We start from the raw sequence: 40884 nt of genomic DNA, 5'->3' as shown, positions 1-40884 counted from the left end.
CTGACCAGTTTTTTTTCAACAATTCTCTAAAAGCCTCTTGACAAAAGACTTACAGTCTTAACTTGTCACCAATGGTCCGACAGGGGTTTAAACCCCTGTCTCATAGCTGAAGTCGTCTTTAGACGACTGTAGCAATTCTATCAAAGCTGTTTTTGTATAGAGTTAGCGCTGAATATATGTGTAACTCTAATTTTCAAAATTGAAATTACTATTTGAGTCGGTTTTAACCGACTTATGCTATTAGACAGGGACTTGAGTCCCTGGCGGCCTGTGGCAGAATGAAACAGCTCTACTGGGGGCTAGGCGATACCGAGTTATGTTCCTATAAAATATCCATATTACCAACAACTACCATCAATAAAAATGCCAACTAACCAAAAACTTTTACTGCCAAAAATGGGCTGCGGCACTTGGGCATGGGGCAACAGATTCCTCTGGGGCTACAATGAAAGTATGGACGAGGAATTGCAAGCCGTTTTCAATCTTTGTGTTAGTAACGGCGTCACTTTATTCGATACCGGCGACTCTTACGGAACAGGGAAATTAAACGGACGCAGCGAGCAGCTTTTGGGGGAATTTTCTCAACAATATCAAGGTGCAAACAAAGACAGTATTTGTATTGCGACAAAACTGGCTGCTTATCCTTGGAGACTGACGCGACAATCAATGATATCGGCTGGCAAAGCCTCTGCGGCGCGCCTCGGAAAAAATGTAGATTTGGTGCAAATGCACTGGTCTACAGCCAATTACGCTCCTTGGCAAGAGGGTGCTCTTTTAGATGGTTTGGCTGACCTTTATGAGCAAGGATTGGTCAAGGGAGTGGGCTTGTCTAATTACGGGCCGAAACGGCTGAAATGGGTGCATCGGAAATTTAGCGATCTCCAAATTCCTATTGTTACTTTACAAGTGCAATATTCGCTACTTTCCACCTATCCGGTGACAGAACTCGGATTGAAAGATGTTTGCGATGAATTGGGAATAAAATTGATTGCTTACAGTCCTCTAGCCTTGGGGTTGCTGACGGGTAAATATTCCGAAAACGGCTCTCTTCCTAAAGGTATCCGAGGTTTGGCGTGCAAGCAGCTACTTCCGGGAATGCGATCGCTTTTGGAGTGTTTGCGAGAAATAGCGACATTCAGAAACAAGACTGTTTCCCAGATAGCAATTAACTGGTGCATCTGCAAAGAAACTATTCCGATTCCGGGGGCGAAATCTGCGGCACAGGCGAGGGATAATATTGGTGCTTTGGGCTGGGAGTTAAACTCCGGGGAGATTGCCGAATTGGATAAGGCGGCGGCGAGTGTAGATAAGAAAATGGTGCAGAATATCTTCCAAACTCGGTAATATCTGAGATGTTGTACCATTCTCATGAACAGGCAAGATGCCTGTTCCACAAGATATGAATTTGCTTGTTCTAGAAAAACTAAATTTTCTTGTAGGGTGGGCTGCTAGCCCGCCCCTAAAAGCCTGATTTACATGACACAAAACTTTTCCACACACCGCACAAACATTTCTACACCCATCCCCAGCGCAGTTTCATCAAAATCAAAGCGTGGGTGATGGTGCGGGTAAGCCAAGTTTTTTTCTGGATTTGCTGAACCTAAAAAGAAATAGCAACCGGGAACTTCTTGCAAAAAGAATGACATATCCTCGCCGCCCATTGTTTGACATTCCGGCACGATTCCTGCAGGAGTTTCGACAACTGATTCTGCAACGCCGCGAACCAATTCAGCTATTCTCGAATCATTAATAACTGGCGGATAAAGCGCACAATAATCTAATTGGTAATTTGCCCCGTGACTTTGACAAATTCCGGCAATTACTTGCTCGATTCGGTTTGCAAAATAACCTTGATATACTGGATTGAAATAGCGCACCGTGCCACCGATTTGAGCGGTGTCGGCAATGACGTTGTGGGTGTGGCCTGCGTGGAATTTGCCGACAGTTACTACCGCTGAGTCGATCGGGTCAATGTTCCGCGCGACAATTGCCTGCAAAGCGCTGACAATTTGGGCTGTAACTACGATCGAGTCCACAGTCTGATGTGGCATTGCGCCGTGCCCGCCTTTGCCAAAAATCGTGCAGTCAAAAACTTCGACAGCCGCCATCAGCGCGCCGCTGCGAACGCCTACAGTGCCCAAAGGTAGATTGTTCCACAAATGCAAGCCGACGATCGCATCAACATCAGGATTCTTCAAAACTCCCGCTTCAATCATCGGTTTTGCGCCTCCTGGGCCTTCTTCGGCGGGCTGAAATATAAATTTTACTTTACCCGAAAAGCTGTGTTTGTGCTTGGCTAGATAACAAACAGTACCAAGGGCGATCGCAGTGTGGCCATCGTGACCGCAAGCGTGCATAATTCCATCATGCTGCGATCGATAATCCACCTCATTTTCTTCTTGAATAGGCAAAGCATCCATATCCGCCCGAATTGCCAAAACCTGCCCCGGTTTGCCGCTGTCTATAGTGGCGACAATACCAGTTTTAGCAATATTAGTTTCATGATCTATTCCCCATTCCTGCAACTTTTGTGAGATAAACTGCGCCGTTAAATTTTCATCAAAACTCAACTCCGGTTTTTGATGCAAAAGGCGACGCCATTCGACTAGCTGAGGCTGCAAATTTCTAATTTCCAGCCGCAATTGAGATAAATCGACAGAGGTTAAATTTGGTACAGTAGAAACCATGTTTTATTCTCCTTTTTTTTTGATGAGGTTTTAGATTTAATCACTTAATAAATGGTAATCACTAATTATAGCAAACCCGAATAATTTGTGAAACTCTCTCTTCTCTTTCTCTGCGCTCTCTGCGCTCTCTGCGGTTAAAAGAAAATCTTCTTCATTCTTATCTGAGTTGTGCAGGAGATTTTTTTTAAATGAACCGCAGAGGACGCAGAGTACGCAGAGGAAGAGAGGAATGAGAAAGAGAGGTGTTGAGAATAGGGTTATTTAGAAGTCTGAGCAACTAAATTAACCCCTGGCAGTAACCGTTCTAAATCTAAATCTGAAGCAATTTTAGCTAATTTAGCAAGGTCAGTTGGGTCATCTAAATGCGGCAAAATACCCAACACAGGTATTTGAGTCAGCGACTGGATCAAATCAACGGGCGCTAAATCGGCAATTTCTTGTTCAGAATAAGCTTTAACGCAATTAAGCACAATTCCTCTCAGCTTAAAACCAGTGTGTCTGGCGAGAGCAACATTCGCCACAGCTTGCCCGATCGCCCCCAACTTCACAGGTACTACCAAAACCCCCCTCAGCCGCCAATCCCTGGCAATATCGGCTACAGTCAGTTCCCACGTTACAGGCGAGCCCAGCCCTCCCAAAGCTTCCACCAACACAAAATCCTTGCGCTCCGAGAGGCTTTGCCAAGCCGTCCAGACCTTTTCGAGTTCAATACGTCTCCCCTCCCGTTCCGCAGCAATCGGTGGTGCTAAAGGCGCATCAAAGTGCAGCGGATTGAGTTCTTCGGGGGATTGGTCGAGGGGAAACAAACGGGTGTAGAGTTCGCGATCGCCCGTTCCCGTTTGCATGAGTTTCATAATTCCCAAACTGCGATCGGGAAAATACATTTGCCAATAAGCAGCCAGAGCGCTGGTCAAAACAGTTTTGCCCGCGTCGGTATCAGTTCCAGCAATTAGCAGCGAGTTCATTGGCAAATAGCTAACAATTAATTGGCATCAACCTCAGTCTAGGGGAATTTTGCCAGAAGTTTAGAGTTCGGGCGATGGTGCGGGTGTTGGTGCTGGTTCCGGTGACGGCGCGGGTTCCGGTTCCGGTTGCGGCGACGGTGCGGGTGTTGGAGCAGGTTCCGGTGTTGGTGCGGGAGTTGGAGCAGGTTCCGGCGACGGTGCGGGTGTTGGGGCAGGTTCCGGCGACGGTGCGGGTGTTGGTGCGGGTGTTGGTGCGGGTGTTGGGGACGGCGCGGGAGTTGGTTTGGGTGCGGGTGTTGGTGCGGGCGCCGGTTTGGGCGCCGGTTTGGGCGCTGGAGCCGGCGCTGGCGTCGGTTTTGGTGTCGGAGTTGGCGCTGGGCTTGGTTCTGGGCTGGGTTCCGGCAAAGGTTCTGGGCTGGGTTCCGGCAAAGGTTCTGGGTTCGGTTCCGGCAAAGGTTCTGGGCTGGGTTCCGGCAAAGGTTCTAGGGTTGGTTCCGGCAAAGGTTCTGGGCTTGGTTCCGGCAAAGGTTGCGGGGTTGGGGTTGGTAAAGGTTGTGGGGTTGGGGTTGGCAAAGGTAGCGGGTTTGGTATCGGAGTTAGTGTCGGCGTTGGACTTGTCAGTGCTGGCCCTGTCGGAGTGGGTTTGGGGCGCGAATTGTTGAGAAATGAGCCGACTAAAGCCCATGAACCGAAGCCCGTCAAGATTACTAAGCCCGCCAGCAGTCCGATCGCAGCAATGGGATTGTCCCAAAAAGTGTCGGCAGCAGGCTCAATTAACGGGTCTGGTTGGTTTTTTTGGGGGTGGGAACTCTGGGCGGCGGGCTCGGGCGGTCTGCCCACGGCCACCGTTGCTATTAGCGAAGGATTTGGCGGCACCACTGCTGGCTGCGCGGGCGGTACAGTTGGCTGGCTAGGTTTAGGATTAGTTTGGGCGTCGAGTGCTTGGGCGACTTCGCTGACAGATTGATATCGATCGCCCGGAGACCGACTCAACATCCGATTGAGAACCAAAGCCAAACCTGTGCTCACCTGCGCTTGTTGCTGCCAATTCCACTGCAGCGTTGTTTGATCGAGCAATTCCTGCGGTTCTTTGCCTGTCAGCAGGACGATCGCCGTTACAGCTAAAGCGTAGAGGTCGCTGCTGGCTGTTGCCCGCCCGCTTTGCAACTGTTCCATCGGCGCGTAGCCGATTTTACCGACTGTTGTCGCGTGGGCTGTTCCTTCGGGAGACTGGACTTTGGTGGCGAGTTCCTTCACCACTCCAAAGTCAATCAGCACCGGCAACTGGTCGTTTTCCCGCCGGATGATATTTTCTGGGGAGATGTCGCGGTGGATGATGCCGCGGGCGTGGATGTGAGCCAGTACCGGCAGCATTTGCCGGATGAATACCAAGACTTCGGCTTCGGTGAAGCTGCGACCATTTGAAGTTCGATCGAGCATTAGTTCGCGGTAAGTCATCCCTTCCACGTAATCCTGCACTAAAAACAAACGCTGGTTCTCTTCAAATATTGCCCGAAACTGGGGAATTTGTGGGTGCCCAATTTGGTAAAGTATTGCCGCCTCTCTTTGAAACAATTCCTTCGATTTTTCCAAAACGTAAGGCCCGCTTTGCACCGGAATCAATTCCTTCAGGGCGCAGCGTTCTTGAAACCGTCCCAAATCTTCTACTAAATAAGTCCGGCCAAATCCTCCTTGACCTAAAATATTCACCAAGCGGTAGCGGTTTTGTAGGAGAGTTCCAATAGCAATAGGTGGCTGCATAAGTTTAAGCTGAAACTGTTAAAAAATAGACGATCGCTCACAGACTTAGTAATGCTAGGTCTTTAATGCTCTTGAGCATACTTCACTCTCTGTAGTCCCCAGTCCCGACCAAAGTTAGTATTTTACATTTTTTTGACATTCTTGGACGCCAGGATGGTCAGAAACCGGGTTTTTTCACGAAAACACAGAGGTTGCCACCTGCATATCCGATCAAAAACCCGGTTTCTGCGTCAATATCTCAAAGAAGAAATGCACGATTTTTCGTAGAAACCGGGTTCTTTGGTCTTAGCCCTAATAAATTGTCGCCCCCCGGCCTAACCCATACATCTCTATAAAGCTTGAGATGATTTATGCGAGATGTCTACTGTCAACTGCCAACTGTCAACTGCCAACTGTCAACTGTCAACTGCCAACTGTCAACTGACTACTGGCAACTGACTACTGGCAACTGTCAACTGCCAACTGTCAACTGTCAACTGTCAACTGTTAAGCTTTGCTTTCACCATGTCTTGAATTCTGTTACCGTCTGCTTTGCCCTTAAGCTGCTGCATTGCCTTGCCCATCACCTTGCCCATATCTTTTGCAGAAGTAGCGCCAACCGAGGCAATCACTTCGTCAACGACTTGACTCACCTCTTCGTCTGACATCTGGGGTGGCAAATACTCTTCAACAATTGCTAACTCCGCCTCCTCTTGTGCCACTAAATCTTCGCGGCCACCTTTGCGGTATTGTTCGATCGAATCCCGGCGCTGTTTGGCTATTTGCATCAAAATTTCCATTTCTTGAGCTTCTGTCAGCGTCTCTTGGCCAGAGGGACGAAGGCTGACTTCTTTTTCGAGAATAAATTTCTTGATGCCGCGAACTGTTTCCAAGCGAACTTTGTCCTTGGACTTCATGGCTGCTTTGATTTCTTCGTCAATGCGTTCTCTTAAGCTCATCGATTTCTACCTTGCTTTGCCCGATATCAAAAATCTGGAGTATGCTCCGATTCTTAACTTTTTTTACAGTATTTTTCCAGTTTATTGCCTGTTGGTGGCTTTTTTATCGCATTGAACCCGGATGCCTTCGGCTTTCGACTGAATTTTGGGTGGCTAGACTTCCAGCCTCAGCCCCAAATTGACTCACGCCAGAATTTTTAGACGCAGGGGTACAAGTGCGATCGTACTTCTGCCAGTACAGAGTTCGCTACAACCCACATTCCACACCCTGGCGTGTCATACAGCATAATTACGCAGAAAACTCTATCTTTACAGTAATAAATTATGCCTTTAAAAAGTTTTATATCCGTTAATGTACGGTATTCAAGTATAATTCATAGTTTTATTGCTGGATAAAAATAAGTAAAAACCGATTCTGACCGTTAAGGATACCGAATGTGGGGTAGAAACCGGATTTGTTGGACATATTTCTGCAAGTCCTATTCAATTCGCCTAACTTCACACTTGTGGCCGCCCCGAAAGTTAAATCTATTAAAAAATTGGCTGAATATTTCTAGTTTCAGATGGTAAGATAGCGATGGAATAAACGTCCTGCAAGAGGCCTGCTGTGATCCGTTCTGCTACTTTACCGCTTCCGCTTCCCGAGCCGCCGGTTTCCGCTCATGACCGTCTGCGGCTGTTCTCCGGTTCTGCTAATATTCCCCTCGCCCAAGAGGTGGCTCGCTATCTGGGGATTGATTTGGGGCCGATGGTTCGCAAGCGGTTTGCTGATGGGGAACTCTACGTTCAAATTCAAGAATCGATTCGGGGTTGCGATGTTTACTTGATTCAGCCAACTTGCTGTCCGGTAAACGATCGCCTCATGGAATTGTTAATTATGATCGATGCTTGTCGCCGCGCTTCGGCCAGACAAATTACTGCCGTCATCCCCTATTACGGATATGCTAGGGCTGACCGCAAAACGGCCGGAAGAGAGTCGATTACTGCAAAATTAGTGGCTAATTTGATTACGGAAGCTGGGGCCGGTCGCATTTTGGCGATGGATTTGCACTCGGCTCAGATTCAAGGTTATTTTGACATTCCTTTCGATCACGTTTACGGTTCGCCGGTGCTTTTAGATTATCTGGCGAGCAAGCAATTGACGGATATTGTTGTGGTTTCGCCGGATGTTGGCGGAGTCGCTAGGGCGAGAGCTTTTGCCAAAAAGCTTGGTGATGCTCCCCTGGCAATTATTGACAAGCGCCGCCAAGCTCACAACGTGGCAGAAGTGATGAATCTTATCGGTGATGTCAGGGGCAAAACTGCTGTGTTGGTGGACGACATGATCGATACTGCCGGCACGATTTCTGAAGGTGCGAGATTGTTGCGCCGCGAGGGTGCGAGGCAGGTTTATGCTTGTGCTACTCATGCGGTGTTTTCGCCTCCGGCGATCGAGCGTTTGTCTAGCGGGGTTTTGGAAGAGGTAATTGTTACGAATACAATTCCTGTGCCTGAAGAGAACCGTTTTCAGCAGTTGACGGTGCTTTCGGTAGCCAATTTGCTCGGAGAAACTATTTGGCGGATTCACGAAGATAGTTCTGTTAGCAGTATGTTCCGCTAGAGGGCAAAGACAGTTTTTGAATGTTTGTTTTAGGGTGCGTTAACAAGAGTGTAACGCACCATTTTTTTGTGAAGAGTGCGATCATTTCCCGCAAGTAATCAGCCCAGTCTCATCTAACTTTTACTCTCAAGTCCCATCAAATTCTTGTGGATTGGGCGTCGCGCCCGCCCGGAAAATACAATTTAGAGGTCGAACAGCTTATCAAGTTCCTCGGTAAAATAACGCTTATAACTTTGTAGGGAGGACTCAAGTCCTCATAAAATTCGCTCGGAGTTGAGTTTTCACTACGAACCAATGTGACGATCGGCGATCGATCGCACTTGGTATCACCGGAACAAGAGATGGTAAAATTCTATCTTGTTGTCTGAAGAGGGCGACTTTTTTATATTCTAGATAAGTCTCATCACCATAAGGAGCCAATAGGGAAAAATCATGAAACATTCACTTGTACGAACAGTGGCCGCACTGGCAGGTTCAGCAATTTTAACACTTGGGGCGATCGGTTCGGCTAAAGCATTTACTTTTGACGAAACCGACATTAACCAAGACCGAGTAATTGTCATCGCCCAACCCCGCCCTTTCGGCGGCTACCAATTGCTAGTTCTAGAACAAGTCTCTGACACGCGAAAATGCTGGAGCGAAAGTGGCTCTAATCCCGTGAAAGTCGATCCCTTATTAGTTAGTTTTGATTTCACGGGTATTTGTGGCCGCGCAACAGACAGCAACGGCTTTTCAATTCGCATGGCAGGCACAGATTTAGCATTAAAATACACCCTAACTTTGGAAACTGTTGATGGCAATGTTTTACTAATTGGAACTCCGGTAGATTACCAAGGTAAATCGGTGGTTATCGGTCGCACAAACGGCGATGTTAACGACTTCATGAAAATCAGTCTCGATCCTGCTTGGCGCTTGAGTAAAAGAGCTTACCAAGGCCGCACATTAGGCCACTTTTATTTCACTACCAATCAATCCGCACCGGGAGAAATTGGCAATACCGGAGGCAATACCGAAGCAATACCGCAGCCAATACCAATACCAATACCAACACCGCAGCCAACACCGCAGCCAATACCGCAGCTATCACCGCAGCCAATACCGCAGGAAATACCAATACCGCAGCCAATACCGCAGGAAATACCAATACCGTAGGCAATACTGCCTTTTCTACAATTCGGAGATAGCTACCGATGATATCTACGCTTCCGAAATTAAAGAAGCTGTGGACCTGGGGTTTGTAGCCGGGTTTTCTCAAGATAATACCTTTCGACCACAACTTGCTGTTACCAGAGAGCAATTGGTATCTTTAGTTTGGGAATCCTTGAAATGAATACAAGGTGCTAATATCACATTTCCTAGCTATGTTTCTATCCCTCCCTATAGCGACGTTCCTATTTCCCACTGGAGTGCCGGAAAACTTCTATTTGCACGGGACAACAAGATAGTTAGCAGCTATCAAGATGGAACTTTTAAACCTACGCAGCCCGTCACTCGCGCTGAATTGATGGGGGTGCGCCGTCGAGAGGCGGAATTCGGTTTTTCGGCGGGAATGCAGCCAAATTTAGTTGCTAAAGAGCCGTCTAAAACTTTTTTAGAATAACGGCTCATTAATGTCTGAAGGTATTGACGATATTGATCTAGTCTGTCCCTTATACAATCACCTCATTTGTGGGTTAATAGTTATATGTTGTACTCTTGTCAAGAACGGGCAAGATGCCCGTTCCACAAAATTTGATTTTATTGTGGAACGGGCATCTTGCCCGTTCCTAAAAAAGTAATTGAGCCTGGTGCAAGATATCAGTTAATCAGGACTGTAGTCTTTACGACAAACCACTTCGTAATCAGGACTTTAGCTCTCATCATATCGTTTACTTGGGTTTCTTCTTAGATGGCTTTTTAGGAGTTTTCTGGACGGGGATTGTCTCTGATTCTTGCTGTGCGGTGTCTGGGGTTACTTTACACAAGTCGTTTAAGGAAAGTTTTTGCTGCGATTCGAGTTCGTTTAGCAAGTTTGAAGCTGTTTCTAATATTTGCTTTCCCTGTCGGACTTGAATAGTAGTTTTATTTTCGATCGCATCTATCAACACAAAAATCGAGACTGTTTGCCAAATATCTAAATCGTCGCCGACGACATCGCAAGCAGAGACAATTTTGCCGTTTTCTGGGACGTGAATTCCTAAGCCGGAAGCTTGAATTAACGGCTGGATTTCTGCTATACTTAAATCCGCAAGGTCTGTAATTTTATGTTCTAGGGATATTAAATCTGCTAAATCTGGCAAGTTGACCGATTCTGTCGCTAAAGGATCAAATTTAAAGGTAAGAGTTTGATTCAGCGGATCGGAAATGGCATAAATTGATTGAATTTGCGATCGACTAACCGCACCTTTAGCAAAAAAATCTCTACCTTGCGGGGCGATCGCAATTTGCCCATTTTCAGCCACCTCCAAGCTTTCCAAACTAACCAGAGTCGCCGCCGTAGTCTTCACAAAAATCTCATCCAAACCCAGCAAATCCGCCAATTCCTTCAAAGTTGGCGCAGGTTCAAACTCAACGCCCGCCCGCAAAATGAACTCTTCCAACACGTTAAACTCGCGCGGTTCGCTAATCGCCACCTCCAGCGGAGTTTGGCGGATTGCAAAGCGGAATTGACGCGCCGCCAACACCGACAAACCCGGATTTTGTTGCTCAATCTGTTCGGCTAGCGAACTTAAATTCGAGTCAATTGGTTTAGTTGAGGACGCTAGAGACATCTACGAAACCTCCGCAGTGACGCACCGTTTTTGAAACTTCCTGATACATTTTCCCCACTGTACCTGTTTGTTGGGTAAATAAATCGTGGCAGCCGACAACTACTAGCAATTCTTGAGCCCGGGAAAATGCCACATTCACCCGTTCTGGTTCCTTAGCAAATCCAATATCGCCCCTAACATTATTACACACAGTGCTGACAATAATTACAGGTCTTTCCATGCCTTGAAATATGTCAACCGTACCAGTGCGGATACTCAAAGCAGGGAATCTATCGCCTTCGATTCTGTCTTTAATTGCATTTAATTGAGCAGCATAAAAAGTGATGATTCCGATTTCTTTTGGCGGTTCACCCTCGGCAACTTTGGGCCGCCAAGCTGTGTCCATTTGTTCGCACAAACGCTCGATCGCATCAATCTCCTTGACGTTCAACCGCGAAGTACCCTGTTTTTCCTCTTCAAACCCTTGTCCCATGGGCATTTTCACCCACAGAATGTGATTATTTTCTTGAATGATTCTACCTGCGAGGTTGTGGGCGCGCTTGGTGTCAGCTTCCTGAATGCCACAGTTGAGTTTTTGCTGGTAAAACTGATTGATTGCGCCCATGATTTGCGGGTGCATTCGGTATTGAGTTGTCAGCATTTTTTTGATGCTGTCGCTGGCAGTTTCAAACAATACTTTAAACAAAGATTCTTTGATAAAGCTAAGTTCGTCTCCGGTACAGCCGATGTCTTCGGCAATATCGTCGATCGTACTTTGATTAAACATCGGCGGCAATTGTCGGTGATCGCCCACTAATACTAACTTTCTGCCTTTCAAAGCGGGAATTAATAACTCTGGGGGAGTGCATTTGCTAACTTCGTCAATGATGACTGCATCAAAGCTGGGAAAGTTTTTAGTAAAATCGAAACTGGCAGCTTGCACGCAAGTAATGCCGATTACGTTGGCATTGTCAATATAAATTTGCTTTAAATCGTTGCGGTCTTTTTCTGATGGATTGCGGAGTTTTTGAATCCAATCAGTTACAAAGTTTTGAGAACGATTTAGGGCGGTTTCTTCTTGCTCTAATTTCCGCTGCCAGGTTTTGAATAAACGGTTAATTTTGTTCAGAAAAGCTACACTAAATAATCCTGTATTCGGAACTTCGGGCTGGTATTGACTGGGGATAGTTTGCCATACTGACTCCCACCAATTTCTCTCAAGAAGTAATGCTGGTGTTGGTTGCTGCTGTTGGAGTTGAGCGTTAATTTCGCTTAACTCTGCTTGAAGTTGAGCGAGTTGCTGCTGCGAAGTTGCAGCCGCAATTTGTAGCGGGGAGAAATGCTCGTCAAGGGTGTTTTTGATGGTTTCCAAAACCCCAAAAGGATCTAACTCAGCAATGGATTTTTCAAGCTGAAGCGCGCTTGCTTTCCAAGCCTCAACTTGCTTGACAAACTGCTGCGGCTGCTCCCAAATATTCGATTTTTGGGCGAGATATTGTTCGGATAAAATCCGCAATTTTTCAGGTACATGGGGCTGCTGGACAATTGCTTGCAACAAATTAGTAACTTCGCTAATTTTTAAGTTAGCCTCTTGCTGCGCTGTTTCTACCTGAAGTTTAGCGGCGGCTATTTCCTGCTGGCTCAAGGTTTGACCGATTTTATCTAATAACTGTTGCTGTTTGATAAGCTGCTGTTCGGTTTCGGTTTTCAGGGGAACCACGCACTGACGGGCATTGGCGAGGATACTGTGCAGCAATTCTTTGACTAGGCGATCGAAGGTAGCCTGGATATGATTTGGCTGCAATGATTCACTGTAAAATTGTTGAATGCTAGCTAAGAAAGTGCGAGCTTTTTCGATGATAAATTTGCGCTGACTTTGGCTGACTTGGGAGTAGCTGGCGAAGTCTTTGGCGAGTTGTTGCCACTGTGTACGATCGCCCGCAGAGAGCACGATCGGCGTTTGACTCAAATTTAGGTGCAAAAACTCGCTAAACCGGAACTGTTGCCCTTGTATATCCTTAAAACCTGCGCTTTCTTCGTGGGCTACCGCCTTTTGCAACCGATCCAAATCGGGCAAATTGATTTTGCATTTGGGCGGCACGATCGGCAATTTGAGCGATCGGGCAATTTTCAACAATCCTGCGGGCAATTCTACCATATCATCCGTGAGCATTGCGCCCGTTTCCCAGCAATTTTTTACGACTTCATAAAGTCCCGTATCTGCTGTCTCAATCCACTGTGCAACGGCGACAACAACTGCTGCAATTTCCGCTTTTCGCAGTTCCAAATTCTTGATTTTCTGTTCGAGATTGTGGCGGTGTGTCTGATTTTGCCGATCGCCCAATTCGAGTTGATTCACAGCCTCCGACATCTGCCGCGACACCCGCAACGACTCTGCAACCGCCGACATAGCGTGACAAACATCATCAGCGCGATCGAATGCCGTCTTAAATTCCGATATTTGCGCTGCTACAGTTTCCTGCAGCCAAACCGCAATCCCAAACGCGCCGCAAGCAGGGCGATCGAAACCTATTTGAATAGCATTGCTAGTGGCAATCCGAACATTTGCCATAAAGTTTTCTATTAAAACATTGCCTTCTGAATAGGGTTTTAACCTCGGCATAAACTCGGCAACTTCTGGAGATTCCCAGTTAACTTGCGGCGCATCCAGTAGATTCTCTAGCCCCGAAACCACACATTCAATCTCGCTTTTTTTGGTTAAATTCCGTTCATAATCGGCTGCTTGTTGGTTGCACTTTTCCTCAATATTTGCTTTGCTGTCGTGCAGGTGTTTTAGTTCATTAAAAAAATCTCTTTCGGCGGCACAGTAGGCGGTAAATCGCTCTGATTCTGCCACCAACTGCCGCAAAGATTTGACATTGGTCAGGCGCTGCGAGAGCTTTTCTTCGCAGTCAGTAGCCGTATTTTGTAGCCAAGTGCCGATCGCATTTTCCTCCAAAAACGGCTGCCCTTCTTCCTGCACCTTATGAGCTTTTCCCTTCCGCAAAGCCCGAATCGCCGGATTGTGAACTAACCGACTCAAAGCATTGTCTACAGCCAAATTTGCTTGCGAAGCAATTAGCGTTTTGCCACCCTGACGGGCAATTTGATAGCAAATCTCCGCAATCACAGTCGTTTTGCCCGTTCCCGGCGGCCCTTGAATCAAAATTAAATCCCGCGCCGAAAGCACCGTTTCTACGGCAGCAAGTTGATCCTCATTAGCATTGCGATTTAATAAGTTTTCCCGATCCAATTTAATCATTTTTTCGGGCATTCTCGCCTGAGAAGAGTCGAATAAAAACTCACTCAAATAGGGATTTTGAGCGCGACCATCTGTCAGCATTTTTAAAGCTTTTTTCTTGCGTTCGATCTGACTGATATCGCCCGCAGCCTCAAAATACAAGAATCCTTGTTTGGGCATTTGATATCTGCCGCCCGCCATGCGATCACCTAAATCAACATCTAACTTAATGCGTAATTTACCATGTTCAAAGTCAATTTCAGCGATGCTACCCAATGTCTCTCCATCTCGGCTGCTTCTGCTTCCGGGCGGCGAATCAAACAGAATAATTTCTTCATTTCGCGCCTTTTTTAGCCTTTCGCGAAAGTCGCCCAATTCTAAGGGATTTTCCTCGTAGCCATCAAGAGTTGCGGAATTACGCTCAATTTCAAAAGTGACGATTTTGAAGCCAGAACCGTAATTGTGTCCTCGGAAAGGTACGCAAAATTGACGCGCTTCGGCAATGCGTTTTTCCACATTTAAAAAAGTGTGCCAAACTTTTAGTTGTTCGGTAGTTGGTATGTGCCTGTCGTCCCAAAATGGCATTTGTTGGACGCGGGCGATCGACTTTGCAGGAATTGGCGATCTACTGTTAGCCAAAAGTCGCAACTGAACCGGCAAAGAATACCCATCTTTCCTCCCTCTGGGAACCGCCACTAAACCCGCATCCAGCAGTTTTAAACCGCCGATTCCGTCTTCACAGCGTACAGTTGTTAACAACCGCAAAGTGCGATCTGCTTTTTGCAACAATTCGGGTAATTCAAAATCATCTCCATCCGTAGCAAGCAGCAATTCCCAGATTTCTTCTTCCGAAAATCTCTCATTTATCTTTTGGCGACGCACGTAGAAAAGATTGTGGGATTTGCCAGCTATCTCCGACATCAGAATTTCCGCACGCTCTTTGCATTCCCAATCGCAATATTTCGCTAAAGCCGCTTCTCCTTCTATATCCCGAATAAACTTATTAATTGTGCGCTCGCCACTAAATTTATATCCCCAATCTTCTGTTACTAAAGATGGCATATTTTGATTTTAGATTTTAGATTTTAGATTGGATTTAAGATTAGCACATCGGAACTTGTGCCGACAGAACCGCGACATCCCAAAAAAAATTAAGGTGTGCACTGCACACCCTAAGAGCATCGCAAATTACCGTACAGGCAACGGGCGATCGTATTAAACAGTTGAGAATCAAAAGGGCGAACGATGGGACTTGAACCCACGAATGGTGGTACCACAAACCACTGCCTTAACCACTTGGCTACGCTCGCCGTATCAGTTTTAACTATAGCACCAGATCTCAGCACAAGTCTAGGGGTAAGGCAAAAATATTTTGAAATATTTTTGAGCGTCCCTGAACCGGACAGATCGATTGTGCATTAAATTCCAGGCACAGTAAGAGTTTAGCACAATTTTCGGTCTGTGCGATGATCGCACAGGGCGATCGGCAATTATCTCGCCCCCAGCACTCAATCGATTTTAGATTTTAGATTTTAGATTTTAGATTTTAGATTTTAGATTTTAGAATTGACCCCACGGATAAATTCGGGGGCTCCTTTATCGGATACAGGTTTTTTATGTCTCCACGGATGAACCCGGGGGCTTGTATCCTGGATGCTTTCGGTCATGGGGCGTGGGTTCGGCAGCTCTGGCCGCGTCCCGATTCGATCCAGCGCATTAAAATAGCCTTATCAGCCCAGGCGCATCTACAGTCCAGTTTGATAAAACTCACCTCTGACACCATTTTTAAGAACAGGCAAGATGCCTGTTCCACAAAGAATGAATTTCTTTTAGGGTGGGATCTTCTAGCCCACCCCTAAAAGCCTGATTGAGAATGGTGCAATATCTCAGATGAAATGCTTGTGGGGTGTCCCGCCCGCCCGAACAATACAACGCCAGAAGCGGGACAGCTTATCCCACACCGCATGAGTTATCAACCATCCCTTTTCTCTCTCTTCTCTTTTCCCTATTCCTTCGCGTCGCTTCGCGTCTTCGCGGTTCGTTTAAAAAAAACTCTTCTCCGCAATCCAAAATCTAAAATCTAAAATCTAAAATCGATATGAGCTACTGTATCAACCCAGAATGTCAAAATCCTCAAAACTCCCACACCGCCAAATTTTGCTTAAACTGCGGCTTTAACCTCTTGCTGAGACAGCGATATCGCCCGATTGAACTTTTAGGTAGAGGCGGATTTGGTAAAACTTTCCTAGCAATTGATGAAGACATCCCATCTCTACCCCGCTGTGCAGTCAAGCAATTTTATTTTTACGACCGCGACCCCGAAATTTTCAACAAAGCAGTTGAATTATTTCGGCAAGAAGGCGTCCGTTTAGACGAACTCGGACAACACCCGCAAATCCCCACATTATTAGCCTGCTTTGAACAAGAAGGTCATATTTATTTAGTTCAAGAGTTTATAGAGGGGCAGACTCTTAAACAAGAATTAGACAAGAGTGTCTACGATGAAAATCAAATTTGGCAAGTGCTGCAAGACTTATTGCCCGTGCTGCAATTTATCCACGACAAGCGCGTCATTCACCGCGACATCAAACCCGAAAATATTATCCGCAGACAGTCGGACAACAAACTCGTATTGATCGATTTCGGCATTGCTAAACTGCTGACTGATTCAGCGATACTCCGTTCAGCAACGCTCATCGGCAGTCAAGATTATGTAGCTCCCGAACAAATGCGCGGCAAAGTATTTCCTGCTAGCGACCTTTACAGTTTAGGGGTTACTTGCGTTCGCCTGATGACGCAAGTTCCTCCCTTGGATATGTACGACTGCAACAACGAGCGCTGGTGGTGGCGCGAGTTTCTCCCCAAAGCCACGAGTATTAGCGACGAGTTAGGTGAAATTTTAGATAAATTGCTACAAACTCGTCTCACTCAGCGGTACAGTTTTGCTACGGAAGTTTTGGATGATATCAAAGCAGCTTTAGATATTCGCCATCAACATTTGCTTTCGCCCAAAAAGCCGATCGCTCCTGCTCTTAATCATAGCGACAACTCTTCTGATCTCAACGCGCTACCAACTCCTGATTCTCCGATTTTACCCACAAATGCCGTAGCCAATTCCGCAGAAAATTTTCCCTTCTCTGTTATTTCAAATCTAGATCATACCCTGATTTCTGCCCGGGGAATTAATTATACCAAACTGCGAGATTTTTTGTCAAACAAAAATTGGAAAGAAGCCGATCGCGAAACTTGGGGCTTGATGTGTCAATCTCTTTCCCAGCAACCGGGAACTCAGCTAGAAATTAGCCAAATTTACCAGATCCCCTGCGAAGATTTGCAAACAGTCGATCGCCTTTGGTTGCACTACAGTCAAGGTCGGTTTGGCTTCAGCGTCCAAAAACAAATTTACGAAAGCGTTAAGGGAGACTATATCAGATTTTGCGATCGGGTCAACTGGCAAACCTACAATTCTGCTACTACTTTAGGGCAGATTAAATTTAGTCAGCAAGCACCAATCGGACACCTCCCCTCTCGCACTTGGGTTGGTGGCGTTCAGTGGTTGCGGCATCTCGATGCCCTGTCAGCAAAATTAACCGAGTGCGACAATAATGCAGCTTGTAAATTGTAATTTGGTCTACCGACTCACTAAGTAAAATTTCATATTTAAACTCTACCTGAAAGCAGAGAAATTTGTCGAGCTAGATGTATCCATCGACCGAGGCTCGGTGCGATCGATTGTCGCACAATGGATGCTGAAGGCGAACACAGATAAAGTCTGCAATCCTTCAGACTTTAACAACCGAACTAAAAAGAGGTACCGATCCATGTTTTTTCATAAAAAAGAATTAATGGCTGCAGTCACAGTAGACGAAGCCAACCCCCGTTTTGCCCAATTGCTGCTAGAACAGTTTGGCGGAGCAACCGGAGAGCTCACAGCAGCTTTGCAATACTGGGTGCAGTCATTCCACTGTGAAAATCCAGGGATTAAGGATATGCTTCAAGATATTGCTATCGAAGAATTCAGCCACTTAGAAATGGTGGGCCAACTCATAGAAATGCACACCAAAAACGTTGACCAAACAGAAGCTTACAAAAGCACTTTGTTTGCCGTGCGTGGCATAGGCCCACACTTGTTGGACAGCCAAGGTCAAGCTTGGACAGCAGCTTATATCAACGAAGGCGGGGATGTGGTGCGCGATTTGCGCGCTGATATCGGCGCGGAAGCAGGAGCCCGCCAAACTTACGAAGAGTTGATTAAACTAGCACCGGATATGGGAACGAAAAAGACGTTGCAGTTTCTGCTGACTCGCGAAATTTCTCACACTCAAATGTTCATGAAAGCTCTGGAATCGCTGGGTAAACTCACCGATCCGATGTTCGGCAACATTCCGCCAGATAACACCGTAGATCTCTACTTTAACTTGTCCACAAATGGCCAGGATGAACGCGGCCCTTGGAACTCGGAACCTACTTTCAAATACATCGCCGATCCCGCTCCCAAAGGTTAATTTGTGAGTTGTTTATGGTGTGTGGCTTAGAAGATTTAAGCCCTCTAGTAAGTAATTTTTAAGCCGCGCACCTTCTTTTGTAAGGTGGGCGGCTTAGAAAATTTAAGCCCTGTGTTGATTAATTTCCCAGCCGGGTACTTTGCTTTAGTTGTTAAAGGTGCGTGACTCGCAAGCTTCAGGTTGAGGGTTGAGTATTTTTCAAGTCACGCGCCCCACGGTGTTATAATTATTTTAAATCCGGCTCGAACATTAACATCAAATCTATATTGAAATTGCGATCGACCTATTTATTAGTTTCTCACGGCAGCCGTGACCCCAGACCCCAACTAGCTTTGGAAAACCTAGGTCAACTGCTGTCTCAAAAATTGGCTGACTCGTTCCCCGCAGTAGCAACCGCCACCTTAGAACTCGGGCCCGCACCGCTGCACGAACAAATTTGCAGTTTTGGCGAACGTACTTTGTCGCTGGGACTGACAGAATTGCAAATACTGCCTGTATTTTTATTGCCGGGAGTTCACGTCGCTGAAGACATACCTGCAGAGGTGGCAATTGCCCAACAAACTTTTGGTGACAAGCTAAAAATTGCATTGCGCCCGCATTTAGGTTCCCAGGAAGCAGGCTTAACAAAATTGGTGAAAAGTCAGATGGAAGAGGTTGCTTTTCTCCCCAATCTGCTATTGCCAAAATGGATTTTATTATCTCATGGCAGCCGTCGGCCCGGAGGTAACTCGACAGTTGAGGAAATCGCCAGCAAACTCGGTGCGCTGACAGCTTATTGGTCGGTAAAGCCGAGTTTGTCAGAGCAAATTGACAGTTTGGTTCGTGGTGGACAGCAGCAAATAGGGATTGTGCCATACTTCTTATTTAATGGAGGAATTACAGATGCGATCGCCAAAAATGTCGCACAGCTAAAGCAGCAATTTCCTGCGGCGGAACTTCATCTCGCGAATCCTCTAGGCGCAAGTGTACAATTAGCAGACTTAATTGGGAATTTAATTCAAAAATGAACCCCAGAGGCACAGAAGAGGTAAAGGAAGCAAGAAAGATGTCTTTAGGAAAAGTGTATTTAGTAGGTGCGGGGCCCGGAGATCCGGGTTTGATGACCTTGAAGGGAAAAGCTTTGTTAGAGTGTGCGGATGTGGTGATTTATGACGCTTTAGTCAGCCCTCAAATTTTGGCAGCAATCAACCCCCAAGCAGAACGAATTGATGCCGGAAAACGCAAAGGGCGTCACTCGTTAATGCAGGACGAAACCACTCAGTTAATGATAGAAAAAGCTGGAGATAATGCGATCGTAGTTCGTCTTAAAGGCGGCGATCCGTTTATCTTCGGCCGCGGTGGCGAAGAAATGGAAGAGTTGGTAAAAGCTGGAGTGTCAGTAGAAGTAGTCCCCGGCGTAACTTCTGGGATTGCTGCCCCTGCTTATGCGGGAATTCCTTTAACACATCGATCGTACAGTTCCTCTGTCACCTTTGTCACCGGCCACGAATCAGCGGGCAAATATCGACCGGAGGTAAATTGGCAGGCGATCGCCCGCGGCTCCGAAACCATTGTAGTATACATGGGAATCCACAATTTGCCTTATATTATCGGTCAGTTAACAGCAGCCGAATTGAGTGCAGAAACGCCCATAGCGTTAGTGCGCTGGGGAACGCGGCCGGAACAAGAAGAATTGATCGGGACTTTGGGTACAATTGTAGAGCAAGTTGAGGCTGCCGGATTTGCAGCACCTGCGATCGCGGTCATCGGAAATGTTGTCAATTTGCACTCAATATTGTCTGGCTGTCGGCCAGTTTCTCAGACTCTAGAATAAGCGCAGAAATTGCCCCTAAATCCTCGTAGGGTGCGCCGGGCCGCGCACCTTACTGCTAAATCTTTTTTGGCGATTAGTTATGCTCGCCAACAACTAACAACCAACCACTAACTAATGACTAATGACTAATGACTAATGACTAATGACTCAACGCGCCACCTGCCGCATATATTCCCCCCACAACTGAGCGGCATTTGAACTACCTCCCCCAGTCGGAGAATTATCATCATTTCCCAACCAAACTCCAGTCACCAGTTGCTGACTCGGAATATAACCGACAAACCACAAATCTCTATTATCATTAGTCGTACCTGTTTTTCCAGCTTCTCCCAACCCCAAAGCAGCACTGCTACCCGTACCTCCCCGCACAACACCTTGCAGCATATCAGTCATCGTATCCGCTACGGCTTCCGAAACTAACTGCCGATTGGCAATGCCATCTTTTTGATACTCATAAATCACCCGGCAACTCTTAAAATCATTTCGATCTTTGCAATCGCTGCTGTCAATAATTCGCTTAATTACGTGGGGGCGATTGCCCAAACCCCGATTTGCCAAAACCCCGAAAGCACCCGTTAATTGCAACACATTAACTTCACTTTCACCTAATACTAAACCAGGGTTAGAACGCAGTTCCGAAGTAATTCCCAAACGTCTTGCCATTCCCACTACATTGTCTAAACCGACATCTTGTGCAATTCTCAAAGCAACTGCATTTTCCGACTGTGCTAAACCCCGATACATATCCGCACTGCCGCTGGTTCTTTCGCAGCCGCTGTAACTTTGTCCGCCCCAGGAAAGGGGAGCGCAAGAATAAGTTTTATCGGGTGAGATTCCCCGTTCCAGGGCCGCTGCATAGGTGAAAATCTTAAATGTAGAACCAGGCTGTCTCAAAGCTTGAGTAGCCCGATTAAACTGACTTTTCAAGTAATCTACGCCCCCAACTAAAGCTAAGACTTCCCCGGTTGTACTATTGAGAGTTACCACGGCTCCTTGAGAAAAACCTGCACTGGCTCCGGCATTTTCAACAGCATTTCTGAGGGAAGCTTCAGCCACTTTTTGCAGGCCGGGATTCAAACCTGTTTCTACAATAAAATTGCCTTCTCTGGCTAACTGCTCCCCCAGCAAAAACTCCAATTCGTCAAATACATAACTGTAGAAATAAGGAGCGATCGTACTTTGCAGATATTGGCGGGCTTTAGGATTGATCTCAATTCGCGATCGCCTTGCGCGATCGGCTTCTTCCTGAGAAACCGTCCCCAGTGCCCGCATCCGTTCGATCACTCGATCGCGATACTGCACCGCCAACTGATAATTTTGAATCGGATTAAAACTGTTGGGAGCAGGCAAAATCCCTGCCAAAGTTGCCGCCTCTGACAAAGTTAAATCCCTCGCCGACTTCCCAAAATAAAACCGAGCCGCATCCTCAAAACCGTAAAGGTCAATTCCCAAAAACACCCGATTTAAATAAGTCAGCAACAGCTCATCTTTGCTGTAATAATTCTCCAGTTTCAACGCAACTACAGCTTCCCGTAACTTACGTCCTGCCGAATCTTGAGTTCCCACATAATCTCGAAACAAACTTCTCGCTAACTGCTGCGTCACAGTGCTTCCGCCTTCGCGAATTCCTCCCCCGCGAACGTTGGTCAAAAGCGCGCGCAAAACTCCGATCGGATCTACTCCCAAATGCCAATTGTAGCGACTGTCTTCCGAAGCAAGTACCGCCTTGGATAAATAAGGCGAAAAATCCTGTAATTGCTTTAATTCTAAGTGAGCGTTATTCTGAGGAGGACGCAGGGGAGTTTGCCCATCGCGGGCGTAAACAATCACGGGGCCATTGATACTTCTTGGCAGAGGCCGCACTTGAAACTTTGTCGATTCCATGCCTACCAACACGGCAATCACAGCGGTGATTCCACTGACGCTGTAAAAGCTGTAACGCACAAGTTGCAAATACCAAGGCGGCGGATATACAAACTGAATTCTGACAGCGGCGGCTAGTTCCGGCGGCCCTAAAGTGAACACGTCTCCGTGACGCAGGGACATACTTTTAACTCGCCTTTTGCCATTGTAAATGCCGTTTGTGGAGTCTTCATCTTTGATGACAAAAGGAGTCCGCCGCCGAGTATCGCGCGACAGGGATAAGTGGACGTGACTGACAACGGGATTGCGAACTACTATATCTGAAGATTTGGACGATCGACCTAACAAATATCGATCGCCCAACAGCGGATAAACCTCAGCTTTAGCTGCACCAGCATCCTGTACCCACAATTCGGGTACTTTGGCATTAGGTTTCAGCGCTAGCTGGTTAAAATTAACCTTAGCAATAGTCTGGACTGCTTGGGTAATCGCACCCAAGACGGTTTGAGGTTTGCGGGGCGGCGGCGGTGGGGTCATATTTCGCTGTGCACTACGATCGAGCGATCGGCTCTTGCACCATTCTACTCGCAACTTTTGGCTAATTTCACGATCGGCTCACACTCTCTTAGCGATCGTCGGCTAGTGGCGCTCGATTTTGGGGTTATTGGTGAACCCGCAATGCCAGCAGTTGATTGAGCAAATCTCCACCCAACCACCAAAAATCTTCATCTGACAACGCCGGATTAAATTCTCATATCAACTCCGCTAGCATCGGAATTGTAAAATGGAATCAACAGTTAAGACTCAACTATCATTCAGTTTTTCGACCCCGAGTTAACAGTCAACAGTCAACAGTCAACAATAATTCCGGTGCCACCGGAACTTATATCATAAACTGGCCAAAAAATTCACACTATCGATAACAGTTATCCCCGATTTACCAACACAATTCGCATAATTAAAACCCCCCTTGAAAAAGGGGGGTTAAAAGCCGAAAATCAGCTTGATTCTCCTTACATCGAAGAACCCAAACCGGCATAAGCACCGTAGAAGAAAAGACTCACAATGCTGAGAACACCGAGGCCTGCAACAGTAGCTACCAGCCACAAAGGAATTCTGCCACTTTCACTAAACATAGCCATCACCTCACTAATTTACAGCTAAACAAATTCGATGGAACTATCGAAAGCAAACTCAGACACCAGTTAATTAAAGAAATAACTGGAAAACAAAATACCCAAAACAAAAATCAGCAACAAACCCAAATACAAAGAAGTCCGGTTTAACTCAACAGGCTGCTCGTTGGGATTAGGAACGCGCTCAGGCATTGTAAACTCCTATCGTTGAATAAATTGCATTGCTGCGATCGCGCCCAAAAAGAAAATTGTTGGGACACCTAAAGTATGAACTGCCAACCAGCGCACCGTAAAAATCGGATACGAAATTGGCTCATTATTTGGGGTTCTGCTCGTCATTTTTCCAAATCCTTGTTAAATTACTTGGCGTTAATGAACTGATCTACTTGTTTCTTAGCTTCAAAGCGATCCGAAATAATCGGCACTTCTTCCCGCTGCTGTGTGAAATACTGGTTAGGGCGAGGAGTTCCGAAAGCATCGTAAGCCAAACCCGTTTGCACAAACAGCCATCCAGCAATAAACAAAGCCGGAATGGTGATGCTGTGAATTACCCAATAACGGATACTTGTAATAATGTCCCCAAACGGACGTTCTCCAGTTGTACCAGCCATTTAGAATCCTCCTTTCAACAACAAATTGACAGACAATCTCTATTACTATTCTACTATCAAGCAGCTTGCGCGGAACCTTGATATTTAAGTAAAGTACCGCTCGCGCCGATCACAAATCCGCGATCGGGGCCCATAAAGACAATCCTGTAAAAATTAGCCGGAACATCTTCAACTTCGCGGTCTTTTAGCCAAGTTTTCCCGCCGTCCAAACTGCACAGCAAATTGCCGCCGCCGCCGGCTACCCAAACTTCATTATCAGTCCGGTAAGCCATGTCCAGCAAACCCCAACTCGCCTTGCGATCGGGAAAAAACGGTTTTCCCCAACCTTCAGGATTGGACGGGTCACTAAACTGAATTTGACCGCCGCGGGCGAGCATCCACAAACGCCCATCCTTGGTAAAGCCCATATTTTGCAGGCGGCGAGAACTATTGCGGTTGTGAGGTTCCCAAGCTTCTTGTCCGGGTTTCCATACCGAGTAGAAATTGCCCTTCGAGGAAACCGCAACATACTGCCCGTCTTCAGAACGGTTGATATTGCGAACTACCCCAAAAGAATCCTGCACGACAGCTTTCCAATTTTTGCCGCCGTCAGAAGTCCGGTAAATCGCCCCGACATCGGTCGTCATCTCGGCGGAATTCGGGCCCAAAGCCGCGATCGTACTCGGAGAACCGGGCAACTGAGAGCTCAAAGCAATCCGCGTCCAAGACTTGCCCTCATCGTTTGTGTGGAGCAAAACAGAAGGCTGGCCGACAATCCAGCCTTCGGAACCGGAAAAACTCACCGACGCAAAACGCGACCTCGGATCGTCGATATCCAGTGCTATAGGCTTCCAGCTAGTGCCACCGTCAAGGGTTTCGAGCAGAGTCGCCTCAGAACCCACAACCCAGCCGTGCTGAGGATTGCCCGTAAAGGCAATATCCTGCAAATTAGCTTCCGTCGGCAAGGAAATCACTTGCCAGGGGTTGTAACTCACAGAACCGATCGTGCTGCAACTCGTACAGATGAGCGCAGCGGCCAATAACATTACAATTCGTTGCCAAAATCTCACAATCGTTTTACTGCAAACCATACATACTAAGTAACAACAAGAAACCAACGACCAAGCCGCCAAAAATCAGCAAACTTTTCTGACCTTCGGTCATGCCGTTGACACCGACACCGTAGCGCTGATTTGCCTTAAATCCCGATACCCCTTCCATTTGACCGAGATTTTGAAACATCGATTTGCGAGCCCCGCAAACGGGACAGACCCAAGTTTGGGGCAAATCTTCAAAAGCCGTGCCCGGGGCAATGTCAATTTTAGGATTCCCCTTTTTCGGCTCATAGACGTAGCCGCAGGCGCGGCACTCGTGCCGATCGAGGGTTTTGGTTTCAGTAGCTCGATCGCTCATAGCTCCAAAAGAGTAGGTAAGCTAATCTTAAAATATACATTAAAAATTATTGCAGAAGATGGACGATTAATCTCAACCAACTCGTAATTTTAGCTACCCAAAATCTATATAATGTAACAGACAAGTTACAGAACCCTTTCACCTAGGCAGTAATTATTCACCGTGTTTGCACTCAGCGGCTACGAGTATTTCTTAGGCTTCCTGTTAATTTCCAGCCTAGTCCCTATCCTCGCCCTCACGGCGTCTAAGGTACTGCGGCCCAAAAGTCGTCCCTACGACCGACGCACTACCTACGAATCCGGCGTCGAGCCGATCGGCGGAGCCTGGATTCAATTCAACATCCGATATTATATGTTCGCCCTAGTCTTCGTCATCTTCGACGTAGAGACCGTCTTCCTCTATCCTTGGGCGGTTGCTTTCAACCAGCTAGGACTGTTGGCTTTCATGGAAGCCTTGTTTTTTATCACGATCCTCGTTATTGCTCTTGTCTATGCATGGCGCAAAGGAGCCTTGGAATGGTCTTAAGTTCAGACAAATCACAAAAACCTCTAATTGTCAACCCCGCTATTCGCCCTGAAGTCACATCCGAATTATCAGAGAACGTCATCCTAACTACGGTTGATGACCTCTACAATTGGGCGAGACTTTCGAGCCTGTGGCCGCTGCTTTACGGTACCGCTTGCTGCTTCATCGAATTTGCAGCTTTGATCGGATCGCGCTTTGACTTCGACAGATTCGGCTTAGTACCGCGATCGAGCCCCCGACAAGCCGACTTGCTGATCACTGCCGGCACCATCACCATGAAGTACGCCCCCATCTTGGTGCGGCTGTACGAACAAATGCCGGAACCCAAATACGTGATCGCGATGGGCGCCTGCACCATCACCGGCGGAATGTTCAGCGTAGACTCCCCCACAGCAGTCAGAGGCGTTGACAAACTGATTCCCGTAGACGTGTACATCCCCGGCTGTCCCCCCCGCCCAGAAGCGATTATTGATGCAATTATCAAACTGCGGAAAAAAATCGCCAACGATTCGATGCAAGAACGTGGCAACTTGCAGCCCACCCACCGCTACTACACCAGACCCCACAAAATGAAAGTAGTAGACGACATCTTGGATGGCAAATACTTGTCTGTTGCAGGCCGGATAGCGCCGCCGAAGGAATTGACGGAAGCAATGGGAATGCCAGTACCGCCGGCCCTGCTTGCAGGACAAAAACAGGAGGTAAACCGTGGCTGAGACAGAATCTGCAATTGTTGAAGCCGGGAAGGTTTCCCAGTGGTTGACTCAAAATGGCTTTGAACACGAAGCTTTAGCGGCTGATAATTTGGGCGTGGAGATATTAAAGGTCGATCGAGACTTCTTAATTCCGATGTCAACAGCACTGTATGCCTACGGGTTTAATTATATGCAGTGCCAGTGCGCCTACGACCAAGGGCCGGGACAAGATTTAGTCAGCGTCTACCACTTGGTTAAACTGACAGACAATGCTTCCAAGCCTGAAGAAGTCCGCGTCAAAGTATTCGTACCCCGCGAAGATCCCAGAGTGCCATCAGTATACTGGATTTGGAAAGCAGCCGACTTTCAAGAGCGGGAATCCTACGATATGTACGGCATTGTGTACGAAGGACATCCGAATCTGAAACGGATTTTGATGAACGAAGATTGGGTAGGCTGGCCGCTGCGGAAAGATTACATTTCCCCTGATTTCTACGAATTGCAAGACGCTTATTAAGGGAGTTTTGCGAGGGCGGGTGTAGAGCATAAAATTTGACTTTTGGGGTTAAGTTTTATGCGAAACTCGCCCTCTGTTTTTTTTAACTGGTTCCTCAGCTCTGCCTGGGAACCGATGTCCAAAAACGCTATTTTCAAAAAAGTATTAGTATGGTTTACGAAACTGCTGGTTTAATAGCTTTACTAAGCATAGTAATAGTTTACCTGCAACTTCGCAGGGGTAAGAACAAACCAGAGGATAACAGGCCCGAAGCACAGACAGTTGAGCTTAGGCAAATAAACCAGCAGTTACAACAAGCAAATAACCTATTTACCGCCTTTATAGTTCAAATCCTGGCAAGATTTAAGCAAAAAGAGGCAGAACTCAAGGCAGCTACTACTGAGAACAATTCTTTGAAGCAGACGGTTCAAAGCCTACAACAACAGTTAGCAAGCGTTGAGAGCGAAAGAGATGAAGTAAGGAAAATTTCAACAAATCTTCGTATTGAAAATATTTACTTTGAACAAAAAATTGAAGAACTAGAAGCTCATAAAAAAGTTCTTATTCAAGAATTGGGGGGTTCTCTCAGTAGTCAAGATATAGAGTTTATAACGTGGGAATTTTTAATCGAGAAAGTTAAAGAGGTTACTAGCCAGCTTAATGAAGTCATAGCCCTAAATCAATCCCTCATTAAAACAAATACGGATTTACAGCAAGAAATAGACGTTCTGAGAAGAGACTTAAATCAAGTTAAAGATAATAATACTAGATTGACACAAGATAATCTACAACTCCGAGCTAGCCAAAACTCTTTAGAGTCAGAAATAAGACGAGAACTAGACCGAGTTCAACCTTTAGAGATAGATAATAACCAGCTCCAGCAAGAAAAAACCCAATTAGAAAGAAAGGTTTATGAGTTAAATTTATTAAACTCCAATTCACGTCAATTAGAAACAAAAGTTAAGCAACTAGAAGAGAATGCCAGAGAGCTAGAAAAAGCCAAAATAAGTTTAGAGCTACAGCTAGAAAGAAAGGTTTATGAGTTAAATTTATTAAACTCCAATTCACGTCAATTAGAAACAAAAGTTAAGCAACTAGAAGAGAATGCCAGAGAGCTAGAAAAAGCCAAAATAAGTTTAGAGCTACAGCTTAAGGACGAGAGAAATAAAGTTGCACTTCTTGAGGAAAAAATTAAGATTTTGGAAATTGAAAATGGGGATGAGGAAATTAATCTGCTGCTTGCAAAAATAGATCAACTAAAGGAGATAATAAAAAGACTTCGAGATGGTCATCATGATGAAATAAATTTATTAAAATATTATAATAATTTAGTTTATTTCGTTCAAACATTTTTAGGAACTTCAGGTAGAGAGGAATTAGATGATTGGGGAAAAACAGAAGAGTTTTACATAGAACTTATCAGTAGACTTTGTTTTATCGATACGATACTCGTAACTAAAATTAGATCCTTGGAATATAAATTCCATCCCGTTTATAAGGAATATATTGCTGTGGGTTTAGCTGATAGGTTTAGCTATCCCGGTAAATTTTTGTTTTGGAGTAATGGCGAAATGTGGTCGGAACTAAGTTATTTATTTAATAGTAAGTTGTAATTCATAGTTTATAAATCTAACCGATGAGTTCCAACGAGCGCAAAAAAAACCCAGAAGACGGGGACTTTGAGATGAGATAAACGGAGGGCTACTTATTCGTATCAGCAGTGCCTGGAGGTTATAAAAAAAAGTGGAAAATAATACAATTAAATTACTAGATGTCGTTGCATTGACAGTTGACATTCCTGAATACAATCTGTGGCGCGGACAAGTAGGGACTGTAGTTGAACTGTTGGCTGATGGTGCAGCGTTTGAGGTTGAATTTAGCGATCGCAACGGACGCACTTATGAATCTGTCGGGTTGTATCCAGAGCAAATCATGGTGTTGTATTTTGAGCCAGCATCACCTGATATCAAACCCGAAATGGTTACAGCATAAGCGGCACAATAACTTACGGACTTTATAAAAAATTGTAATTTATAACTGCAGATGCACGCAGATAAACGCAGATAGATAGAGATATAATTTATATTATCGGTGATTCTGAAAACCTATGACTCAAGCTTTACCCAAACTCGTAAACTTCGAGGAATTTGTGGAGTGGCTACCTGAAAATTCGGCGGTACGCTACGAACTGCATAATGGAGATATTGTTGAGATGGCACAACCAGTAGGCGAACACGAGGAAGTTATAAGCTTTCTTGCAGTCGAAATTCCTGTTGAAATCAAACGTCTGGGATTGCCCTACGGTATCCCCCGCCAAGTGATAGTTAGACCTCCTGAAAAAGATTCTGGTTATTTGCCTGATGTGTTGGTGCTGAATCGTGGAAATCTGGCGAACGAAACATTGTGGAAAAAACAATCTATCCTAACTTGGGGTGCATCGATACCGTTGGTAATTGAGGTTGTGTCAACCAATTGGCGCGATGATTACTATTTGAAATACGCTGATTATGAAGAGATGGGTATCCCTGAATATTGGATTGTGGATTATGCTGCGTTGGGTGGACGCAATTTTATTGGCAATCCTAAACAACCGACAATTTCTGTCTGTAACTTGGTTGATGGTGAATATCAAATCCTCAAGTTTCGAGAGAACGATCGCATTGTGTCGCAAACTTTTCCTGATTTGAACCTCACTGCAAACCAGATTTTTCAAGCTGGTTTAGTGTAAGCTGATATCTTACAGATTGGGATTTTTTAACCGCAGATGCACGCAGATAAACGCAGATGAGCTCACAGGAATTTCTTATCAAAAGCAAAGAAACCGGGTTTTTGACCTCGCAAAAAAACCCGGTTTCTGACTACTCGTGCGTAAGCCTTATAAACGTAAAATATCGTTTACGGTTGTTTCTGAATGATTAAACCGCAGAGAACACAGAGGACACTGAGTCAGAGATTGAGAGAGATGATTAATTTCGATGTCAATGGATTTGAGATCGGAACATTTGTCATAGCAATCCGCGATAGCGAATAAACACCAACATCACCGCCCACGATCCTAATGCGACTTTGACTGCAACCAGGATATTCAGCAAGGGGAGAATGCCACCGCTGAAAAGCGTGCCTAACTCTCCGTGGGGTAACTCATATCCTGACAGAGTGATAACGGACAATACAATGAAAACAAGTACCGAAACTTTCTCCAAAGTCGCGGCGTGCCAGCGCTGGTAGATTTCTTGCATCCACTGCGGTGATGAGGTAATCGCCACCAAGCCGATTGCAGTTCCCCCCGCTACACCCGCAGCAAAACCACCGCCAGGACTTAAATGCCCGCGAATTGCTAGTTCGATACCCACCAACGCGGCAATCGTCGCTCCCAATCGCGCCAAAATAATCGATGGTTGATCGGTAAACTGATATATGGCGCAGGACGGCTTTTCATTTGCTAGCATAAAACTTGCACCCAAGATGGCGATCGTAAATACCACAACTTCAAAGATCGTGTCGTACAGCCGATTTCGCAAAATGATACCGGAAACCGCATTGGTTACTCCACTATCTTGAACAACCAATTCGACGATCGAACTTTGCTGCGATAACTCCATTGTGGGATTGGCGATTAGCAGCATTTTGACAAACAGCGCTATCCCTGATAAAAAGTAAACCCACTTCATCAATGTTTGTCCTCTGCGTCTGGTGTATTTACATAGGTTAGGGTTGTCCCTGGTGATGAAAGTTCGGTTTGCATGATGTCATAGACACGCCGAACTCTGGTTGCGGTGTTATAAAGTTGCGCTTCGCCGCTGTTTTCCAATAGGCTTTGTGGCGCACAAGCTGCATGAACTTCTTTTTCCCTCAGCGCCCGCTGCAATGCCTGTGTAGTCGCATAGGGAACGAGTTCCAGGCGCATATGGCGTTTCTGAAAAATTGTGCGGATGTCATCTATCAGTTGCTTAAAATCACCTGCGGTTTTGTCGTTTGGTATAGCATCGCCCTCTGTCCCCTCTTCGATTACACCCAGACGCAGCACGAAGGATGAACGCACCGTCACTGCATAAAGTGTAATCGCCAGCAGAGTACCCATCAAGGCTTCGGTCAAGCCCACATCCCCCGCGCCTAAAATTGTATACACCAAGGCGGCGATCGCTCCCAATACCCCCCGCAGTAGCAATGCGTGGTATGGATTGACCTGAAATACCACCATACCAGCAGCTAACGGTAGCAGAGCGACGAGGACATAAATGTAGCTATTATCGTTCATAGTCACTCCCTGTTTGGGAACAATAGGCCAGCACATATCCCAGCATTGTGTTCCAGATTGCTAAGCAAATGATCGCCAGAATCAGCAGCGGCCATTTATTGGGTATTTTCAGCAGCAATCCGACGAGGATAGCCATCGAACCCAGCGTATCTGCTACCGAAAGACTGTGCAGTTTATATAAAACCGATCGCTTCCCAAGTAGGTAAGAAGTACCCCAAAACCAGAAAAAAATCCCTATACCGATGCAGGTATAGCTCAATACATCTATTACGATCATGCTTCAGTGATACGTTTGATTATTTGTGCCAACAACATCAATCCAGCATTACCCACACTGAGGATAATCGCCGCCACCACACCGATCATCCAATCATCGCGCCAGACGGATATGACGAGAGCGATGATTGCCGCCTTGGTCGAAATACTGGCAAACGCCAACATTGTTTGCCAGATATCATGATCTTTCCATACCTCGTACATGGGTATGAGCAGAGCCAAAATCATCGCAATTAAAATCAAGTTGTTCAAGTTGTTCAATTGTGTGCCCTCCTGACTTTTTGCTGACTTAGCTAAATAAGAATTACTGATTTCTCCCTGCTCTTTCTCTGCGTTCTCTGCGTTCTCTGCGGTTAAAAAATTCCGAAAAAACTTCAGCTAATTACTGGAAGTCCGCCGCACCCGGTGTACTTCGTAAAAACCCTCTTCGTGGTATTTTACGACGATTGTTTTAGGTGTAAAAGTGATCAGGAAGACATCTAGGAAGATCAGCAAGGGCGATCGATGGTTTGGCACTTTTTCCATGATCACATCTTCGTGTCTGTGGGGACGGAAGATGAGTTCAAAAGCTTCCAGATAAGCTATCGGAATCGCCATGAAGATTTTACCCAACACCCCCAACCATTCCCTCAAAGGTTCCGGGGGTGCGTAGCTGCGCGGCAAGAGGAAAGCAATGATGAAGCCGATCGCAATATTTGCCAAACTAAAATCGGCAGTAAGTAGAAACCAGATCGTCAGTCTTAATATTAGCTGTCCAATCATGTGGGTAATGCCATCCAGAATAGTAGGAGCGAAATCAAGCTCATAAAACCGACCAAATGATCGAATTGTTCAAGCATACGTGGCAGTTTGATTGCCGTGCGTTGAAAAATTAGAAAATAGGCTGACCAACCAACGCCGATGATGGCGATCGCCTTAAGCATATTTTCCAGCGTATAAGCCTGAACATCAAAAGCATTGGCTCCAATCAGCCCAGCTAGCAACAGCAACACCGCAGGCCAAAAACCGGGTTTGACTGCTGTTTGTCCGCCACGAGGTAGAAAGATGAATTTAGCAAAAGAGATTGCTGTTCCGACTGCTGCGACATTCATCGCGATCGCTTGCCAGGAGCCCAAATTCTTCACCGTTAACGTCTTTGCCCCAAAGCCAACCAACATGGGAAAGCCAGAGATTGATAAGCTAGCTATGACTAAGGCAATCCAGATCTTGGTATTGATCGGCTTCTGTTTCAATTCTTTCAGATTACGACTCGGTAACGATCCTGCAATCAGAAACAGCGACGATTTGACCAAACCGTGGGCCAGCGCATAAAACCCACCCACCGACGGTGCAGCGAGGATAAAGCCCAACTGCGAAACCGTGTGAAAAGCCAACATCCGTTTGCTATCTTTTTCTAAAACGGCATAGAACACGCCCAGCAGCGCCGTCCCGACGCCAAAGATTTGGACGATGGGTGCCACCTCCTCCACCATCAGCGCACAGCGCACGAGGGGATATACCCCCGCTTTGACCACAATCCCTGACAGCAAAGCCGACACAGGCGTTTCTGCTTCCGAGTGAGTTAACGGTAGCCATAACCCCGATACAAACACACCTCCCTTAACCAAGAGTCCCATAAAGATCAGAGCGATCGCCTCTGGGGGCGCTGCACCCAAGCCGGCAAAACTAAACGAATTACTTGCCTTATAAACCAGCACGGCACCGACTAGATAAAACAGCATTGCCGTGTTGCTAATAAATAGATAGCGCAAAGCCACCCAAATCGAGCGATCGGTGCGAGGATAGGCAATCAAGAGAAACGCCGCAATGCCACTTACCTCTAACCCCACATATAAACTGATAAAGTCAGTAGAAGCAAAGGCCGCATTCAGGCTGCCATGCACCATCAGAATCTGTGCATAAAAAAATGCCGTCTTATCTGTGGGCCAACAGTAGATAATCACCGCTGCTGTGACTAAGGCATTGGTTAAGATGAAATAGCCGCTCAAGCGATCGACTAACAACGTGACACTGAAATTATCGAGTAACTCCAGCGTCACCGCTGACGGCATAGCAAAAAGCAGGAACGCATAGGCAGCGGACGCGATCGCTCCGAATATTGCGAGATACTTGTCAAACTTCGGAATCAAATAAATAGTAAACCCGACAAAAAACGGGAGTCCAATCCAGGCTAGCGTCAGGGTATTCATGGGGTATTATTCATCTCGATTTCGTTACTTTCTAATGTCGGATTATCTCGTGCCAGCTTCATCACACTGACCAGCATTAAAGCCTGAATCGAAAAGCCGATCACGATCGCCGTTAAGATCACCGCCTGGGGAACCGGATCGGCGTAAGCGACATTTTTCCCCTTTGAAATAATTGGTGTCAGCAAGCCTTCCCGCGATGCCACCACCACGTAATAGGCTATAACCCCTGTACTCATGACATCCATACAGACGATTTTCATGATCAGGTTCTTTTTAAAGATGATACCAAAAAATCCGCAAAATACTGTTGCCAATACCAATGCTTCTAACATGGAAATTGCGTGTTGGATAAGGGGTTTTTGTTATTATATTTGAATGAGCGTATATTATTTCTAATGGGCGTCAAGCTCTTTCCCTTACCTGAAACGCAGTCTAGATAAAGGAAAGAGTTTGACGCCCCGTCAGAGCTAAAACCCTTGTCAATTCGAGATCCAAGCAAATTCAAGCTCAAATGGTTTACCGATCTGAGTTTGCAGCCATTTTTGAGCTGATTTTTGTTTAAGTCCCGTTAGCGCATCTGTAGCCTAAAACGAAGTCTGATCGTCCATCAAACCTGGTTTCTGACCACTCCTGCGTCCAAGACTGTTGAATTTAACGGGGTTGAATGTCAGTAACTTCAATCATTCCGCAAAGCTGCGATCGGATCTAAGCGAGCCGCATTCCGAGCCGGCAATACTCCCGCCAATAAGCCTACAGTAAAAGACAGCCCAAAACCTGCCGCGATCGACCATACAGAAACCACAAACGGAAATTTGAACGCTGTCGAAGCCCCAAACGCGATTGCAACTCCCAACCCAATACCCGCCGTTCCCCCCACCGTGGAAACTAAAATAGATTCCGCCATAAATTGAATTAGAATTGCTGCATTAGTAGCACCTACCGCTTTGCGAATCCCGATTTCCTTAGTCCGTTCCACAACAGACACCAACATAATATTAGCAATACCGATGCCTCCAACCACCAAAGAAATTCCGGCGATCGCGCCCACCATAACCGTAAATAAACCGATCACATTACTAAAAGTATTGACTATTTCAGCTTGATTGACAACTCGAAAATCATCCGGTTGTGGCGGATAAATATTGTGGCGCAAGCGCATGATATTTTCCACTTGAAATTGAGCATCCGCTAAATCCGCTTCGCCGGCAGTTTCCAACCAAAAACCCGATATCGCAATCCCCGCTAAAGAATTTCTACCCACAATCCGCGAAGACATATTTTTGAGGGGAATATACACTCTATCGTCCTGATCAGTCCCCCCTACAGACCCCTTGCTTTCCATCACTCCAATGACCTTGTAGCGGTTTCCCTGAATGCGAATATCGGAGGATAGCGCATTAACTCCGGCTCCAAAAAGTTCGTCCCGCACCTTAGAACCGAGGACAACTACAGGCTCAGCAGCATTCAATTCATCCTCGTTAAAAAACCGTCCTTCTTGGGGTTGAATGTTCTTCACATCTGGATAGTTTAAATCCGTTCCCAAAATCGAAGTAAATGAATTTTGTCCGCCGTAAACCACTTGCACTTGGCGCTGCAAATAAGCCGAAATCGCCTTAACAGCGGGAGCTTGTTTGCCGATCGCCCTAGCGTCATCCCAAGTAAGAGTAGTAGCAGAACCGCTTCCCTGACTGACACCGCCCGATCGCGAAGCGCCCGATAAAACCAACAGCACATTTGTACCCAAAGCCTTTAACTGTTCTTCAGTTGATTTTTGTACACCCTGTCCCACCGAAGTAATAGCAATTACCGAAGATATCCCAATAATTACGCCCAGCATAGTTAAACTGGTACGCAACTTATTATTCCACAGCGCCTCTGTCGCCATGAACGCGATTTGAACGTTAGAGATTTTGTTGGTGCGGGGGCGAGTCTGTAATTTCATATTATTATTGATTGGGCATTGGGCATTGGGCATTGGGAATTGGGAATTGGGCATTGGGCATCGGTAATTAAAACTTTCTTCCTTCTTCCTGACATCCGTTACAGAATCCGTTGCCGAACTTTTCCTCCTTCGCGCCCTTCGCGCCTTCGCGGTTCAATAAAAAAATCAAAACCCTAACGCAAGCGCGTTCCCCCACCCGGTTGCAAACCCGGAATCCCACCCGATGGATTTTGGGATCTAGGCCGCAATCCGGGGGGGAAACTCATCAGCACTTTTTCATTTCCTTTCAAACCCGATCGCACTTCCGTCTTATCATCCACCGTCATACCAGTCTTAATCGGCATAAAAGCAGGTTTACCATCTTCTGGACCCGGAACATAAACCCCCGTTTCCCTTTGTTGGCGGACAATTGCCGCAGTCGGAACTACCAAAACATTTTTGAGTTCACCAGCCTTAAACTCAACATTCACATTCATGCCCGATCGCAGCATTTGTTTATCATCATTAATAATTGCCGCTTTAACCTCAAAACTTGTCACATTTTGCTGGACGATCGACTGAGGCGAAATTTGACTGATTTTACCTACAAAAGTCTTTCCCGCAAAAGCATCAGCTTGAATAGACGCAGCCTGGCCGATCCGAATCTGAGAAATATTTGTTTCTGCTACGTTTGCTACTAATTGATTTTTTGAAGCTAAGGACAAAATCGAAGAAGAAGTCGCCGAAGAAACCGCACTACCTGCCGTAGTGGGAGTCACAAAAGCGCCCGGATCGGCGTACTTGCGAGTAACAGTGCCGGTGAAAGGAGCCCGCAGCACAGTGTCGTTAATCTGCGCTTGAACGCTTTGCAGGCTGCCTCTAGCGGCGAGAACTTGAGCGCGGGCTTGGGCGATGTCTTCCGGGCGAGAACCGGCTTCTAGTAGCGCCAAAGCTTGCTGTTTTTGCTCGACGGCAGCCTGTCCCCCAGCGATGTCTTCCGGGCGTGCGCCCGATCGCGCCAGGGCCAAAGCTTGCCGTTTTTGCTCCACAGCAGCCCGCCCCGCAGCGATTTCTTCGGGGCGAGCACCCGATCGCGCCAGGGTCAAAGCTTGCCGTTTTTGCTCCACAGCAGCCCGCCCCGCAGCGATTTCTTCGGGGCGAGCACCCGCTTGCAGCAAAGCTACAGCTTGTTCGGCTTGCCTGACTTGCGTTTGAGCTCGATCGCGCTCGGTGCGGGAGTTGTTGACAACTTGCAAAGCAATGGCGCCGGCATTATAGAGTTCCTGATTTCTCTGAAAGTCTTCCTCAGCTTGGTTTTTCGCGTATTCGGCATCTCTGAGTTTGGCAATTGCTTGGGCGATGTCTTCAGGGCGATTGCCTTTGAGCAATTTTTGTAAATTTGCCTGTTGTTCTGCTAACGCTGCCTCAGCTACGGCAATATCTTGGGTTCGATTGCCGTTGAGCAATTTTTGCAACGTTGCCTGTTGTTCTGCTAACGCTGCCTCAGCTACAGCAATGTCTTGGGTTCGATTGCCGTTGAGCAATTTTTCCAGACTTGCCTGTTGTTCTGCTAACACTGCCTTAGCCACAGCAATATCCTGCGATCGAGTGCCGTTGACCAATTTTTCCAGGTTTGCTTCCGCAGCTGCGAGTTGTCCGCGAGTTTGGGTAAGTTGGCCTTGGAGGTTGGAGTCGTCCATGTAGGCGAGAATCTGCCCTTGTTCAACCTTATCTCCTTCCTTGACAAGCAAACTTTTGAGCATTCCTGAAGTTTTGGGGCTGACGTTAACGGAACGTTCAGGCACAATTGTGCCATTTGCCGAAATAGTAATCGGCAGGTTCACCCTTTCGATAGCAACGGTTTTTTCCTTGCGCCTGGTTTCGCGGCTGGATTTGACTGTTAACTGGCTGTAAGCTGTGTAGCCGACTCCTGCAAGCAGGGATGTGGCCAGGAGTCCGCTAAGCCACGGAGTCAACTCTTTTTTAATCTGAAAGTGCTTTACTAAGTACATATAAATTAGACCTGATGGGTCTGTCTTGAATTTAGACCGATCGGGAACAGAAAAGGTTCAATTGAAGTCTGAGCGAGTTTTTGCGTTTGTGGTGGCGCCAAGTTACTCACAGTCCTGGACGACTTAAACATGACTTTAGAGAAAGAACCTCACGCTAAAATTGATCCCACCTTTGGCACCCGCGAGCGTGTCACACCACGAATTTTGGGATGAGTGAGCATTTTGGGCTGGCGATCGCGAAGCATAAATAATTGTTAACAATACTTCGGACAGTTTTTGATTGCCAACCGTAGAATAAGGGTTTCAAAGCTCCAAGGCAAGTTCGCTACGAACGGAAAATCGTGGTTTTCAGCCTAAGAACTAAAAACAGTCCGGACTATTGAAGCGATCAAGGTATAACAAATCATTGGAGCGGACAAACACCTATGATTTTAGTCAAGCTGAAGTTATCGGTGAGCGCAAAGCATAAATAATTGTTAAGCGATCGATGCCTAACGAATCATTGGATCTGACAAAATCGCAATATTTGAGGTTTGAGTCAGAGGCGATCGTTTTCCGCTCAATTTAGCCGTTAGGTTGCACTTATGTCAAGATAGAGATGTTCCCTTAAAGTCATTAGTTAGTGATATATGCTTGAAAGTGATAACAGAAATAAATTAATTAAAATAATTTCTAATTGGTTTGAAAACCAGCTTAAACCCATCGTGCAGTTTTTGATATATTTAAGAGTACCTCTGACAATCGCAGTGGTATCTTGGTATTTTTATACCCAGATCGATCAAACCATTGAGGTCTATCGTGTAATTGCTTTCGATAATAATGTAGCTCAGGCAGTTTTTTCTACAGTATTGGTTGTTTTTCTTTCACTTGGTGTGTGGTTCGCGGCACGTTTACTTGAGAAATGCTATGAAGCTCGTCTTCCTGACTTCTACAAGCCAAAATTCGATTGCTTATACAAAAATGCACCTCGTTTGCTAGGTACTATACCACTGGGTAGCCTTGCTTATGGCACTTGGGCTACCCAAAAAACATTGCAGAACTTATCAGATCCTACTCCCAAGATTTTTTTGCTAGTGTGGATGTTTAGCAATATAGTTTTATTAGGAATTTTATCTTATTTAATAATTAAACGTGTTGAACTTTTAAAAAACTCAAAGTACCTAGGTTCCTTTGCCTCTAGCAAAAAGGGTGAAGGTCTATTTGGTAAAAAATTTGAAAATGTATTTGTTAATATTTCCTGCTTTGTTTTTATTGTTTTATCTTTGCCTATGATCGTGGCAGCAAAAGATTCACATTTGTCTTTTGGTTTAGTTGCTGTTTTTCTGTTGCTCGTATTTTTTAATGTGGCGCTGTTTTCTTGGCAACCCACGATAAAATCACGAATTACAGTTGTTAGGAATTGTTCAATTTCTCTGCTGGCATCCCTCGCATTAGGGTTGATAATGCCTCCGACATTTCTGCCCGATCTGCTGGGATCAATTAGTGTGGTGGCAATATCATTGACGATTCTGGTGGTTGTTTTTTCAACAATTTACGACTGGGGTCTGCAAACAAAAATACCTGGGATTACGATTCTCATCGTGTTGATTGTTGTTTCTAGCAATTTTAATTTTAATGACAATCATCGCTTTCGACAATTTAGCAAACCCGAAAAGTCAGTCCTTCCAGCTTTAGAATCTAGTTTTCAGCAATGGTTAGCTAATCGCCCCGATCTCGATCAATTCTCAAATAAACCCTATCCTGTCTATATCGCTGCGGCTCAAGGTGGGGGTATCTATGCCGCTTATCATGCAGCAACAGCCTTTACAAAGCTAACAGAATATTTTCCAAGTTTTCCTCAGCATATATTTGCAATCAGTAGTGTTTCTGGCGGTAGCTTGGGGGCTTCTGCCTTTTCAAGTTTGGTGAAATTTGGTGGAATTAGTGGTAAATCCCTTAGCCAAACGGCTAGCAAACTGTTTAGCAGTGACTTGCTTACGCCCCTCCTAACGATGGGGCTATTCCCTGACCTGATTCAACGATTTATCTTTTTTCCAATATACGATTGGGATCGGGGAAGAGGTCTGGAAGTTGCGTTTGAAAAAGCTTGGGATAAGCTGTCTCTTCCAAATCAAGATAATCCCTTGCGGCAGTCTTTTTACCAACACTGGCAGCCCCAGGGCATTGCCCCTGCACTGGTTCTCAACACAACTGTTGTCGAAACTGGCGATCGCCTGGTGATCAGCCCCTTTCAGATTAACTTGCCCAACAAAGAAAATATTGCCATTGATGAACCCGATCTAGATTTGAAACTGAGTACAGCGGCTGGCCTCAGTGCTCGTTTTCCCTACTTCACCCCTGTAGGGTGGTACCAACGCAGTAAGGACAAAAGTAAATTGCATTTGGCTGATGGCGGCTATTTTGATAATTCTGGTATTCCTACCGCTTTGGACATTGGGCGGAGCTTACAGCGACTTAATGGTTACGGAACAACCTTTGAAATTGTCTACCTATCCTTAATTGATGGGCAATTTAACGAGCCTACAACTCAACTCAAGAGTGAAGGACTGAACGAGGTTTTATCCCCAGTTCGTGCCTTGTTTAGTGCGCGCAAGTCCCGCAGCCGCAGTGCTGTTGAGTTGTCTACGTTCACGGTCAATGATGGGATTGACGATCCACTCAAATATAAATTCAGAACCTTGTTCCTGAAAAAGTCAGGTGATGGAGTTAAGTTGCCTCTGGGTTGGCTCATCTCTAAACACTCAAGGGTATTTATCGATCAGCAGACACCTGACCCCAAAGCAAGACCCTGTGATATCAAAAAATTCCGACAAGCCATTGCAAAAGGTCGGGTGGTTATGGATGACAATCATAACCTTTGTGTGATCACATCGATTGGCGACGATTTGAGAATGACCCCAAAGCAAGACCCTGTGATACCAAAAAATTCCTAGAAGCCATTGCAAACGTTCAGGTGAGCAGGGATGACAATCATAACCTTTGTGCGATCGCATTGATTGGCAACGATTTGAGTTAGATTAAGGTAATGTCTAGCGATCTACACCTACTGTCTATTTAGGGCTTGCTGAATAATCGATAGCCAACCAAGAGCAGGAGCGATCGATATATTCAAGCTTGGTTAAATATAAGTTGTTTCGGCATTGATTCCACCCCGTTATAATTGTAGATTATATTCAAGCCAAAAACAGGTGTTCTTTTTCCAAATAGACATAAAAACACACAAAAAACCCGGCGCCACCAGGTAGCAAGGTTCATTACCAAAAAAGTAATT

General features: G+C 46.0%; 38 protein-coding genes, 1 tRNA gene and 2 pseudogenes. 16 read left to right on the top strand and 25 right to left on the bottom strand.

Annotation, left to right across the window (positions count from 1 at the left end; all coding sequences use genetic code 11):
- The first annotated feature begins 363 nt into the window (after positions 1-363).
- A complete protein-coding gene (locus QUA03_RS18660) occupies positions 364-1344 on the top strand; it encodes an aldo/keto reductase (protein ID WP_333213829.1) in 981 nt (326 codons plus the stop codon).
- A 128-nt stretch (positions 1345-1472) separates the two neighbouring features.
- On the opposite strand, the gene QUA03_RS18655 is transcribed toward QUA03_RS18660, so the two are convergent.
- From QUA03_RS18655 to QUA03_RS18640, 4 genes are all read right to left on the bottom strand, one after another.
- On the bottom strand, positions 1473-2687 hold the full coding sequence (locus QUA03_RS18655) for a M20 family metallopeptidase (RefSeq protein ID WP_333213827.1): 1215 nt from the start codon (positions 2685-2687) through the stop codon (positions 1473-1475).
- Between the two features lie 257 nt (positions 2688-2944).
- Positions 2945-3652: a dethiobiotin synthase gene (bioD, locus tag QUA03_RS18650; RefSeq protein WP_333213825.1), complete on the bottom strand. Its 708-nt coding sequence runs from the start codon at positions 3650-3652 to the stop codon at positions 2945-2947.
- A 60-nt stretch (positions 3653-3712) separates the two neighbouring features.
- A complete protein-coding gene (locus tag QUA03_RS18645; RefSeq protein WP_333213823.1) occupies positions 3713-5413 on the bottom strand; it encodes a serine/threonine-protein kinase in 1701 nt (566 codons plus the stop codon).
- A gap of 479 nt (positions 5414-5892) precedes the next feature.
- The gene (locus tag QUA03_RS18640) at positions 5893-6351 is read right to left on the bottom strand and encodes a GatB/YqeY domain-containing protein (RefSeq protein WP_006635515.1); all 459 of its coding nucleotides are present in this window, start codon (positions 6349-6351) and stop codon (positions 5893-5895) included.
- A 607-nt stretch (positions 6352-6958) separates the two neighbouring features.
- Between QUA03_RS18640 and QUA03_RS18635 the strand changes: the two genes are divergently transcribed.
- The 4 genes and pseudogenes from QUA03_RS18635 to QUA03_RS18620 all read left to right on the top strand — a co-directional run.
- A complete protein-coding gene (locus tag QUA03_RS18635) occupies positions 6959-7951 on the top strand; it encodes a ribose-phosphate pyrophosphokinase (RefSeq protein WP_333213821.1) in 993 nt (330 codons plus the stop codon).
- Between the two features lie 432 nt (positions 7952-8383).
- Complete coding sequence (locus tag QUA03_RS18630) at positions 8384-9103, top strand: DUF3747 domain-containing protein (protein ID WP_333213819.1); 720 nt, start codon at positions 8384-8386, stop codon at positions 9101-9103.
- Positions 9104-9131: 28 nt separating this feature from the next.
- Positions 9132-9281: an S-layer homology domain-containing protein gene (locus QUA03_RS18625; protein WP_333213831.1), complete on the top strand. Its 150-nt coding sequence runs from the start codon at positions 9132-9134 to the stop codon at positions 9279-9281.
- Positions 9282-9395, top strand: a pseudogene (locus QUA03_RS18620) (hypothetical protein); the annotation flags it as partial. It lies immediately after the preceding gene.
- 11 nt (positions 9396-9406) lie between these two features.
- On the opposite strand, the gene QUA03_RS18615 reads toward QUA03_RS18620, so the two are convergent.
- From QUA03_RS18615 to QUA03_RS18600, 4 genes are all read right to left on the bottom strand, one after another.
- On the bottom strand, positions 9407-9559 hold the full coding sequence (locus QUA03_RS18615; RefSeq protein ID WP_333213817.1) for a hypothetical protein: 153 nt from the start codon (positions 9557-9559) through the stop codon (positions 9407-9409).
- Between the two features lie 260 nt (positions 9560-9819).
- Positions 9820-10701: a hypothetical protein gene (locus QUA03_RS18610; RefSeq protein WP_333213815.1), complete on the bottom strand. Its 882-nt coding sequence runs from the start codon at positions 10699-10701 to the stop codon at positions 9820-9822.
- Complete coding sequence (locus QUA03_RS18605) at positions 10679-14983, bottom strand: AAA domain-containing protein (protein ID WP_333213813.1); 4305 nt, start codon at positions 14981-14983, stop codon at positions 10679-10681. The genes QUA03_RS18610 and QUA03_RS18605 overlap by 23 nt, the downstream gene beginning before the upstream one ends.
- A 175-nt stretch (positions 14984-15158) precedes the next feature.
- Positions 15159-15231: transfer RNA gene (locus tag QUA03_RS18600), tRNA-His, on the bottom strand.
- Between the two features lie 788 nt (positions 15232-16019).
- Between QUA03_RS18600 and QUA03_RS18595 the strand changes: the two genes are divergently transcribed.
- The 4 genes from QUA03_RS18595 (at position 16020) to cobA (ending at position 20239) form a co-directional block, all read left to right on the top strand.
- Positions 16020-17546 carry a serine/threonine-protein kinase gene (locus tag QUA03_RS18595; protein ID WP_333213811.1) on the top strand — a complete coding sequence of 509 codons (1527 nt, stop codon included), beginning with the start codon at positions 16020-16022 and terminating at the stop codon, positions 17544-17546.
- A 196-nt stretch (positions 17547-17742) separates the two neighbouring features.
- Entirely contained in the window at positions 17743-18426 is a 684-nt protein-coding gene (locus tag QUA03_RS18590) for a manganese catalase family protein (RefSeq protein WP_333213809.1), read from the top strand.
- A gap of 272 nt (positions 18427-18698) precedes the next feature.
- The gene (locus tag QUA03_RS18585) at positions 18699-19433 is read left to right on the top strand and encodes a sirohydrochlorin chelatase (protein ID WP_333213807.1); all 735 of its coding nucleotides are present in this window, start codon (positions 18699-18701) and stop codon (positions 19431-19433) included.
- Positions 19430-20239, top strand: coding sequence for a uroporphyrinogen-III C-methyltransferase (gene cobA, locus QUA03_RS18580; RefSeq protein ID WP_333213805.1), 810 nt, complete (start codon positions 19430-19432; stop codon positions 20237-20239). Before QUA03_RS18585 ends, cobA begins: the two co-directional genes overlap by 4 nt.
- 147 nt (positions 20240-20386) lie before the next feature.
- Here cobA and QUA03_RS18575 read toward each other — a convergent pair whose 3' ends face one another.
- The 7 genes from QUA03_RS18575 to QUA03_RS18545 form a co-directional block, all read right to left on the bottom strand.
- The gene (locus tag QUA03_RS18575) at positions 20387-22639 is read right to left on the bottom strand and encodes a transglycosylase domain-containing protein (protein WP_333213803.1); all 2253 of its coding nucleotides are present in this window, start codon (positions 22637-22639) and stop codon (positions 20387-20389) included.
- A gap of 476 nt (positions 22640-23115) precedes the next feature.
- A complete protein-coding gene (locus QUA03_RS18570) occupies positions 23116-23238 on the bottom strand; it encodes a photosystem II reaction center protein J (RefSeq protein ID WP_006635506.1) in 123 nt (40 codons plus the stop codon).
- A 69-nt stretch (positions 23239-23307) separates the two neighbouring features.
- The gene (locus QUA03_RS18565; protein ID WP_015176850.1) at positions 23308-23430 is read right to left on the bottom strand and encodes a photosystem II reaction center protein L; all 123 of its coding nucleotides are present in this window, start codon (positions 23428-23430) and stop codon (positions 23308-23310) included.
- Between the two features lie 9 nt (positions 23431-23439).
- Entirely contained in the window at positions 23440-23577 is a 138-nt protein-coding gene (psbF, locus tag QUA03_RS18560; protein ID WP_006635504.1) for a cytochrome b559 subunit beta, read from the bottom strand.
- A 20-nt stretch (positions 23578-23597) separates the two neighbouring features.
- On the bottom strand, positions 23598-23849 hold the full coding sequence (gene psbE / locus QUA03_RS18555) for a cytochrome b559 subunit alpha (RefSeq protein ID WP_333139432.1): 252 nt from the start codon (positions 23847-23849) through the stop codon (positions 23598-23600).
- Positions 23850-23905: 56 nt separating this feature from the next.
- Entirely contained in the window at positions 23906-24919 is a 1014-nt protein-coding gene (locus QUA03_RS18550; RefSeq protein WP_333042721.1) for a photosynthesis system II assembly factor Ycf48, read from the bottom strand.
- Positions 24906-25241 (bottom strand): rubredoxin, encoded by a 336-nt coding sequence (locus QUA03_RS18545; protein WP_015176848.1) that lies wholly within the window; start codon positions 25239-25241, stop codon positions 24906-24908. Before QUA03_RS18545 ends, QUA03_RS18550 begins: the two co-directional genes overlap by 14 nt.
- Before the next feature lie 162 nt (positions 25242-25403).
- Between QUA03_RS18545 and ndhC the strand changes: the two genes are divergently transcribed.
- The 6 genes from ndhC to QUA03_RS18515 all read left to right on the top strand — a co-directional run bounded on the left by ndhC (position 25404) and on the right by QUA03_RS18515 (position 29685).
- Positions 25404-25766, top strand: coding sequence for a photosynthetic/respiratory NAD(P)H-quinone oxidoreductase subunit C (gene ndhC, locus QUA03_RS18540; protein WP_333213801.1), 363 nt, complete (start codon positions 25404-25406; stop codon positions 25764-25766).
- Positions 25757-26482 (top strand): photosynthetic/respiratory NAD(P)H-quinone oxidoreductase subunit K, encoded by a 726-nt coding sequence (gene ndhK, locus QUA03_RS18535; protein ID WP_333213799.1) that lies wholly within the window; start codon positions 25757-25759, stop codon positions 26480-26482. The genes ndhC and ndhK overlap by 10 nt, the downstream gene beginning before the upstream one ends.
- Positions 26475-26978: an NAD(P)H-quinone oxidoreductase subunit J gene (locus QUA03_RS18530; protein WP_333165880.1), complete on the top strand. Its 504-nt coding sequence runs from the start codon at positions 26475-26477 to the stop codon at positions 26976-26978. The genes ndhK and QUA03_RS18530 overlap by 8 nt, the downstream gene beginning before the upstream one ends.
- Before the next feature lie 149 nt (positions 26979-27127).
- Positions 27128-28570, top strand: coding sequence for a hypothetical protein (locus tag QUA03_RS18525; protein ID WP_333213797.1), 1443 nt, complete (start codon positions 27128-27130; stop codon positions 28568-28570).
- Between the two features lie 130 nt (positions 28571-28700).
- Positions 28701-28949 carry a DUF4926 domain-containing protein gene (locus tag QUA03_RS18520; protein ID WP_333213795.1) on the top strand — a complete coding sequence of 83 codons (249 nt, stop codon included), beginning with the start codon at positions 28701-28703 and terminating at the stop codon, positions 28947-28949.
- Positions 28950-29064: 115 nt separating this feature from the next.
- Complete coding sequence (locus QUA03_RS18515) at positions 29065-29685, top strand: Uma2 family endonuclease (RefSeq protein ID WP_333213793.1); 621 nt, start codon at positions 29065-29067, stop codon at positions 29683-29685.
- A 277-nt stretch (positions 29686-29962) separates the two neighbouring features.
- On the opposite strand, the gene QUA03_RS18510 is transcribed toward QUA03_RS18515, so the two are convergent.
- From QUA03_RS18510 to QUA03_RS18470, 9 genes are all read right to left on the bottom strand, one after another.
- The gene (locus tag QUA03_RS18510; RefSeq protein WP_333213791.1) at positions 29963-30628 is read right to left on the bottom strand and encodes a Na(+)/H(+) antiporter subunit B; all 666 of its coding nucleotides are present in this window, start codon (positions 30626-30628) and stop codon (positions 29963-29965) included.
- A complete protein-coding gene (locus tag QUA03_RS18505) occupies positions 30628-31215 on the bottom strand; it encodes a DUF4040 domain-containing protein (protein WP_333213789.1) in 588 nt (195 codons plus the stop codon). Before QUA03_RS18505 ends, QUA03_RS18510 begins: the two co-directional genes overlap by 1 nt.
- On the bottom strand, positions 31205-31492 hold the full coding sequence (locus QUA03_RS18500; protein ID WP_333213787.1) for a monovalent cation/H(+) antiporter subunit G: 288 nt from the start codon (positions 31490-31492) through the stop codon (positions 31205-31207). Before QUA03_RS18500 ends, QUA03_RS18505 begins: the two co-directional genes overlap by 11 nt.
- On the bottom strand, positions 31489-31719 hold the full coding sequence (locus QUA03_RS18495; protein WP_190739580.1) for a hypothetical protein: 231 nt from the start codon (positions 31717-31719) through the stop codon (positions 31489-31491). Before QUA03_RS18495 ends, QUA03_RS18500 begins: the two co-directional genes overlap by 4 nt.
- A 150-nt stretch (positions 31720-31869) precedes the next feature.
- A complete protein-coding gene (locus QUA03_RS18490; RefSeq protein ID WP_333213785.1) occupies positions 31870-32253 on the bottom strand; it encodes a Na+/H+ antiporter subunit E in 384 nt (127 codons plus the stop codon).
- A complete protein-coding gene (locus QUA03_RS18485; protein WP_333213783.1) occupies positions 32250-33680 on the bottom strand; it encodes a cation:proton antiporter in 1431 nt (476 codons plus the stop codon). Before QUA03_RS18485 ends, QUA03_RS18490 begins: the two co-directional genes overlap by 4 nt.
- The gene (locus QUA03_RS18480; protein WP_333213781.1) at positions 33677-34012 is read right to left on the bottom strand and encodes a cation:proton antiporter subunit C; all 336 of its coding nucleotides are present in this window, start codon (positions 34010-34012) and stop codon (positions 33677-33679) included. The genes QUA03_RS18485 and QUA03_RS18480 overlap by 4 nt, the downstream gene beginning before the upstream one ends.
- A 344-nt stretch (positions 34013-34356) precedes the next feature.
- Positions 34357-35622 carry an ABC transporter permease gene (locus QUA03_RS18475; protein ID WP_333213779.1) on the bottom strand — a complete coding sequence of 422 codons (1266 nt, stop codon included), beginning with the start codon at positions 35620-35622 and terminating at the stop codon, positions 34357-34359.
- 173 nt (positions 35623-35795) lie between these two features.
- Positions 35796-37613 (bottom strand): efflux RND transporter periplasmic adaptor subunit, encoded by a 1818-nt coding sequence (locus QUA03_RS18470; RefSeq protein WP_333213777.1) that lies wholly within the window; start codon positions 37611-37613, stop codon positions 35796-35798.
- A 629-nt stretch (positions 37614-38242) separates the two neighbouring features.
- Between QUA03_RS18470 and QUA03_RS18465 the strand changes: the two genes are divergently transcribed.
- Entirely contained in the window at positions 38243-40546 is a 2304-nt protein-coding gene (locus QUA03_RS18465) for a patatin-like phospholipase family protein (protein ID WP_333213775.1), read from the top strand.
- A 175-nt stretch (positions 40547-40721) separates the two neighbouring features.
- Here QUA03_RS18465 and QUA03_RS18460 read toward each other — a convergent pair.
- Positions 40722-40884: pseudogene (locus QUA03_RS18460) on the bottom strand (IS5/IS1182 family transposase); the annotation flags it as partial.

This window comes from Microcoleus sp. S36b_A4 (assembly GCF_036700645.1).
GTDB lineage: Bacteria > Cyanobacteriota > Cyanobacteriia > Cyanobacteriales > Microcoleaceae > Microcoleus.
Note: the sequence above shows the minus strand (reverse complement) of the source record. Positions and strands in the feature narration are given on the sequence as shown.

Coding starts and splice junctions, on each gene's coding strand:
- QUA03_RS18465 (WP_333213775.1), top strand. CDS start 38,243: ATGCTTGAAAGTGATAACAGAAATAAATTAATTAAAATAATTTCTAAT.
- QUA03_RS18590 (WP_333213809.1), top strand. CDS start 17,743: ATGTTTTTTCATAAAAAAGAATTAATGGCTGCAGTCACAGTAGACGAA.
- QUA03_RS18550 (WP_333042721.1), bottom strand. CDS start 24,919: ATGGTTTGCAGTAAAACGATTGTGAGATTTTGGCAACGAATTGTAATG.
- QUA03_RS18470 (WP_333213777.1), bottom strand. CDS start 37,613: ATGTACTTAGTAAAGCACTTTCAGATTAAAAAAGAGTTGACTCCGTGG.
- QUA03_RS18480 (WP_333213781.1), bottom strand. CDS start 34,012: ATGTTAGAAGCATTGGTATTGGCAACAGTATTTTGCGGATTTTTTGGT.
- psbE (WP_333139432.1), bottom strand. CDS start 23,849: ATGGCTGGTACAACTGGAGAACGTCCGTTTGGGGACATTATTACAAGT.
- bioD (WP_333213825.1), bottom strand. CDS start 3,652: ATGAACTCGCTGCTAATTGCTGGAACTGATACCGACGCGGGCAAAACT.
- QUA03_RS18595 (WP_333213811.1), top strand. CDS start 16,020: ATGAGCTACTGTATCAACCCAGAATGTCAAAATCCTCAAAACTCCCAC.
- cobA (WP_333213805.1), top strand. CDS start 19,430: ATGAACCCCAGAGGCACAGAAGAGGTAAAGGAAGCAAGAAAGATGTCT.
- QUA03_RS18505 (WP_333213789.1), bottom strand. CDS start 31,215: ATGAACGATAATAGCTACATTTATGTCCTCGTCGCTCTGCTACCGTTA.
- QUA03_RS18570 (WP_006635506.1), bottom strand. CDS start 23,238: ATGTTTAGTGAAAGTGGCAGAATTCCTTTGTGGCTGGTAGCTACTGTT.
- psbF (WP_006635504.1), bottom strand. CDS start 23,577: ATGACGAGCAGAACCCCAAATAATGAGCCAATTTCGTATCCGATTTTT.
- QUA03_RS18490 (WP_333213785.1), bottom strand. CDS start 32,253: ATGATTGGACAGCTAATATTAAGACTGACGATCTGGTTTCTACTTACT.
- QUA03_RS18475 (WP_333213779.1), bottom strand. CDS start 35,622: ATGAAATTACAGACTCGCCCCCGCACCAACAAAATCTCTAACGTTCAA.
- QUA03_RS18525 (WP_333213797.1), top strand. CDS start 27,128: ATGGTTTACGAAACTGCTGGTTTAATAGCTTTACTAAGCATAGTAATA.
- QUA03_RS18500 (WP_333213787.1), bottom strand. CDS start 31,492: ATGATCGTAATAGATGTATTGAGCTATACCTGCATCGGTATAGGGATT.
- QUA03_RS18575 (WP_333213803.1), bottom strand. CDS start 22,639: ATGACCCCACCGCCGCCGCCCCGCAAACCTCAAACCGTCTTGGGTGCG.
- QUA03_RS18565 (WP_015176850.1), bottom strand. CDS start 23,430: ATGCCTGAGCGCGTTCCTAATCCCAACGAGCAGCCTGTTGAGTTAAAC.
- ndhK (WP_333213799.1), top strand. CDS start 25,757: ATGGTCTTAAGTTCAGACAAATCACAAAAACCTCTAATTGTCAACCCC.
- QUA03_RS18545 (WP_015176848.1), bottom strand. CDS start 25,241: ATGAGCGATCGAGCTACTGAAACCAAAACCCTCGATCGGCACGAGTGC.
- QUA03_RS18640 (WP_006635515.1), bottom strand. CDS start 6,351: ATGAGCTTAAGAGAACGCATTGACGAAGAAATCAAAGCAGCCATGAAG.
- QUA03_RS18605 (WP_333213813.1), bottom strand. CDS start 14,983: ATGCCATCTTTAGTAACAGAAGATTGGGGATATAAATTTAGTGGCGAG.
- QUA03_RS18645 (WP_333213823.1), bottom strand. CDS start 5,413: ATGCAGCCACCTATTGCTATTGGAACTCTCCTACAAAACCGCTACCGC.
- QUA03_RS18495 (WP_190739580.1), bottom strand. CDS start 31,719: ATGATTTTGGCTCTGCTCATACCCATGTACGAGGTATGGAAAGATCAT.
- QUA03_RS18515 (WP_333213793.1), top strand. CDS start 29,065: ATGACTCAAGCTTTACCCAAACTCGTAAACTTCGAGGAATTTGTGGAG.
- QUA03_RS18655 (WP_333213827.1), bottom strand. CDS start 2,687: ATGGTTTCTACTGTACCAAATTTAACCTCTGTCGATTTATCTCAATTG.
- QUA03_RS18630 (WP_333213819.1), top strand. CDS start 8,384: ATGAAACATTCACTTGTACGAACAGTGGCCGCACTGGCAGGTTCAGCA.
- QUA03_RS18615 (WP_333213817.1), bottom strand. CDS start 9,559: ATGAGCCGTTATTCTAAAAAAGTTTTAGACGGCTCTTTAGCAACTAAA.
- QUA03_RS18485 (WP_333213783.1), bottom strand. CDS start 33,680: ATGAATACCCTGACGCTAGCCTGGATTGGACTCCCGTTTTTTGTCGGG.
- QUA03_RS18660 (WP_333213829.1), top strand. CDS start 364: ATGCCAACTAACCAAAAACTTTTACTGCCAAAAATGGGCTGCGGCACT.
- QUA03_RS18610 (WP_333213815.1), bottom strand. CDS start 10,701: ATGTCTCTAGCGTCCTCAACTAAACCAATTGACTCGAATTTAAGTTCG.
- QUA03_RS18510 (WP_333213791.1), bottom strand. CDS start 30,628: ATGAAGTGGGTTTACTTTTTATCAGGGATAGCGCTGTTTGTCAAAATG.